This is a genomic window from Paracoccus sp. JM45 (genome assembly GCF_003590715.1).
Classification (GTDB): domain Bacteria; phylum Pseudomonadota; class Alphaproteobacteria; order Rhodobacterales; family Rhodobacteraceae; genus Paracoccus.
The window spans coordinates 224,767-280,675 of record NZ_QQVY01000001.1 but is presented as its reverse complement, the minus strand read 5'-3'; the positions used below and the strand labels follow the sequence as shown (position 1 = coordinate 280,675).

Here is a 55,909-nt window from a genome sequence, read left to right as displayed (position 1 = left end):
CAGGCCATGGGCGTCGAAGTGTGCATGGTGATCGGTGGCGGCAATATTTTCCGCGGCCTTCAGGGCAGCGCTCAGGGCATGGAACGCACCACCGCCGATTACATGGGCATGTTGGCGACGGTGATGAACGCGCTGGCCATGCAGGCCGCGCTGGAAACCAAGGGTCTGCATTGCCGCGTGATCAGTGCCATCCGTATGGATGAGGTCTGCGAGCCCTATATCCGGCGCCGCGCCATCCGCCATCTGGAAAAGAAGCGGATCGTGATTTTCGCGGCAGGCACGGGCAACCCCTATTTCACCACCGATACCGCAGCGACCCTGCGCGCCAGCGAAATGAACTGCGAGGCGATCTTCAAGGGCACCAAGGTCGATGGTGTCTATGACAAGGACCCTGTCAAGCACGCCGACGCCAAGCGTTACGGCAACGTCAGCTATGACGAGGTGCTGCAAAAGCATCTGGGCGTGATGGATGCCTCTGCGATTGCGCTGGCCCGCGACAACAAGCTGCCGATCATCGTCTTCTCGCTGGACCAGTTGGGCGGGTTCCGGACCATTCTGGAAGGTCGCGGCACCTATACCCGCGTTCACAACTAAGACCATGTCCCTGCGCGCGCGGGTCGACCGCATTGTGAACGGCCCTGCCGGACAGGGCTTTATCATGGGCGTCATCCTGTTCAACGCCGTGGTGCTGGGGCTTGAAACCTCGGCCACGGTGATGGCGCGGGTGGGGCCGCTGATCCTGTTTCTGGACGGCTTGTGCCTTGCGATCTTCGTGGCGGAAATTGCGGCCAAGCTGTTTGCACGCGACCTGCGGTTTTTCCGCGACGGCTGGAACATCTTTGACCTTGTGGTGGTCGGCATCGCCTTGATGCCCGCCACCCAAGGGCTGTCGGTCCTGCGCGCGCTACGCATCTTGCGCCTGTTGCGGATCGTATCCGTCACGCCGCGCCTACGCCGCGTGGTCGAGGGGTTTTTGTCCGCACTGCCCGGCATGGCCAGCGTGTTTTTGCTGATGGGGATTATCTTCTATATCTTTGCCGTCATGGCGACCAAGCTGTTCGCGGGCAGTTTCCCCGAATGGTTCGGGGATCTGGGAAATTCGGCCTATTCGCTGTTCCAGATCATGACGCTGGAAAGCTGGTCGATGGGCATCGTGCGCCCCGTGATGCAGGAATTCCCCCATGCATGGCTGTTCTTTGTGCCCTTCATTCTGGTCACCACCTTTGCGGTGATGAACCTTGTGGTCGGTCTGATCGTCAATTCGATGCAGGAAGCCCATCAGGAAGAAGAGACCGCCGCGACAGAAGCATACCGCGACCAGATGCTGGCCCGACTGACCGCCATCGAGGAGATGCTGGTCCGCCAGTCCGACCGTCGCAATTGACCCCCGCCGCATGCTGCCGCAAGGTTGGGCAAAGGCTTTGCCAACCTTGGGCAATACGGTTACAAGCGAAAAAAATCCAAACGTAAGAGGCAGTCCCCCATGGCCGAGGACATTGAAATCGACATCGACGATCTGGAACGCCGCATGAAGGGCGCGATGGATAGCCTGCGCAGCGAATTTGCCAGTCTGCGGACGGGCCGCGCATCTGCCTCGATGATCGACCCGATCCAGGTCGAGGCTTATGGCCAGATGACCCCCGTGAACCAGCTGGGCACCGTCAACGTGCCCGAACCCCGCATGGTTACGCTGAACGTCTGGGACAAGGGCATGGTCGGCAAGGTGGAAAAGGCCCTGCGCGAAAGCGGTCTTGGCATCAATCCGCAGCTGAACGGCACCATCATCATGCTGCCGATTCCCGAACTGAACGAGGAACGTCGCCGCGAATTGACCAAGGTCGCTGCCCAATACGCTGAAAGCGCGCGTGTTTCGGTGCGCAACGTGCGTCGTGACGGTATGGATAAGGTCAAAAAGGGCAAGGCCAATGGCATGCCCGAGGATGACCAGAAGTTCTGGGAAACCGAAATCCAGTCCCTGACCGACCGGATGATCGCCTCTGTCGATGAGGCGCTCGAGGCGAAACAAGCTGAGATCATGCAGGTTTAAGCGCGGAATGGTATTGGCGAAGGAGGCATCTGTGGCATCAGGCGCGACGACGCGTCCACGGCATGTTGCCGTGATTATGGATGGCAATGGGCGATGGGCCACCGAACGCGGCTGGCCGCGTCTGGTGGGGCACCGTCGCGGGGCCGAACGTGTCAAACAGATCGTCCGGGCCTGTCCCGACATGGGCGTCGACTGGCTGACGATCTATGCCTTCTCGACCGAAAACTGGAAGCGATCGACCGAGGAGGTTCTGGGTCTGATGAAGATCTTCCGCCGCTATATCGAACGTGAGGCCGTCGGCCTTGCGGGCGAGGGCGTGCGGATGCGCTTTATCGGCGGCCGTGAACGTCTGGACCCCAAACTGCAGGGTCTGATGGCCGCGATCGAGGCGCGCACCGCGGGCAATACACGGCTGAACCTGACGGTCGCCATCAATTATGGCGGTCGGGATGAAATTCTGCGCGCCACCAACCGTCTGGCGCAGAAAATCGCACAGGGCGAGATCTCCTCGGCGACCGAGAATGACCTGTCGGACTGCATGGACACGGCAGGCCACCCTGATCCCGATCTGGTGATCCGGACCTCGGGGGAAACGCGGACGTCGAATTTCCTGCCATGGCAGGCGGCCTATGCCGAATATGAATTCACACCGACATTGTGGCCCGATTTCACGCCGGACCATCTGGCGGCCATTCTGGACCGATTCGGCATGCGCGACCGGCGTTTCGGGGGCGTATGATCAACAAGTCAGCCATAGGGTCCGGCGGTCGTTGGGCCGATCTGTCGCGGCGCATCGCATCGACCCTTGTCCTGCTGGGGATCGGCGTGCTGTTGGCCGTGGCGCAGGGCCTGTGGTTGCGGTTGGGCATGGCCGTCATATCGGCCATTACCTTCTGGGAACTGGCGGCGATGACGGGGTGGAAATACCCTGCGCGTCACGTCACCCTGTTCGGGCGCAGCCGACCTGTCGCACTGGCCGCAATTGCCGGTGTGGCACAGGCGGTGGCGCTGACTTCTTTCGGGTCATGGGCGTGGCTGGCGCTTCTGGCGCCGATCCTTGCGGGCCTGCCGGGGGCTGCCAAGCGCGACCGCGGCACCTATGCCATTTTCGGCATCGCGATCCTGCTGGTGGCCTATGGTCTGGTCGGTTTCCGCGAAAGCTTTGGCCTGCATTTCGTCTTGTGGCTGATGGGGGTGATCATCATCTCGGACACGGCGGGATATTTCTTTGGTCGCATCCTTGGCGGCCCGAAATTCTGGCCTGCGCTTAGTCCTAAGAAAACGTGGTCGGGCACAATCGCTGGCTGGATCGGCGCCTGTATTCTTGGCGTGCTGCTGTGGCTGACGGGCTGGGGTGATGCTGCATTGATCTGGGTGTCACCGCTGGTCTGCTTTGCCGGACAGATGGGCGATATTGCCGAAAGCTGGCTGAAGCGTCGGGCAGGGGTCAAGGACAGCTCGAACCTGATACCTGGGCATGGCGGTTTTATGGATCGTTTTGACGCAGTGACAGGGGCTGTTCTGGCGACCATGCTGATCGGACTGCTGACCCGACTGCCCGTGGTGAACTGATCTATGCGACGCATCTCTATTTTCGGGGCAACCGGCTCGGTCGGGGCGAATGGTATCGACCTGATCCGCCGTGCGGGTGGGGCGGATGCCTATAACACCGTCGCGCTGACTGGCGGACGCAATATCGCCAAGCTGGCCGAAATAGCGCGCGATCTTCGGGCGCAGGTTGCGGTAACGGCCTATCCCGAATTGCTGGACGATCTGCGCGCGGCCCTCGCAGGCAGCGACGTTCGCGCCGCCGCCGGTGAAGCCGCATTAATCGAGGCTGCGGCAATGCCCGCCGATTGGGTCCTGTCGGCGATTGTAGGATCAGCGGGTCTGGCACCGGGTTTGACGGCGCTGGCACAGGGCAGCGTTCTGGCGCTGGCCAATAAGGAATCACTGGTATGTGCGGGGGCTTTGCTGCGCCGTACGGGACAGCAAAGCGGCGCAACGATCCTGCCGGTGGACAGTGAACATTCCGCGCTGTTTCAGGCGCTTGCGGGTGAAAGCCTCGACAGTGTCAAGGATGTGACCATCACCGCTTCGGGCGGTGCCTTCCGCGACTGGCCGCTGGAACGGCTGGCGGCGGCGACGGTGGCCCAAGCCTCGACACATCCGAACTGGGCGATGGGGCAACGGATCACCATCGACAGCGCGTCCATGTTCAACAAGGCGATGGAGGTGATCGAGGCCAAAGAGTTCTTTGGCCTGACCGCCGACCAGATCAAGGTTCTGGTCCATCCCGAATCCATTATCCACGCCATCGTCAACCATATCGACGGCGGCAGCATCGCCCATCTGGGCGCACCGGATATGCGGCACGCCATCGGCTTTGCCCTGCATTGGCCCGAACGCCGTGCGCTGCCGGTGCCGCCGCTGGACCTGGCGGGTGCGGGCAGCCTGACGTTCCGCGCGCCCGACGAAACCCGCTGGCCCGCCCTGCGCCTTGCGCGCGAGGTGATGGCCGCAGGCGGTGCTGCCGGCGCGGTTTTCAACGCTGCCAAAGAGCAGGCGCTGGACGATTTCATCGCGGGCCGTATCCGCTTTACCGATATGGCCCCAAGGGTCGAGGCTACGCTGGCGGCTCTGACCGCCCATGCGGGCTTTGGCAATGACCCCGACACCCTGCAAACCGTCCTGCATTGGGACGCGCTCGCACGACAGAAAGCCGCCGCATGACCGATCTGATCCTTGGCGCAGGCAATACCCTGTGGACGCTGGCCTCATTTGTGGTGGCGCTGGCAATCATTGTGACGGTGCATGAATACGGCCATTATATTGTAGGCCGCTGGTCCGGTATCCGGGCCGAGGTGTTTTCCGTCGGCTTTGGTCCCCGTCTGGCATCGCGCGTCGACAAGCGCGGCACCGTCTGGCAGATCGCGGCGCTGCCTTTGGGTGGTTATGTGCGTTTTCTGGGGGATGAAAACGCAGCCAGTGCCGGTGTGGGGCGTACGGTCGATCCGGCGCTGCGGCGTCAGACGTTGCAGGGCGCACCGCTTTGGGCGCGGTTTTCAACGCTGTTGGCGGGGCCGGTGTTCAACTTTATCCTGTCGATCCTGATCTTTGGCGGATTTGCGATTTTTCAGGGCCTGCCGTCGCCTGACCTGAAGGTCGGTCAGGTGGCCGATGCGCCGCCTGCCATCGTCAACCAGCTGCAGGCGGGTGACAAGCTGTTGGCCGTTGGCGGGATCGAACTGGAAAACTGGGGTGATGTCGGGCGTGCCGTGCAGGATCTGCCCATCGCGGCCCAACAGGACTGGCGTGTGGAACGCGATGGCCAACAGATGACCGTCGCTGGCCCCGATCCGATGCCCGCGCGGGTATCGGGTGTGGCACCGGGCAGTGCTGCTGCCGATGCGGGTCTGCGTGAAGGCGATGTGGTGACAGCAATCGCGGGCACCCCCGTCACGCGCTTTACCCAGCTGCGCGACGCGGTCGAGGCGACCGAAGGTCAGCCGCTGGTGATGGATATCTGGCGCGCGGGCAGCGATCCCATTCAGGTGACGCTGCGGCCCAAACTGTCGGATCTGCCAGCTGCCGAAGGCGGCTATGAACAGCGCTGGCTGATCGGCGTAACGGGGGGCAACAGTTTCTTTTCGCCCGAAACCCGCCGTGCCGGTCCGGTCGAGGCGATCGGTCTGGGCATCGCGCAGACATGGGGCATTATCATATCTTCGTTGACGGGGATGTGGGCAATGATTTCCGGCCAGATCGGCAGCTGCAATCTGGGCGGGGCGATCAGCATCGCCGAAAGCACCGGACAGGCCGCCAGCGCGGGCGGTGCGAATTTCCTGTGGTGGATTGCGGTTTTATCAGCAGCCATTGGCTTTCTGAACCTGTTGCCCATTCCGGTTCTGGATGGCGGACATCTGGTTTTCTATGTCTATGAGGCCCTGCGCGGACGTCCGCCCTCGGATCGTGCACTGAACCTTTTGACGACAATCGGCATGGTGATGGTGCTGGGACTGATGATTTTCGGTCTTACCAACGATCTTTTCTGCCCGTAACCTGCGATGCGCTTTTGACAGCCCCCCGCCGAAAGCGCTACAGAACATGGTAAAACGACAAGCCCGTTATGGGCGCGTAAAGGCTAAAAGAGGGGCTTTGATGACACGGAAACTGGGCAAGGGCGCTGTGGCGCTGATGACGGCCTTGGCGATCACGGTTCCTGCGGGCTTTTTCCCGTCACCGGCTGCGGCGCTTGTGTTCAATGACATCACCATTCAGGGGAACAATCAGGTCGAAACCGCGACCATCCTGAATTTTCTGGACCTGCCGCAAGGGCGCGATGTCAGCGCGGGTCAGGTAAATGACGCCCTGCAACGCCTGCAGAATTCCGGCCTGTTCGAAACCGTCGAACTGACCCCGCAGGGCAACCGTCTGGTCGTAACCGTCGCCGAATATCCGACGATCAACCGCATCTCTTTCGAGGGGAACCGCCGGTTGAAGGATGAACGCCTGTCCGAGATTATCGGCAGCAAATCGCGCCGCGTCTATCAGCCCAGCCAGGCTATCACCGATGCCCAGACCCTTGCACAGGCCTATGCGACCGAAGGCCGTCTGGCCGCCCGTGTCGATCCCCGCATCATCCGCCGCAGCGGCAATCGCGTCGACCTGGTTTTCGAGATCAAGGAAGGCGACGTCACCGAGATCGAGCGTATCAGCTTTACCGGCAACCGCGCTTTTAGTGACCGCCGTCTGCGCAACGTGCTGGAAACCAAACAGGCGGGCATCCTGCGGACCTTCATCCGCCGCGATACCTTTGCCCCCGAACGCATCCCGCTGGATGAACAGCTGCTGACCGATTATTACCGGTCGCGCGGTTATGCCGATTTCAAGGTGCAGGCTGTCGCATCGGAAATCGCCCGCGAACGCGATGCCTTCTTTATTACCTTCAACATCCAGGAAGGCCCGCAATACCGCTTTGGGAATGTCACGACCGTTTCGGAAATTCCGGGCGTTGATGCTGCGGCATTCGGGGAACAGAACCGCGTTGAAAAAGGCGCGGTCTATAACCCTTCGGTGATCGATACGACCATCCGCCGGATGGAAACCATTGCCATCCAGCAGGGTCTGAATTTCGTCAATATCGAACCGCGCATCACGCGTAACCCGTCCAACCAGACGCTGGATCTGACCTTTGCGCTGACCCGTGGCGAACGTGTCTTTGTCGAGCGTATCGACATTGAAGGCAACACCACTACACTGGACGAAGTAATTCGCCGCCAGTTTAACACGGTCGAGGGTGATCCCTTCAACCAGCGTGAAATCCGCAATTCGGCTGAACGTGTGCGCGCGCTTGGGTATTTTGCCGATGCGCAGGTCGAAACACGTCAGGGCAGCACGCCCGATCAGGTTATTGTCGGCGTGGCAGTGGAAGAACAGCCCACGGGGTCGCTGTCGTTCGGGGCGTCTTACGGGGCCAGCTCGGGCGTGGGGGTCACAGCCTCGATTTCCGAAAACAACTTCCTTGGTCGTGGTCAGTCGGTCGGTCTGGCGATTTCGACCGCCAGCGATGACAGCTCGGCCAGCTTCAGCTTTGCCGAACCCTATTTCCTTGGCCGCGACCTGCGTCTTGGCTTTACGACCAGCTATACCGAAACCGACAGCGATTATTCCGACTATGACACCCGTTCGGTCAAGGTAATCCCCTCGATCGAATTCCCCGTATCTGCGAATGGCCGTCTGTCGCTGCGCTACGAGATTTCCAAGAACACCCTGCTGGATGTCGATGAGGACAGTTCCATCCTGTTGCAGGACGAGGAAGGGTCGCGCGTCACCTCGGCGCTTGGCTATACTTATTCGTGGGATTCGCGCAAAACCGGTCTGGACCCGTTGACCGCCTACCGGTTCCGTTTCTCGCAGGATATTGCGGGTGCTGGTGGTGATACCAAAACCATCACCACCACAGCTTTGGCCGGTGTGGAAAGCACCGCGTGGCGCGATGACATCACCCTGCGCGCCGAACTGGAAGGCGGGGCGGTCTTCGCCTATGGCGATTATTCCAACTGGATTCTGGATCGCTTCAGCACCGGCAGCAAGATCCGCGGCTTTGAAAGCAGCGGTTACGGTCCGCGCGATCTGACTGCCGACAATGAAGACGCATTGCTGGGCAACTATTACTGGGCGCTTCGCACCGAAGCCCAGTTCCCCATTGGTCTGCCGGAAGAATATGGCATCACCGGAGGTCTGTTCGCTGATGTCGGCTCGCTCTGGGGGTTGGATGATGCGGTTGGCACCGATGGAACGGAAGTGGACGACGATATGTATGTCCGCGCGGCAATCGGGGCCTCGATCTTCTGGACCACGCCAATCGGTCCGCTGCGCTTCAACTTCTCGAAGGCGCTGAAAAAGGAAGATTACGACGAAGAACAGAACTTCGATCTGACCATCCAGACCACGTTCTGATGACTTCGGGGTTTAAACGTATGCTGGCGGTCGGGATGCTACTGTCCGCCATCACCACACCGGTCTTTGCACAGGACGAAGAACTGACACCCCAGATGCCCGGTCCTGATCCGGGGCGGGCCGGTGCACAACTGCCGACAAGTACCATCACCACGCCGGGCACCCAAGCCGATCTGGTCACGGCCCCGATCCTGACGCTGGATCAGGATATGCTGTATCTGTCATCCGACTGGGGCACACGCGCCCAAACCCAGCTGGAGGCCGAGGGCGATGTCATTGCCGCCGAAAACGAACGCCTGACCCAGCTGCTGTCGTCCGAAGAAGCACGTCTGACCGAACAGCGCAGCACACTGCCACCCGCTGAATTTCGCACCTTGGCCGAAAATTTCGATTTGCGCGCGACCGAGGTGCGCCGTGAGCGCGCCCAAGCCGTGCAACAGCTGAACAGCTGGGCCGAGGCGGATCGCAGCGCATTTTTCCGCGCCGCTTTGCCGATTATGGGGCAGGTAATGCAGGACCGCGGTGCCGTCGCAGTTCTGGACCGTCGCACGTTGTTCGTATCACTGGACGCCATTGATGTGACCAGCGACCTGATCGAGGTGTTGAACACCGAATTGGGTGACGGCAAAGGCGCTGTGCCCCTGCCGGATAAGGACGATATCTCAGGGCAGACGGGCGATCCGGTCGCTGAGCAGGGCGAATAGCCCGTCGCGATCCACCTCGCGCAGGAACAGTGCATTGGGCGCGCGGTCACTGACGCGCCACCAGTCGGCAACCGTCATGCCGGTGGTGAAGCGACCTGTCGTTTCGATTTCGACGTTGATGTGTCGGCCCTTGAACAGATCGGGTTGCAGGATCCATGCGATGGTGCAGGGGTCATGCAGCGGGGCACCAAGGCTGCCGTATTTTTCCTTGTCGAAACGTTCGAAGAAATCCGTCCAACCCGCCACTGCCGGTCCGCAACGGTTCGGCAGTGCCGCCATATGTTTCACCCAATCGGCAGATGTCAGGGCCGAGTGCGTCACATCCAGCGGCAGAACAACCAGCGGAATACCCGACGCAAATACCTCGGCTGCGGCTTCGGGGTCGACATAGATGTTGAATTCGGCGGCGGGGGTAATATTGCCCACCTCGAAATAGGCGCCGCCCATCAGCACGATCTGCTGCACCCGTTCGATGATGTCGGGCGCGCGGCGGAAAGCCTCGGCGATGTTGGTCAGCGGGCCGATGGGGACAAGGGTCACGCTGCCCGCATCTTCTTCGCGCAGGGTCCTGACGATGAAATCGACCCCATGTTCGGCTTGCACCTGAACCGCAGGTTCTGGCAGTTCGATGCCGTCCAGACCGGTTTTGCCATGCACATGTTCCGCCGTCACAAGGTTGCGCGACAGGGGGCGTTCACAACCGGCGAAAACCGGAACATCGGGGCGACCTGCCAGTTCGACAATTTTGCGCGCATTCAGCTGTGTCTGGGCCAGTGGCACGTTTCCGGCCACAGCGGTGATGCCCAGCACTTGCAGTTCGTTCGAGGCAAGTGCCAGAAGGATCGCGACCGCATCGTCCTGCCCCGGATCGGTATCGATGATAATTTTTTGTGCCAAGATTCCATTCCCTTGCATTTTTGGCCAAAGACTGCGCGACACAGAAAAAAGGCGCAAGCATAATGCTTGCGCCTTGATTTATTATGCAAATCAGATGAAATAATCAGCCGTCGACATTGACCTGTTCGATCAGGTCCAGCGCTTTGGGGCGCAAATCGGAAATTTCCGACAATGCCAGATCATCGGGGGTGAATTCACCCCAGCTGGCCACCAGATCGGATTTTGCAACGCCGTCCTTCACAGGGAATTCGTTGTTGGTTTCGGCATAGATATGCTGGGCTTCGTCGCTGACCAGAAACTCCATCAGTTTCAGTGCGGCGTCATGGTTGGGAGCCGCCTTTGTCATGGCCGCGCCCGATACGTTGATATGGGTGCCGCCATTTTCGAAGGTCGGGAAAATGATGCGAACCGAATCGGCCCATTCTTTTTGTTCGTCATCCTTCAGCATCGCGCCCATGTAATAGGTGTTGCCAAGGCTGATGTCACATTCGCCGGCCCAGATGGATTTCACTTGATCGCGGTCTCCGCCTTCGGGGCGTTTGGCAAGGTTCGTCTTGATGCCTTCCAGCCATGCCAATGTCTCTTCCTCGCCGTGGTGGGCCAGAAAGGCGGCGGTCAGGGCGACATTGTAATCGCTGGTAAAGCTGCGCGTGCAGATGCGACCTTCCCATTTGGGATTGGCCAGATCTTCGTATGTGGTGATTTCATCATCGGCCACACGGTCTTTTGCGGCATAGACGATGCGGGCGCGGGTCGTCAGCGCGAACCACTGGTTGTCCACATCGCGCATGCCTGCGGGAATGACGTCCAGCATCGGGTCCTCGACCGCTTGGGTCACGCCTGCGTCCTTCACCTCGCCCAGACGGGCGACATCGACGGTCAGCACCAGATCGGCGGGCGAACGGTCGCCTTCGGCCTGCAGGCGCTCAACCATGCCCTTGTCGACAAAGGCCATATTCACCGTGATGCCGGTTTCTTCGGTGAAGGCATCGAACAGCGGCTGGATCAGTTCTGGTTGGCGATGGGAATAGACATTCACTTCTTCCGCGAAGGCGGGTAGGGCGGTGGCCCCCATAAGCGAGGCAAGGATCAGGTGACGCATGATAGCTCCTGTCATCTACATATGGGTCGGGACTGCCATTCCCGATGGAATCTGTCAATCATTCAGGCATGACCTTGCGACAACGTGTAGCGTCTTTCGTAGGATTGGATGCACGGGGTGGATTGACCGAAGACGGGCCGCAGGATAGGGCGCAAGCATGGCACGAGCACCCCTATTACAACTCTCCGAGATTTCGCTGACCTATGGTGGCGATCCCGTATTCGATGGTCTTTCGTTGAACGTCCAGGCAGGCGACCGCGTCGCGCTGGTCGGGCGCAACGGATCAGGCAAATCGACCCTGATGAAAGTCATGTCAGGCTTTGTCGAACCCGATAAGGGCGACGTGGTCCTGTCTGCCGGTGTTTCGACCGGCTACATGGAACAGGACCCCGACCTGTCGGGCTTTGCCACGCTTGGCGATTTCGCCCGTGACGGGCTGGATGACAGCGAAGGCTATCTGGTCGATATGGCCGCCGAAGGGTTGAAGTTTGACCCCGACCGCCCTGTCGATACCGCATCGGGCGGCGAACGTCGCCGCGCGGCATTGGCGCGTCTTCTGGCGCGTGCGCCGGAATTGATGCTGCTGGACGAACCGACGAACCACTTGGACATTCAGGCCATCGGCTGGCTGGAAGAACATCTTTCGCAAACCCGCGCGGCCTTCGTTCTGATCAGCCACGACCGTGCCTTCCTGCGCCGTTTGACCAAAGCGACCCTGTGGATCGACCGTGGTCAGGTCCGCCGGCAGGAACGCGGATTCGAGGGCTTCGAGGATTGGCGCGAGGCCACTTGGGCTGCCGAAGACGATGCGCGCCACAAGCTGGACCGCAAGATCAAGGCCGAGGCCCGTTGGGCCGTCGAAGGCATCAGCGCGCGGCGCAAGCGCAACCAGGGCCGTGTACGTGCCCTGGCCGATTTGCGCAGCGAACGCAGCAGCCAGATCCGCCGTCAGGGCACCGCCGCCATGGCGCTGGAATCGGGTCCGACCAGCGGCAAGAAGGTGGTCGAGGTTCAGGGAATCTCGAAAGCCTTTGGTGATCGGGTGATTCTGGCGCCTTTCGATCTGCGAATCCAGCGCGGTGACCGGATTGCCTTTGTCGGCCCGAACGGTGCGGGAAAGACGACGCTGATCAAGATGTTGACCGGCGAACTGGCCCCCGATCAGGGCACGGTCACCTTGGGCACCAATCTGGAGATCGCGGTCTTCGATCAGGCCCGTGCGGCGCTGAACGTCAACCAGACGCTGTGGGAATCGCTGACCGGCGATCCGGATATGAGCGTTTCTGGTCGCGCCGATCAGGTCATGGTGCGGGGCAACCCCAAGCATGTGGTCGCCTATCTGAAGGACTTCCTGTTCGACGAAGGTCAGGCCCGCGCCCCCGTGCGCAGCCTGTCGGGCGGCGAAAAGGCGCGCTTGTTGCTGGCCAAGCTGATGGCCAAGCCGTCGAACATGCTGGTGATGGACGAACCGACCAACGATCTGGACGTGGAAACGCTGGACCTGTTGCAGGATCTGCTGGGCGAATATGACGGCACCGTCCTGCTGGTCAGCCACGACCGTGACTTTATCGACCGTGTTGCAGATACGACCATCGCGATGGAGGGGAATGGCCGCGCCACCGCCTATGCCGGTGGCTGGACCGATTACCTGCACCAGCGCAGCCTTGCCGCATCCGAGGAAGCGGCGGCACCTGTTTCCAAAAGCACCGGTCCATCCACGCCCGCCCCCCAAGCCGCCAAGCCGCAAGAGGGGCTGACCTTCACCGAAAAGCACCGGCTGCAGGAATTGCCCGCCATCATCGAACGGCTCGAGGCGGAAATCGCGAAGCTGACCGAATTCATGTCGGCCCCCGATCTGTTCACGACCGCGCCGGCCAAATTCGAAAAGGCCAGTCTGGCACTTAGCGAACGTCAGGCTGCCTTGGCTGATGCCGAGGAAGAATGGATGGCGCTGGAAGAAAAAGCCGCGGGTTAAGCCCCCCGGACCAGATGGTCGCGCAGCCATTCATGCGCGAATTCGATCTTTGTCCTGACCGGTCCGGTCAGGACAAAAGGATAAAGATCCGGATTGTCCAAGGCGCGATTGATGTCATTCACTGCAATCGCGATTTCGGCGGCAATCGACAGCAGTCGTGGCGTGTCGGTTTCCTGATAGGGGCTAAATTCCTCGGGGACGCTGGACATTGACAGACCCGCGCTGACAAAGCTGTCGGCAAAATCCACCAGATGTAACAGATGCGCGACCGTTTCGGCCCAGTCCTCATGCGGGTGGGCGGTGGCATAGGCTGTAATGTAGTCACGCCCCGGATCACGAGGATTTGCATAGTGGTTTTTCAGCGCCTGTCCGTAATCCTGCCGTTCATCCCCGAATAATTCGCGGAACGCGGGGCGGAAGTCGGGGTTGCTGGACAGACGGTCGAACAGGAAATGCGCCAGTTCGTGCCGGAAGTGACCCACCATCGAACGGTATTGTTCGCCCAGATCCAGCTGGCGCTTCAGGCGGATCAGTTCATCCGCCTCGGTTACGTTGATGGTGATTTCACCTGCGGCATGGCCCATGATGATTTGCTGGGCACGTCCGCCGGTATTTTCCGACAACATCAGGAAATAGGGACGCCTGCCGGGGTCTTGGTTGGTAAACCAGCTCCATTGTGCCAAATTGGCCAAAACCCAGCGTTTTGCGCGCTCTGTCGCGGCAAGCAGGCTTTGGTTGTCACCCACATGCAGCACCGGAACCACCTGCGACATGGCGCAGGACGCGCAGAATGTCCCTTGTGATGGCGCAGCCCAATTGCAGCCGATCCTGTTACGGTTTGCACAGGAACTGGCCTGCAGGACCATCGCACAGGCTTCGGGGTCGTAATGCAACGGCTCGCCGCAGGTGCAGGTCATATTGTGGAAGTAGGCGCGCGTCCCGCATGAGGGACAATTGAAACGTTGCATTGCTATCGGGTCCTGTATGGGCAGGGAACAAGTCGTTCCACAGCCGTCGGGTTCCTGCCGTTCGCAGGTGCGGGGCAACTGTGCAAGGGTTGACTTTACACGCGTCTTGCGCCAAACGGCACAGACCGGCGGGGCCATAGGCCTATTCGCCGGTCGATTATTTTTAATAACACCCCTTGGGGGTGCGCAGTTCGAAGGTGGGGCAACCCGTTAACTCCGACTTGTTCGGGACCGCAGGACGCGGCTGACAAAGGATAAGAAGCGATGTTCGCGGTTCTCAAAACTGGCGGCAAGCAGTACAAAGTGCAGGCGGGTGACGTTCTGCGCGTTGAAAAGCTGAATGCTGCAGCTGGCGATAAAGTCCAGTTCAACGACATTCTGATGGTTGGCTCGACCTTGGGCGCGCCGATGATCGACGGTGCTTGCGTGCAAGCCGAAGTCATCGACCAGATCAAGGCTGACAAGGTTATCACCTTCGTCAAGCGCCGCCGCAAGCATAGCTCGCAGCGGACCCGTGGCCACCGCCAGCAGCTGACGCTGTTGCGTGTGACCGACGTGCTGGAAAAAGGCGCGGAGAAAACCGGTGTGAAAGCTGCTATTGGTGCGCGCACCAAAGTTGCTGAAGCGTAAGGAGAATTATCCATGGCACATAAAAAAGCAGGCGGCTCATCGCGCAACGGCCGCGACTCAGCTGGTCGCCGTCTTGGCGTGAAACTGTTCGGTGGCCAGGCAGCCATCGCAGGCAACATCATTGCCCGTCAGCGCGGCACCACCTGGTGGCCGGGCGTCAACGTTGGTATGGGCAAGGATCACACCCTGTTCGCACTGACCGACGGTCATGTGACCTTCAAGAAGGGCCTGAAGGGTCGTACCTTTATCTCGATTACTCCTGCTGCCCTCGAGGCTGCCGAGTAACCCAATCGTAACATTTCGATGTTAAAGGGGGGGATCGGCGAAAGCCGGTCCCCCCAGCTGTTTAATCATTTTCGATTTCAGCCAGTTTCCGGGGGAGGGAACATGGTAATGTCTGCACCGATGAGGGGGGGAACCCGCTTGGATGACCTCAAAGTTAATGATCTGTCTTTAAGTCAGGCGATCATTCCCACCACACGTTTCACCCTGCGCCCGCTGCGTCCGTCGGATGCCGGTATGATCGCGCATTATACCGCGGACCGTCGCGTTGCTGAAGGCACGCGCGCGATTCCGCATCCCCTGCCACATGGCGCGTCCGAAAATTTCGTCGCGCGCGCCTTGGCTGATGATCGTCAGGAAGATGTCTGGGCGATTGACGGGTCACAAAGCAAACTTTCCGAACTGTTGGGCATTGTGTCCCTGACCCGGATGGAGGGGGACCAGTCAGAGCTTGGCTTCTGGGTCGGCGCGGGCTTCTGGAACACCGGTTTCGCGACCGAGGCTGTGGCCGCACTGGTATCCGCCAATCCACATGGTGCCCGCACCCTGTTCGCCGAGGCGTTTCAGGACAACGCAGGTTCGGCCCGCGTTCTGACCAATTGCGGCTTTGTCTATCTGGGTGATGCCGAAAGCTGGTCTTTGGCACGCAACGGTCGTGTCCCGACGTGGACCTATCTGCGCAAGATGGACTGATCGGATATCGGGGGGCCTCAACGCCCCCCGAAGTCCTTTGCATTTTGTGCAAGCCATACCCATTGCAAAGCGTTGTGACAGGCTTAAATCCTGCCCATGACACAGCACATCCCATATTCGCTTCTGGACCTGTCGCCGGTGCCCGAGGGCAGCACGGCGCAGGATGCCATTCGCAACACCATCGATCTGGCGCAACATGCCGAAAGCTGGGGCTATCGCCGCTTCTGGCTGGCGGAACATCACAACATGCCCGGCATTGCCAGCGCAGCGACTGCCGTTCTGATCGGTCTGGTCGCCCAAGCCACCAAGCAGATCCGTGTCGGTGCGGGCGGCATCATGCTGCCCAACCATGCCCCCCTGACCGTGGCCGAGGCATTCGGCACGCTGGCCACCGCCTTTCCCGATCGCATCGATCTGGGGCTGGGTCGGGCGCCGGGGGGCGATGGCGCGGTGATCCGTGCCCTGCGGCGCGACCCAAGCGCGGATACTTTCCCGCAAGACGTGGTCGAACTGCTGGAGTATTTCGGCAGTGAACGCCCCGATGCCGCCGTTCGCGCCATTCCGGGCGAAGGCACCCATGTTCCGGTCTGGATCCTTGGCAGCAGCACTTTCGGCGCCCAGCTGGCCGCGCATCTGGGTCTACCCTATGCCTTTGCCAGCCATTTCGCGCCCGATGACATGGAGCGCGCGATCACGATCTATCGTGAACGCTTCCGTCCGTCGCCTTGGGGGCAAAAGCCTTATGTCGTGATGGCCGCGAATGTCTTTGCCGCCGATGATCCGGCCGAGGCTGCCTATCTGCGCACGACGATGCAGCTGGCCTTTGCACGTTTGCGGACCGCTATGCCGGGCAAGCTGCCGCGTCCGGTGCATGATATCGACGCAGAAATCGGCGCAGCTGTCCGGCAGGGTGTCGACCGTGCGTTGAAAATCAGCGCTGTCGGCAACAACACTCAGGTCCGCGACCAGATGTCGGCCCTGTTGCAGACGCATCGCCCCGATGAGGTGATTTTGACTGGCCAGATCCACGACCACAAGGCGCGTTTGCGCAGCTTTGAAATCGCCGCCGAGGTTATGTCGCAGATGCCCGCCCCTTGGACCGCTTGATATGAAAAAGGCCCCGCCAATCGCTTGGCGGGGCCTTTCATGTTTCAGGTTACCGGATCAGTCGCGGTTGCCCATGAACTGCAGCAGGAACATGAACAGGTTCAGGAAGTCCAGATACAGGGTCAGCGCACCCATGATGGCGCTTTTACCAAGGAAATCCGAACCCGAACCTGCCATTTGCAGATAGGTGTTCTTGATCTTCTGCGTGTCATATGCGGTCAGACCTGCAAAGATCAGCACGCCCAGACCGGAAATCGCGAATTGCATCGCCGAGGATTGCAGGAAGATATTCACGATGGACGCAATGATCAGGCCGATCACGCCCATGATCAGGAAGCTGCCCCAACCCGAGATGTCTTTCTTGGTGGTGTAACCCCAAAGCGAAAGACCCGCGAAGGAAATTGCCGTCACAAGGAAGGTCTGCACGATCGAGAAGGACGTATAGGCCAGAAAGATCGAGCTGATCGACAGGCCCATCAGTGCCGAAAAGGCATAGAACATGCCAGTGGCCGCCGATACCGACAGACGGTTGATGGCAGCGCCAAAAGCAAAGATCATCAGCAAGGGGGCGAACATGATCACCCACTTCAGGGGCGAGGTGTAGATCGCGACACCCAGACCCGTCAGCTGGCCATCAGCGGTCACAGCCGCCGTCGAGATGCCATAGGCCGCGACGGCGGTAACACCCATGCCGACCGACATAAGCCCATAAACTTTGTTCATATAGGCCCGCAGGCCTTCGTCAACCGCTGCGGCGCGGCTGCCGACGCCCTGCGCGGTACGATAAGTGTTATAGTCTGCCATCGAAATCTCCCTCTGTGAGGCCATCGGGGCAAGCCCCCGCTTGTGCTTGAATATCGGTGTTCGGTTGATTCTTTTCAATGCCAAGCTTGCGGCATGATGGCGCAGTCATAGGGTGATGATGATCTTTCCCACCGCTTTGCGGTCACGCAGCAGGCCATAGCCTTCGGCAATCCTGTCCAGTGGCAGGACCTTCCCCATGACGGGGTTCAGTTTTCCCTGCTCGAACAAGGTGAACAAGGCCTGCATGCTGCCACGTATCGCCTTGGGATCAAGGCTGCGATACCCGCCCCAGAAGAACCCGTGGATGGCGATGTTTTTCACCAGCGCATGGTTCAGGGGCAGGGCGGGTGGTTTGCCCCCCGCAAAGCCGATGATCAGATGTCGTCCTCCGTGGCGCAGCGCGCCGAAAGCGGCCTTGCCCGGCGCGTCGCCCACGGGGTCATAAACGACATCGGCACCGCCCAGTTCGCGCAAGGCGACCCGTAGATCAGGACATGTGGCGCTGTCGATGACCTGATGCGCCCCCGCAGCCGCAACGCTTTCCAGCCGGTCAGCCCCACGGGCCACCCCTATAACGTGTGCCCCAAGTGCCGCCCCGATTTCAACCGCCGTCAATCCGACACCGCCTGCCGCACCCAGCACGATCAGGGTCTGTCCTGCCCGCAAATCGCCCCTTCCGGCCAGCGCCAGATGACTTGTCCCATAAGCCACTTGAAACCCTGCTGCCTGTTCGAAGGACATGCTATCCGGAATGGTCTGAACAGCACCCGGATCAACCGAAATCACCTGGGCCGCGGTGCCGGGGGTCGATACCAACACACGGGTTCCTATGGCTAATCCGCAGTCCTCTGACGTCTCGATCACCGTGCCGGCACCTTCAAGGCCCGGAACGAAAGGCGGGTCCTGACGTTCCTGATACTTGCCCTGTGCCTTCAATAAATCCGCGAAATTAAGGGCAAATGCACCCATACGGACAAGAATCTGTCCCTTGGCGCGAACGGGGTCCGGAACTTCGGAAATAACAGGGTCCTGATCGAATGCAGGGATCTGGGCAACGCGAATCATATATCCTCCTGAAAATGCGCGGGGCGGGCCGTCATCCTTGGCGGGTTTGTCGCCACTGTCTATCAATCGGTCCAAAAGGGCATGCAGGACCTGTCCTTTTGGTCAAGAAAGGGCATGTTAACCAACTTGATGCTCGAAAAGAGCAATATGTCGGCGTATCACCTCTTTAGATTGAGTGAGGTTAGCGATGAAGCATAGTGTAGATGTTCATGTTGGTAAGCGTATCCGCCATCGCCGCTGGATGATTGGAATGACACAGCAGCAACTGGCCGATCAGGTTGGTATCAAATTCCAGCAGATCCAGAAGTACGAGACGGGGATGAACCGCGTCTCTGCATCGCGTCTGTGGGATATTGCCCATGCAATTGACGTTCCGGTCAGCTTTTTCTTTGAAGGGCTGCATGACGGCGTAATGCCGACGACGGTCGAGGGTGACATGTTCGCCGATAAGGAAGCTTTGCAACTTGTGCGTGCATACTATGCCATGCCCGAAGTGCAGCGCCGCCAGATCTTTGAATTGGCCCGCGTTTTGTCCGACGCCGCCTGACCGGCCTAAATTCTGTCGCCCCGCCGTGCGTAACTGCGGGGCGACAGACCCCCAAGGCGGCTGGTCCCTGCGCCGCGTCTGGGTTAAACCTGCGTCAACCGACGACAGGAGACCACCATGCAGGATGCATCCCGGATCATTCAAACCGCGCATGAGATGGCCGATGCCGCGCGACATGCTATTCTGCCGCTTTTTCGCAGCACCGATCTGGTGGCCGACAACAAACGTCCCGCCGATTTCGACCCCGTGACCCAAGCCGACCGCGCCGCTGAACTGGCCATGCGCGAGGTTCTGGCGCGTCTGCGTCCCGATGATGCCATTCTTGGTGAAGAATATGGCTCCACTGCCGGAACCAGCGGGCTGACGTGGATCCTTGATCCGATCGACGGCACGCGTGCCTTTATCAGCGGCGCGACCAGCTGGGGTGTGCTGATCGGTCTGTCGGACGGGCAGGACGTGATCTATGGGATGATCGACCAACCCTATACCGGTGAACGCTTCGAAGGCGGTTTGGGTCGCGCGCAGCTGGCGGGGCCCCATGGCACCCGCGACTTGCAGGTGCGCCGTGATGTGCCGCTGGAACGTGCCACCCTGATGACAACCTTCCCCGAGGTGGGGACCACGGCTGAAGGTGCTTCTTTTCGTCGTGTCGCAGCAAAGGCGCAACTGACGCGATACGGGCTGGACTGCTATGCCTATGGCCTGCTGGCGCTTGGTCAGATCGATTTAGTGATCGAGGCCGGGCTGCAATCCTATGACATCGCCGGCCCATTGGCCGTTGTGCAGGCCGCGGGTGGGATCGTCACCGACTGGCAGGGTGGTCCTGCCGCCCAAGGGGGGCAAGTAATTGCCGCCGCCACGCCGGAACTGCACCGTGCCGCGATGGCCCTGCTTGCCGGTTGATCCGGCCCCGCCAGATACCTGATAATGACCAGTCCAAGGGGCCAGCATGACCGACGACACACGCCTGCAAATGGATCAGTCCCCCGAACGCGAAGACGGTGACTTCGCACCCAGCTCCGAATTCATGGAGCTGATCGATCAGGCGATGGATGCCGGTGACCAGCCCGCATTGAACGCGCTTCTGGAACCGATGCATGGCGCGGACATCGCCGACCTGATCGAACGTCTGGCCCCCGCCCGCCGCCGCCTGTTCATCGAACTGTATTCGGGCGAGATCGACGGCGAGATTCTGTCCGAAATCGACGAATCCATTCGCGAGGAAGTGCTGGAGCTGCTGCCCCGCCACGTTCTGGCCGAAGCCGTGCGCGAAATGGACAGCGATGACGTCGTCGATCTGGTCGAGGATCTGGACGATCCCGAACGCGACGAAATTCTGGCCATCCTTGACGACAGTGACCGCGCCGCCGTCCGCCAGTCGCTGGCCTATCCCGAATATTCCGCCGGTCGTCTGATGCAATCCGAGGTGGTCACCGCCCCCGAACACTGGACCGTGGGCGAGGCAATCGATTTCCTGCGCCGCGAAGAATGGCTGCCCGAACAGTTCTATCATATCATCATGGTCGATCCGCGCCGTCATGCGGTGGGCTATGTCACCCTTGGCCGTCTGTTGGCGTCGCGGCGTGATGCGGTCTTGCGCGACATGGCCGAAGACAGTTTCCGCACCATCAGCGCATATGCCGCCGAAGCTGACGTCGCCTATGTCTTCAACCAGTACCACCTGATCTCGGCCCCTGTCGTGGACAGCGATGACCGTCTGGTCGGTGTCATCACCATTGATGACGCCATGGCGGTTCTGGATGAGGAGCATGAGGAGGACATCCTGCGTCTGGCCGGTGTGGGTGACGAATCCAGCATCTCGGACAGTGTGGGGCAGACGGTGCGCCAGCGGGTGCCATGGCTTGCGACGAATATCCCGACGGCGCTGGCCGCCGCAGCGGTCATCGCCTTTTTCGAAAGCGCCATTTCGCAACTGGTGGCGCTGGCGGTTCTGATGCCGATTGTCGCCTCGATGGGCGGGAATGCGGGCACCCAGACGCTGACGGTTGCGGTGCGGGGTCTGGCAACGCGTGATCTGTCGGCCTCGAACGCGCTGCGGGTTGTCCGGCGCGAGGTCGCCGTCGGCCTGATCAACGGCGCGGTCTTTGGTGCCATCATGGCGGGCATTACTTTCCTGTGGTTCCACGACGTCTGGCTGGCCGGTGTGATCGGCATGGCGATGATCATCAACCTGCTGGTCGCGGCCTTGGCGGGCATTACCGTGCCCTTGGTGCTGAACAAGCTGGGGGCGGACCCTGCACTGGCCTCAGGGACGTTTGTCACAATGATGACGGATGTGATCGGCTTCATGGCCTTCCTGGGCCTTGCCTCGGCCATCCTGTTGTGACGGCGGATAAGAACACCCTGCGCCAGCAGGCCTTGCAGGCGCGCGCACAGGGCGGGGATCACGCCGCCCTGAACCGTCATCTGATCGCAGCACTTGCCCCCCATCGCAACAAGGTTCTGGCCGGATACTGGCCCATGCGGGACGAGGCTGACCCCCGCGCTGCCATGGCCGCCCACGCAGGCCCCCTGTGTCTGCCCGTCGTGGCGGGCCGTGCCCGTCCGTTGGTCTTTCGCCATTGGGACGGACAGCCGTTACAATCGGGCGCATTCGGCACATCGCATCCTGGCCCCGATGCGTCCGAGATGACGCCGCAGGTGCTGATCGTGCCGCTGGCGGGCTTTGACCGGTCGGGAAACCGCATCGGCTATGGCGGCGGCTTTTACGACCGGACCTTGCAGATCTTGCGCGAATCGGGGCCGGTAACAGCCATCGGTCTGGCCTTTGCCTGTCAGGAATTGCCCGCCATTCCCGCCGAGGAATTCGACCAGCCGCTGGATTTGATCATCACCGACCGTGAAACGCTGACCCCTTTGCGCTGAATCCTGCCGGTCGTGGCATTTCGCACCGACTGTTGGCAAGCTGGGGATGGGCGGCGCATAAGCCTGTGGGTAACTCGGGGATTGTTTTTGCCAGCTGATTGATTTGGCGGTCCTTTCCCGCAAGCATCCGCTGAAACCGATCGGAACGGGCGCGGTCCTGTGTGCGAATCCGGCGTTCGGCCTGATGCTGCACTGTCAACGTATAAGCCGCTGGTTTTGTGAAAATAAACCCATTGAACAGGGTCGGAACCACCGTCACGCTGTCACGGAACGCCCCAGCGGCACAAGGCATGCGCGCCTGCGTTTGCCCCAAGACAACGGACGACCGGCTTTGACAAGGGGGCGCTGCCACCTTGGGGACGCCCCATGCGGGCAGGGCTGTGTCGTGACGCGTCGCGCGGCATCGCAGGCAAAGCACAGGACGCGCAGACATGAAGATCGAACGTCGTTTCACCACGGAGACATCCGGCGCCTATGGCGATATCGCCTTTGCGACGACCGCGACCGATATTCGCAATCCTGACGGCTCGGTTCTGTTTCGCAACGACGGAGTGCAGGTGCCTGCGGGCTTCAGCCAGACAGCCAGCGATGTCATGGCGCAATCCTTTTTCTGTCGGGGGGGCGTGCCTGCTGTCCTGAAGGCGGTTCCCGAAGACGGTGTCCCCGATTTCCTGTGGCGGCATGTGGCCGATCTGACCGCCCTTGCCGATCTGCCTGACTGTGACCGCTTTCTGGCCGAAACCACTGCGCGTCAGGTCTTTGACCGGATGGCAGGGGCGTGGACCTATTGGGGATGGAAGGGCGGCTATTTCGCGTCCGAGGATGAGGCACGCGCCTATCTGGACGAAATCCGCTTCATGCTGGCCCGCCAGATGGCGTCACCCGCCGCCGCGCAATGGGTGAATACCGGCCTGCACTGGGCTTATGGTATCGGAAGCGACGCACAGGGCTTTCGCGTCGATCACATCACCGGCGATGTGCAGGCGGCGGATGCCAGCCATCCCCAGCCCCATGCCTGTTTCATCCAGTCAGTCAGCGACGATCTGCTGTCTGGCGGCGGCATCATGGACCTGTGGGTGCGCGAGGCGCGGCTGTTCAAGCACGGCCACGGCAGCGGCACGAACTTCAGTGAATTGCGTAGCACGGATGAGGCTTTGTCGCAGGGCGGCACCTCGGCCGGCTTGATGGGTTTCCTGAAGATCGGCGATCGTGCGGCAGGGGCGATCAAGCCGGGCGGTATCAGGCGCCGCACGTCGAAAATGGTCATCTGCGACATTGACCACCCCGAGGTCGAGGATTTCATCAACTGGAAGACGCTGGAAGAACAGAAGGTCGCCAGCCTTGTCGCCGGATCGCAGATGCACGAGCGTCATCTGAACGCGATCTTCGCGGCGATCGGCGCAGGCGGTGATACGGATCCCGACAGCAACGCGGCGCTGAAAGCTGCAATCCGCGATGCCCGCCGCGTGATGATCCCCGAAACCTATGTGAACCGTATCCTGCAATATGCCCAGCAGGGGTTCACCAGCATCCGCTTTCCGACCTTCGACACCGATTGGGACAGCGAGGCTTATGCCACGGTCTCGGGTCAGAACAGCGACAGTGCAGTGCGCGTGACGGATGCGTTCCTGAACGCCGTGCGCGTGGACGCCCCTTGGGAACTGCTGCGTCGCACCGATGGCCGAGTGGCCAAGACGGTCAGCGCGCGGCAGCTGTGGGACCAGATCGGCGATGCCGCATGGGCCAGCGCCGATCCGGCGGTGCAATTCGACGATACCGTCAACGCATGGCACACTTGTCCGCAGGATGGTGCGATCCGCGCCAGCAATCCCTCGGGCGAGTATATGTTTCTGGACGATACCGCCTGTCATCAGGCCACGCTGAACCTGACGGCATTCGTGCGGGATGGCCGGTTCGACGGGAAGGGTTTCGCCCATGCAACCCGCCTGTGGACCCTGACGTCCGAGATCGGGGTGATGATGGCGCAATTCCCTTCGGAACGGCTGGCCCGTCGCACGCATGATTTCCGTCCGCTGGGACTGGGGTTTGCCAATCTGGGCGGACTGCTGATGCGGATGGGCGTGGCCTATGACAGCGATCAGGGGCGGGCGATATGCGGGGCGATCACCGCGCTGATGACCGGCACGGTCTATGCGACAAGCGCACAGATGGCGGCGATGGTCGGGCCCTTTGCAGGCTATGCCCGGAATGCCGGTGATATGCTGCGGGTCATTGCCAACCACCGGGCTGCAGTGCTGGGCACAGGGGATTACCACGGTCTGAACATTGCGCCCGTCTTGATGGACGCCGATCACTGCGCTGATGCCGACCTGATCCATATGGCGCGCTCGGCTTGGGATCAGGCGCTGGATCTGGGCTGCCGCCACGGCTTCCGCAACGCGCAGGCCAGTGTTATTGCGCCTGCGGCCCAAAGCGGCCTTATCATGGATTGCGACACCAACGGGATCGAGCCTGACTTTGCCCATGTGAAATACGTCGCCCTGCCGCAAGGCGGGCATGCCAAGGCGATCAACCCCGCCATTCCGCAAGGGCTGACGGTGCTGGGTTATGATGATGACCAGATCGTCGCGATTGCCGCCCATGCGATTGGCAATGCCAGCCTTGCCGATTGCCCGACGGTCAATCAGGCGGCGCTGGTGCGATGCGGCTTCGGGGCGGAACAGCTGGCGCGGGTGCAATCGGCCCTGACCACGGCTGTCGATATTCGCTTTGTCTTCAATCAATGGACGCTGGGCCGCAGCTTCTGCCGTGATACTTTGGGGATCCCCACGGATAAACTAGCCGATCCTGCTTTTGATCTGCTGTCCTATCTGGGCTTTTCCGATGCCCAGATAAAGGCGGCCAATGATCATATCTGCGGCACCATGACGATCGAAGGCGCGCCTTATCTGCGCCCCGAGGATCTGGCAGTGTTCGATTGCACCACACCCTGCGGCCAGTCAGGCACACGGCATCTGTCGCTGGACAGTCACATCCGCATGATGGCCGCCGCGCAGACCTTCGTATCGGGCGGAATCGCGCGGACGCTGAAGCTGCCGCACAGCGCCAGCATCGCGGATGTGCTGGCCGTGCATGATCTGGCATGGTCCTTTGGTCTGAAAAGCATCGACCTCTATCGTGACGGATCAAAGCTGTCGCAACCCTTGGCGCAATCGCTGTTTCAGGATGATGACGGGGCACGTGATGTCATGGGCAACGGCACCCCCCGCCAGAAAGCCGCGATCATGGCCGAAAAGGTCGTCGAAAGGATCATTGTCAAGGAAATCCGCGCAGCACGCGAAAAGCTGCCCCTGCGCCGCAAGGGGTATACCCAGAAAGCCAGTGTCGGGGGGCATAAGGTCTATCTGCGGACCGGCGAATATGACGACGGCAATCTGGGCGAGATTTTCATCGACATGCACAAAGAGGGTGCGGGCTTTCGTGCCATGATCAATAATTTTGCCATCGCGGTGTCGGTCGGTCTGCAATACGGCGTCCCACTGGAAGAATTCGTGGATGCATTTACCCTGACCCGTTTCGAACCCGCAGGTCCTGTGCAGGGAAATGACAGCATCAAGAATGCGACCTCTATTCTGGATTATGTGTTCCGCGAACTGGCCGTCAGCTATCTGGACCGTACCGATCTGGCCCATGTCAAACCCCAAGGTGCCCGTTTCGACGATCTGGGCGAGGGCGAGCCCGAGCGTCCAAGCAGCGCCCCTGCAGAAATCAAATCCCTGCATATGCTGAAGCAGATCAGCAGCGCCGGCTATCTCCGCAAACGTCTGCCACAAGAACTGATGGTGCTGCAGGGCGGTGCGGCGGCGATAGATATGCAGACAGCATTCGATTTACGCGCTGAGGCCCATAGTCATAGCAATAAAAGCGTCCCCCTTTGTGAATGCGGTGATTTTGCACGGCAAATAAACGGCATTTGGGTCCAATGCAGCATTTGCAGCGGCAAGGGACGTATGGGCTGACGTCCGAATATCTGCGCTTTGTCGTTTGCACGCAACAACTTGCAGTTAAGCTTGGGTGACATTGGACACAGGCAAAGACTGCGGGTTGACGCCAAGCGATCCTTTGCCGTTCATAAGCATAGTATCGGCAGGCCCAAGGTCGCCGCAAAAATAAAGGGCGTTTGTCGCCAAGGGGTTCGTGATGGTCAAGATTACACCGGTTCTGATGGCGGGCGGTTCGGGAACACGGCTCTGGCCGGTGTCGCGCAAAAGCTTTCCCAAACAATTTGCACAACTCATCGGCGATGAGACATTGTTTCAGGCCAGCGCCCGCCGTCTGACCGGTCTCGAATTCCACGCACCTGTGGTCATGACCAATTCCGATTTCCGCTTTATCGTCGCCGAACAGATGGAACAGGCGGGGATCGAGGCGGGACAGATCCTGATCGAACCGGCAGGACGCAATACCGCCCCCGCAATTCTGGCCGCAGCCATGATGGTCGCCGCCAGCGATCCCGACGGGCTGGTGCTGGTCGCGCCCTCGGATCACGTCATTCCCGATACAGATGCCTTCAAGGCGGCGGTTCTGGAAGGGGCAGGCCCTGCAGCCGCCGGACGTATTGTGACCTTCGGCATCACCCCCGATCGCGCCGAAACCGGCTATGGCTATCTTGAACTGGCATCCGACGGGGCAGGGCCGCAGCCCTTGGCGCGTTTCGTGGAAAAACCCGACGCAGGTCGCGCTGCGCAGATGGTGCAGGCCGGAAACTATCTGTGGAACGCGGGCATCTTCCTGTTCAGCGCCCGCGCGATGATCCAGGCGTTCCGCGATCATGCTGCCGATTTCATCGCCCCCGTTCAGGCCGCCATGGATCAGGCCAAGCTGGATCTGGGCTTTCTGCGTCTGGCGCCTGCGCCATGGAAGGAACTGAAAGACGAATCCATCGACTATGCCGTCATGGAAAAGGCGGACAATCTGACTGTCGTACGTTTTTCGGGCCGCTGGTCCGACCTTGGTGGTTGGGACGCCGTCTGGCGCGAGGCTTTGGGCCGTGCCCCCTCGGATCAGGGGGTGGTGACGGACGCACATTCGACCGCGATCGATTGCCACGATGTGCTGTTACGATCAGACAGTGACGGGGTCGAGGTTGTGGGCATCGGCCTGACCGATGTGATGGTCGTTGCTACATCGGACGCGGTTCTGGTGGCCGATAAATCACGGGCGCAGGACGTGCGTCAGGCAGTTGTCGCGCTGAAGAAGAAATCCTCGAAACAGGCCGAGGCGTTTCCACGCGACCACCGCCCGTGGGGCTGGTTCGAAACGCTGGCGCTGGCCGACCGCTTTCAGGTCAAGCGCATCGTGGTGAAACCGGGGGCGGCGCTGTCGCTGCAAAGCCATGTCCACCGGTCCGAACACTGGATCGTTGTGTCGGGTACGGCGCGGGTGACGGTGGATGAAAACGTGACGCTGGTGACGGAAAACCAGTCGATCTATGTGCCTTTGGGCGCGGTGCACCGGATGGAAAACCCCGGCAAAGTGCCGATGGTCCTGATCGAGGTGCAGACCGGCAGCTATCTGGGCGAAGACGACATCATCCGTTACGAAGATGTCTATGCCCGCAGCAGCGCGGATTAAGGTATAAGGCCCCGCGGGTAAGGCGGGGCCGTCAACTTACATCGTGTCGCGGATCTGTTCGATCGTTGCTGCAACTCCGGCACGCGGGACACCGCGCAGCATCGTTTCACCGATGATGAAGGTCGGGGTGCCTTGCACGGCCATGGTGTTGCCCAGAGTGCGGTTCTTGTTAAGCACATCCGTCACCTCGTCCGAGGTCATGCGCGCAATGACCTGATCGGCATCAAGGTCGATCTGGCCTGCGACCTTGCGCAAGGCATCCTCGGATGCGGGGGTGCGTAATTCCATCAGGATATCATGCGCCTTGGCATAGGCTTCATCCCCGCCCAACTGTTTTGCCGCAATGGCAAACCGGCTAGAGGCTTCGCTGTCCTGTCCAAGGATCGGGAATTCCTTGATGATCAGACGGATATTGCCATCGGCGGCAACGGCGTTCTTGACCTCTTCGTTGAACTGGCGGCAGACGCCGCAGCGGTAATCCATGAATTCGACCATCGTCAGGTCGCCATCGGGATTGCCGCCAACCCAGCTGTGACCGTCGTCAAAGATCGCATCATGGTTATCGGCCACCAGATCGACATCATTTTGCGCGGTTTGTTCGGCTTGCCGGTTTTCCAGCTCGTTGATCGATTCGATCAGCACCTGCGGGTTCGCCATTAGATATTCACGCACCGCTGCGCCGAAATTCTGCTTTTCGGCATCACTCATGGCGCTGATATCAAAGGCCATGGCGGGGCCGGTCAGCATGGGGGTCGCGCTTAGCAACAGCGCGGCGATCAGGCGTTTCATGGTCGGACCCTTCGGTTTTTTGTCGCCCACAACTTGGACCGGACGGCAAGCGATGGCAAGAATGCCGCGAACAAGGCTGCGTGACGCCACAAATGCAATGCAAACAAACGGTGGAGCGTGGCACCGACCCGCGTTAAGACAGCAACAAAAAGCGAACGAGGCTAAAGCCATGCGATCTTCCACCCGCGGACAGGTAGACCCCTTTATCGTCATGGATGTGATGGACGCCGCCAACCGCGCCGAAGCGGCAGGCCGCCACATTATCCATATGGAGGTCGGTCAGCCCGGCACACCCGCCCCCCAAGGTGCCCGACAGGCGCTGGCCGACGTGCTGGACCAACCGTTGGGGTACACATCGGCGCTGGGGTTGCCGGCGTTGCGGCAGGGCATCGCGGATTTGTACCTGAAATGGTACGGGGTGACGCTGGACCCTGCGCGGGTTGTTGTCACATCAGGCAGCAGCGGCGCGTTTCTGTTGGCGTTTTCGGCGCTGTTCGATGCGGGCGACAAGGTGGCGATGGGCTTTCCGGGCTATCCCAGCTATCGCCAGATCCTCAAGGCGATGTCGTTGGAACCTGTCGGCATCCTGACCCGCCCCGAAGACCGCTATCAGCCACGTCCGACCGATATTCCAGATGATGTGCAGGGGCTGATCCTTGCGTCGCCGGGCAATCCGTCCGGCACGGTTCTGACGGTGCCCGAACTGCGCGCGTTGACCGACGCCGCGCAGGCCAAAAACATCAACGTTATCTCGGACGAGATTTACCACGGGCTGTCCTATGGCAAAGGCTGCCATTCCGCGCTTGAGGTGACGGATGAGGTTTTCGTCGTAAACTCTTTCAGCAAATACTTTTCTATGACCGGCTGGCGCGTTGGCTGGATGATTGTGCCCCCCGAACATATCCGCACGGTGGAACGTCTGGCGCAGAATATGTTCATCTGCCCGCCGCATGTCAGTCAGGTCGCAGCCCTTGCCGCGCTGGATTGCATCCCCGAAGCCGAGGCCAATCTGACCGTCTATGCCGAAAACCGCCGCCTGATGCTGGAAGAACTGCCCAAGGCCGGTTTCGATCGCATCGCGCCGCCCGAAGGGGCGTTCTATGTCTATGCCGATGTGTCGCATCTGACCGATGACAGCGTGGCCTTCGCCGCCGAGATTCTGGAACATGCAGGCGTGGCCGTCACGCCGGGGTTGGATTTCGATCCTGTCCGCGGCGGCCAAACCCTGCGGTTTTCCTATGCCCGCGCGACCGAAGATATCGCCGAAGGCTTGCGCCGTCTGACCGGGTATATGGCATCCAGATGAGGCTGCTGACCATTCTGCTGGCACTGATGCTTGCGCTGCCTGCGGTGGCACAGGAACCTGCACGGTTGCAGGTCGGGGCCTCGTCTGTGACGCGGCAACATGACGGCTGGTGGCAATCGGTGTTCGGTCCGCAGGCGCTGAAGCTGTCCTTGGCGTTGGATAAGCCGGTGCCTTACCGCGTCTTTCTGGTCGGTGATCCGGCGCGTCTGGTTGTCGATCTGAAAAACACCGATCTGTCGGGGGATGAATTATCGGCGATGTTCGGCCACGAACAGCTGCATGCCATCCGCTGGGGCAGTTTCCAGCGCGGCTGGTCGCGGATCGTGATGGAATTGCCCGACACCTATCGCGTGTCGCGCGCCGGAATGGAAACGCAAGGGCTGTTTGCGCGGTTGAACGTGGCGCTCTGGCCCGTCTCGGCCATCGATTTTGCCCCGCGCCCATCCGCTGCGGCAGCCTTGCGGAACCTGCCGGACCCTGCCCAGCTGACCGATACGCCGATCCGTGCCGAAGGTCTTGTGGTGACACTGGACGCAGGTCATGGTGGTTTCGACCCCGGCGCGCAGGCCGATGGCGTGAACGAGGCTGATCTGGTCCTGACCTTCGCGCAAGAACTGCGAACGGCCTTGGGACTGCGCGGCGTCACGGTGAATATGACCCGCGACAAGGATGAATTCGTGGCGCTGGAACAACGGATGACCATTGCGCGACAGGCGGGATCGCATGTCCTGATCTCGCTTCACGCAGATGCTTTGCCAAAAGGGCAGGCCGCTGGTGCGACCGTGTATGTATGGAGCCCGTCCGCCGATGACCGCGCCGCCCGCCAGTTGTCGCAACGTCATGAACGCGACGATCTAGTGCTGGGTATGGATTTCGCGGGACAGGATGATGCGTTGGCCACCGCGCTGATGGATTTTGCACGCACCGATACCCAGCCACGGTCCGAAGGCTTTGCCCGCATGTTGATTTCACGCATGGCCCTGGGCGGCATCGGTCTGCATGGGCGACCGGTTCAGGGTGCGGCGTTTTCGGTCCTGAAATCGCCCGATATTACCTCGGTCCTGCTGGAGCTGGGGTTTATTTCCGATACGAACGACCTTGCCAATCTGTCCGATCCGGCGTGGCGGGCGCGCATGGTTCAGGCCGTGGCCGAAGGGACAATCGGCTGGTGGCGTGACGAACAGGCCCGCGGCGCGCTGCTGCGTAAGTGATCAGGCAGTGTTGCTTTGACCGTGGGGGCAGGTCGGGCTATAGACGGGCCAAGTTTTCGAAAGGCGATCATACGTGCTGCGAGCCATACTCTCATTCATCGGGGCGATCTTTTCGTGGTTCGTGACCGCCAGCTTCTTTATCGCGCTGACCCTTGGCGGGATCTTCTGGGTCTATTCCCGTGATCTGCCCAGCCATGAAACGCTGGCGCAATATTCGCCCAAGACCATCAGCCGCATCTATTCTGCCGAAGGGCAGCTGATTGATGAATTTGCCGATGAGCGCCGGATTTTCGTTCCCATCGACGAAATTCCCGATCTGGTTAAACAGGCTTTTGTCAGCGCCGAGGACAAGAATTTCTATACCCACCCCGGTTATGACCTGCGCGGCATTCTGGGGGCGGCCTATCAGGCGGCAGCGACCGGCGGGGCGCAGGTGCGCGGTGCGTCGACCATCACCCAGCAGGTGATGAAGAACTTCCTGCTGTCCAGCGACCGCAGCGTCGAACGCAAGGTCAAGGAATTGATCCTTGCCTCGCGGCTGGAACAGACCCTGTCCAAGGACCAGATCCTTGAACTGTACCTGAACGAGATTTTCCTGGGCCAGAACAGCTTTGGCGTTGCCGCTGCCGCCCAGACCTATTTCAACAAGTCCCTTGCCGAACTGGCCCCGCACGAGGCTGCGATGCTGGCGTCGATGCCGCAGGCCCCGGGGCGTTATCACCCCGTGCGGGCCAAGGAACGCGTCACCGAACGCCGCAACTATGTCCTGCGGGAAATGTGGCAGAACGGCTATATCGACGAAGCGACCTATGAATCCGAAGCCAAACTGCCGCTGCGGTCGGTCCAGAACGGCGATTTCGATTCTTTCCAGAAACAATTGCCGAACCGCGATTATTTCACCGATGAAATCCGCCGCCAGCTCAGCCGCGAATTCGGACAAGAGGAATTTTTCGGCGGCGGCATGACCATCCGCGCCACGGTCGATCCCGACCTGCAAACCGAAGCGGCGACCGCCCTGCAAGAGGCATTGGAACAATACGATCGTGGTCTGGGTGTCTGGCGCGGCACCGGTCAGGTGCTGCCGGAAACGGCGTTGGCGGACCAGATGTCGTGGCGCACCGCGCTGTGGGAATTGCGCCTGCCGCGTGACATTCCGCGTTGGCATCCGGCTGTGGTTCTGGAAATGGGCACCAATGACGCGCGCATCGGTATCGAGGGCATCGAGGAAGACGCCGACGGCCATTGGATCACCGCCGCCGATGTTACATGGGCCCGCAAGCGCAACAGCGACGGCAGCCTTGGCCCGCGTGCAAGGGTTGCCGACGACCTGCTGGATGTGGGCGACGTCGTTCTGGTGCGTGCGATGACCAGCGACAGCGACGGCAGCTTTATCCGCTGGACACTGCGTCAGGTGCCGCAGGTGCAGGGCGGCTTTATGGCCATGGACGTCAACACCGGTCGCGTTCTGGCGATGCAGGGCGGGTTTTCCTATCAAAGTTCGGTCTTTAACCGTGCCACGCAGGCGCAGCGCCAGCCGGGGTCGTCGTTCAAGCCCTTCGTCTATGCCGCGGCGCTGGACAACAACTATACCCCCGCGACCATCGTCGTTGACGAACCGATCCGCGTGAACACGCCGCAGGGCCTTTGGGAGCCCAAGAACAGCTCGGGTCAGCATTACGGCCCGACGCCACTGCGCACCGGCATCGAACAATCGCGCAACCTGATGACCATCCGGATTGCCGACGATATCGGCATGGATCAGGTCGCCCGCTACGCCGAGGATTTTGGTGTTTATGACAAGCTGCGCCCCTTCCTTGCCAACGCCCTTGGCGCGCAGGAAACCACGCTGTTCAAAATGGTCGCGGCCTATGCGATGTTTGCCAATGGCGGCGAACGTGTCGAACCCACTTTGGTCGACCGCGTGCAGGACCGTCGCGGGCGCACCGTCTATCGCCATGACCAGCGTATCTGCGAAACCTGCGGGATGCAGGCGCTGCCTGTGGGAACGGGTCCGGTCATCGACAGCAACCGCGAACGGGTGATGGATGCGGTGACGGCCTATCAGTTGACCTCGATGATGGAAGGCGTGGTCAAGCGCGGTTCAGGCAAGGGCGTGAACCTGCCGGTGCCGATCGCGGGCAAGACCGGCACGACGAATGACGCCAAAGACGTCTGGTTTATCGGCTATTCCAGCAATATCGTCGCCGGTTGTTATCTGGGCTTTGACCAGCCGCGTTCCTTGGGCAACCGCGCCTATGGCGGCACGCTGTGTGTGCCTGTCTTCAACGCCTTCATGCGCGATGCGGTCAAGAAATTCGGCGGCACCGAATTCAAGGTCCCGCCGGGCGGTTACTGGGTTAAGATCGACCGTGTCACCGGCCAGCGTCTGCCTGACGATGCGACCGGCCCGAATGTCATTTCGGAATACTTCCGCGACGGCACCGATCCCGATTGGCTGACGCCCTATGTCGTGTCGGGCTTTGGCGATGGCGCTGTCGTCCTGCCGTGGGAAGCGGGGGCGGCTGCTGCGACCGCCATTACCACCTCGACTGGGGAAAAGCGGGTGATCCCCAAGCGTACCGATTTCGGCTCGATGTCATCGGGCGGCCTTTACTGACAGGCGCGGCGGGTGGTCTTGCCGAGGCCCGCCAGCCGCGTTATCACCCCTGACTTGACGCCAGACCGAAGGAGAGCCCGCATATGCGCGCCGAAACGCAGTCCACAATCGAGGCCATCCGTCGTTCGCTGACCCTTTTGGGCCAGCGCCTTGACTGGCAGACCGCGCCCCATCGTTTGGAAGAAATGAACGCTATGATCGAGGATGGCGATCTGTGGTCCGACCCCGCCCGCGCGCAAAAGCTGATGCGTGAACGCCAGTCGCTGTCGGATGCGATCGACACCTATCGCCGGATCGAGGGCGATCTGGCCGCCAATGCCGAAATGGTCGAACTGGCCGAAATGGAAGGCGATGCCGATCTGGTTGCCGAATCGGAAGCCAACCTGAAGGCGCTGGCCAAGCTGGCCGCCCAGAAGGAACTGGAAGCCCTGCTGAACGGTGAAGCTGATGCCAACGATACCTTCCTTGAAGTCAACGCAGGCGCGGGCGGCACCGAAAGCTGTGACTGGGCGTCCATGCTGGCGCGCATGTATGTGCGTTGGGCTGAGAAAAAGGGCTATGAAGTCGAATTGCTGTCCGAAACCGGCGGCGATGAGGCCGGCATCCGCAGCGCGGGTTACAAGATCACCGGCCATAACGCCTATGGCTGGCTGAAATCGGAATCGGGTGTGCACCGTCTGGTCCGCATCAGCCCCTATGACAGTGCCGCACGCCGTCATACATCGTTCAGCAGTATCTGGGTCTATCCTGTTGTTGACGACAATATCGACATCGAGGTCGCAGACCGTGATATCCGCATCGACACCTATCGGTCGTCGGGCGCGGGTGGTCAGCACGTCAACACGACCGATTCGGCGGTGCGGATCACGCACATCCCGACCGGCATCGTGGTGACCAGCTCGGAAAAATCGCAGCACCAGAACCGTGCCAACGCCATGGCCGCGTTGAAATCGCGTCTGTACCAGATCGAGCTGGATCGCCGGAATTCGGAAATCAACGCCCAGCACGCCGCCAAAGGCGATGCAGGGTGGGGCAACCAGATCCGGTCCTATGTCCTGCACCCCTACCAGATGGTCAAAGATCTTCGAACGGGGGAAGAAACCAGCGACACCCAAGGCACGCTGGACGGCGATCTGGACCGCTTTATGGCGGCCACGCTGGCCCTTGATGTGGCCGGCAAATCCCGCGCCGAGGCGCAGGGCGACGACTAAGACACAAGGGCACTCTTTCGGGTGCCTTTTTCATTCCGGGGGTGACGGCATGATCCACAAGCGGCAATTGGGGCAGGGCGGCCCGATGGTGGGCGCGGTCGCGCTTGGCACGATGAATTTCCTTGGCACCTATGGCCGGACCGATCCCGACACCAGCCTGCGCTGCATGGCAGAATGCGTTGATATGGGCATCGACCATATCGACACCTCGGATGTGTACGGGGCAGGCGGGGCCGAGGAACTGCTGGCCCGCTTTCTGAAAACCCATGGCGACCGCGTGACATTGGCCACCAAAGGCGGCATCACCCGCAATCCCGATCACCCCTTCGACAATACGGACGCCTATCTGACGCGTTCGCTGGAAGCGTCGCTAAAACGCATGCAGGTCGAACGCGTCGATCTGTATTACCTGCACCGCCGTCAAGCCGACCACCCGATCGAGGAAACAATGCAGACCCTGCTGCGCCTGCGCGATCAGGGCAAGATCGGCGCGATCGGGCTGTCCGAAATCGCGCCATCAACCCTGGAACGTGCGGCGGCGATCGGACCGGTGGCGGCGGTGCAATCGGAATATTCGCTGTGGACGCGCCAGCCGGAACTGGGCCTGAACGACGCCTGCGCCCGTCACGGGGCCGCGATGGTGGCGTTTTCACCTGTGGGTCGCGGCGTCTTTGCAGACACGCCCCCCGTTCCGGCGGATTTTGTTACGGGCGATCTGCGAGCAACGATGCCACGGTTCCAGCCCGACAATTGGGCGCATAATCTGACCCGCCTGCAGGCCTTTGGCGATCTGGCCCGCAAAATGGGCGAAAGCCCTGCCAGTCTGGCCATTGCATGGGTTCTGGCCCGCGCCCCCCATATCATCGCCCTGCCGGGGTCGCGTGATATCGCCCATTGGCGACAGTTGGCACGGGGGGCGGATCTGACCCTGACCGACGACCAGATGGCACAGATCGAAACCGTGCTGCCCGCAGGCTGGGCGCATGGTCCCCGATATGGCGGCGCAATGGCCAATGGCCCCGAGGGTTACTGCTGACCCTGATTGCGCTAGGATAGCCTGAACCCCCTAACGATAGGTGCTGCGCGATGAAGGACAAAAGCATAAATCTTGCGCTTCAGGGCGGGGGCGCCCATGGCGCGTTCACTTGGGGGGTTCTGGACCGGCTGTTGCACGAACCATGGCTGGATATCGCTTCGGTCAGCGGTGCCTCGGCAGGTGCTTTGAACGGTGCCGCACTGAAGGCGGGGCTGGCTGCCTTCGACGGGCCCGCCGGAAAGCAGGCCGCACGCGAAAATCTGGAGGCCCTCTGGTCCGAGGTGGGGGATATCAGCGACAATCGCGTCATCCGCTGGCTGCAATCGCTGATGCCGATGCCGCGCGGGGTCGAACGCTTTGCGCAGATGATCTCACCTGCCGCTTGGATGGACGGGCTGACACGCATTTTCAGCCCCTATGACTATGGGCCGTTCTACGTCAATCCGCTTGGCAAACTGATGCGCGATCTGCCCTATCCCGATTTTTCGTGCAAGGAAGGTCCGCGTCTGTTCGTGTCGGCCACCAATGTCCGCACGGGGCGGGTCAAGGTGTTCACGGGCACGCAGGCGACGCCGGATGCGGTCATGGCCTCGGCCTGTTTGCCAACGCTGTTTCAGGCGATCGAGATTACGGACCCCGATACCGGCATTACGGATGCCTATTGGGATGGTGGTTATGCGGCCAATCCGGCCCTGTTTCCGATGTATAGCAACAGTTACCCACGCGATATCGTGGTGGTCGCCCTGAACCCGCTGATGCGTGATGCCCTGCCGCGCACACCGGTCGAAATCGCCGACCGCGTGAACGAGATCAGCTTCAATTCATCCCTGATGGGGCAGTTACGGGCGATCAATTTCGTCAAACGGCTGTTTGCCGAAGGGCGGGTCGAGGCATCGACCATGAAGAACGTCTTGGTGCATCTGATTGATGACGATGCGCTGATGATCGATCTGACCGCGCGGTCCAAGCTGATGCCCGGGCCGGGGATGCTGGCGGAAATGAAAAAGGCGGGGCAGGCGGCGGCGGATCGGTTTATCACCGATCACGCCGACAAGCTGAACAATCAGGACAGTTTCGATCTGTCCCAATTCTTTCCCGCCGTGTCTTTCGATTAGACCATGGCGCGCGCGATGGCCGCGGCCAGACGCGCGTTGTTCAGGACCAGTTCGATGTTGGACGCCAGCGAACGACCCTCGGTCAGTTCGAAAATGCGCTGCAACAGGAAGGGCGTGACCTGCTTGGCGGCGATCTTTTGCGCCTCGGCTTCCGACAGGGCCTGTTCGATGGCGGGCATGATCACGTCGCGGGTGATTTCATGCTCGACCGGAATCGGGTTGCAGACCAGCTGGCCGCCTTTCACACCCAGACGCGCGCGCATGGCGGCGGCGGCGGCGATGTCGGTCGCGCTGTCCATCCGCAAGGGTGCCTTGATGCCCGATGCGCGCGACCAGAAGGCCGGCAATTCGTCCTGTCCGAAGGCGATGACCGGCACGCCAAGCGTTTCCAGCACTTCCCACGTTTTCGGCAGGTCCAGAATGGCCTTGGCACCGGCGGCGACAACCGTCACAGCTGTCTGGCCCAATTCCTGCAAGTCAGCGGAAATATCAAAGCTGAGTTCGGCCCCGCGATGCACGCCACCGATGCCGCCGGTCGCAAAGACCTTGATGCCTGCCAGTTCGGCGCAGATCATCGTGGCGGCAACAGTTGTGGCACCGGTGTGGCCATTAGCCAGACAGACCGCCAGATCGGCACGGCTTAGCTTCATCGCCTGATCGGAGGGCGTCTGTGCCAATGCGGTCAGTGCCTCGGTCGTCAGGCCGATATGGATCTGGCCGCCCATGATGGCGATGGTGGCGGGCACGGCACCGCCTTCGCGGATGGTATCTTCGACCTTCTGCGCCATTTCAAGGTTCTGCGGCCAAGGCATGCCGTGGGTGATGATGGTCGATTCCAGCGCGACGACCGGGCGTCCGGCTTTCAGGGCTTCGGCAACCTCGGGGGCGAAAGTCATGGGGGCATTGGTCAGATTGGTCACGGAACGTCCTTTCCAGAAACATGGGCGGCAGCGGCTTCGACCGCTTGGCGCAATGCCGCTTCGCGCGGCTGGTTTTGCAATTCGGCCGCCAGATGGGCGGCAAGGAAACAATCGCCTGCGCCGGTGACGCGGGCGACGGTGACGCGGGGCGGGGTCACGACCAGCGTCGGACCGTTGGCCATGGCATCGGCGGCAGAATGGGGGCCATCGGTGACCAGCACACGGGCGGCACCGCGCGCCACCACGGCCTGCGCGGCGCTAGCGGCATCGGGATAGGCACGACCGGCTAGAATCTCGGCCTCAAGCCGGTTCAGGTAAAAACAGCCACGGCGGGCAGCAATCAGCGGTTCCAGCCGTTCGGCCTTGCCGGGGCTGGCGGGCACCACACGCAGATCGGCATTGGCCAGACGCGGGTCGCGCGACATGCGGGCCAGCAGATCCTCGGTCAGGTTGCCGTCAAGAACGACAGGGCCGGTCCAATTGGCCAGCGCATCGGCCAAAGGCGCAAGGATGGTGTCGCCAGCCGCCTCAAGACTGTGGGCATCGGCAATGGCGGCAATCAGACCCTCGCTGTCTTCGATGCCCATATAGCAGTCGGTCGGCAGGCCCGTGTCGCGGCTCAGCCAGTCGGTGCGGACACCAAGGCGGTTGGCCTGCGCTGTCAACGCCTCGCCCTCGGGGTCGCAACCGACGGCAGACAACACGGCAGGGGTCAGACCCCAGCGGGCCAGCGCCACCGCGACATTCAGGGCAACGCCACCGGGAATATGTTGAATACGGCCCGGCACATCGGCACCTTGGGCCATGCGGCGCGGGGCACGTCCGATCACGTCCCACAGCATCGCGCCGATACACAGAATGTCAGGGTGCTTCTCGGTCATCATCATCCCTTAGCTCGGTTTCCAGAAACCGTTCGAAATCATCCAGATCAATCGGGTCGAACTGCCCGAAGCCCTGCATCCAGACCGAGGCGCCGCGCATCCCGTCGGGGTCCAGCTTGCACCATGTGATCCTGCCGCGTCGCTCTTGCCGGATCAGACCGGCGGCTGCAAGCACTGCAAGATGTTTGGAAATGGATGCCAGACTGGTGTCGAACGGTGCCGCGACGTCACTGACCGCCATATCATCCTCTAACAACATCGACAGGACGCGCCGACGCGTCGGATCGGCCAAGGCCGAGAAGATCAGGTCCAGCCTGTCGGGCATCTGGGCAGTCGTCATGATGTCGCCTGTGGGTCTGGGGGCCTGCCCGATCATGGCAATGGTCAACCGAACGGTTGAATAATGTAAAACGGCGTCGGGGAATGCAACCCGTCCAACCGAAATACGCGATGATTAATCTGATTAAATATCAGCACCTTACGAAACGGACAGCTTTGCTTGACTTGGGGCGCGGTTGCCCCTAGACAACGCCCAACGAACACAAGGGCGTGAGATATGGCCAGCGGGCCCCGAAGTGACGATGACAGGGCGGCGGATGCCGAACGTCTTCGCGCATTGGAAGCAAAGCTTGCCGAAAAAGCGCCCAAACCATCCGGGTCCAACCCGATGGGGAAATACGAACAGGCCAATCTTGCCTGGCGCATGGTGATCGAATTCGTGACCGGCCTGGGGCTTGGTTTCGCAGTCGGTTACGGAGTGGATTATCTGCTTGGCACCACGCCATTCATGATGATCCTGTTTATATTCTTCGGCCTTGCGGCTGGCGTCAAATCCATGATGCGTACCGCAGCCGAGCTTGACCGAAAATCCGGCGATCAGCCGGGCAGTGACGAGAGGGATTGATCGTGGCGACGGAAGCGACTGGCGGCGGCCTTGAATTCCATCCGATGGACCAGTTCATCGTCAAGCCCCTGTTCGGAGCTGGCGATGTCCACTGGTACACCCCGACGAACGTAACACTGTGGCTGGCGCTGACCGCCCTTGCGGCAATTGCCGTTCTGGTGCTGGGCACGCGTGGCCGCGCCATCGTTCCGAACCGTGCCCAGTCGATGGCCGAAATGGCCTATGGTCTGGTCCATAAGATGATCGAAGACATCTCGGGGAAAGACGGCCTGCGTTATTTCCCCTATGTCATGACGCTGTTCATGTTCGTTGTTTTCGCCAACCTGCTGGGCCTGTTGCCGCTGGCCTTCACGGTCACCTCGCATATCGCTGTGACCGGCGTTCTGGCGATGGCAGTGTTTCTTGGTGTGACCGCCATCGGTTTCATCAAGAACGGTTCGAAATTCCTTGATCTGTTCTGGGTCCGCTCGGCACCGCTTGCTGTGCGTCCGATCCTGGCTGTGATCGAGGTGATCAGCTACTTCGTGCGTCCGCTGTCGCTGTCCATTCGTTTGGCCGGTAACATGATCGCAGGCCACGCGGTTATCAAAGTTTTTGCGGGTTTTGCAGCGATTGCCGCTGTTGCCCCCGTCGCAATTCTCGCGGTTGTCGGGATGTATGCCTTCGAGGTGCTTGTCGCCTTCGTTCAGGCCTATGTCTTTACCATCCTGACCTGCGTTTACCTCAAGGATGCGCTGCACCCGTCGCACTGATGCGGCGGACAGCGTCCCCGGGTGGCTTCACGGATGAAGCCACTGCCACAAGTTCTAGCTAAACTTCCAACCGCAAGGAGAAATACCATGGAAGGCAATATCGGAGATCTGGGCCAGTACATCGGCGTCGGCCTGACCGCGTTCGGCATGGGCTTCGCTGCTCTGGGTGTGGGCAACGTTGCCGGCAACTTCCTGGCTGGCGCCCTGCGTAACCCGTCGGCTGCTGCCGGCCAGACCGCTACGCTGTTCATCGGCATGGCATTCGCCGAAGCACTGGGGATCTTCTCGTTCCTCGTCGCGCTTCTGCTGATGTTCGCGGTCTAATCCATCGCCATCCTTGCGGCGGGGTGGGGGCAAACCCCCACCCCTTCGTGATATTCAAGGCCATGGGGTAGGATATGATCAGCCTGTTGCAAGAGGCCGCCCACACCGCGGTCGAAACCACTGAGGGCGCGATCGTCACTGACGAAGCAGCGACCCACGGCGCCGATGCCGCGACCCACGGGGTCGATGCAGCGGGCCATGCCGCCGAAGCCGCGGGCCTTCCGCAGCTGGATATCGCCACATTCGGCAACCAGATCTTCTGGTTGGTCGTCACGCTGGTGGTTCTTTATCTGGTGCTGTCGCGCGTCGCTTTGCCGCGTATCGCATCGGTCCTTTCGGATCGTCAGGGTGCCGTCACCGGCGATCTGATGGCCGCAGAAGAATTCAAGCAGAAAGCCCGCGAGGCCGAAGCTGCCTATGACAAGGCATTGGCCGATGCGCGCGGTGAAGCCCAGGCCATCGTCGCGCAGAACCGCGCCGAAATCCAGGCCGAGCTTGACGCCGCAATCGCCAAGGCCGACGCCGAGATTTCGGCACGCACCGCTGAATCCGAAGTTCGCATCCGCGAAGTTCGTGCGACGGCGGATGTCGATGCGCGTGAAGTCGCGCTGGATGTCACCGCAGAACTGGTGCGTAACTTTGGCGGTAACGTCGATGGTGCCGTTATCGGAACCGCAGTTGACGACCGCATGAAAGGGGCCGTGCAATGAACCGTTTGTTCGCAATCGCCGCTGCTGCCGCAGTGACGGCGGGGCCTGCTGCTGCTGCCACCGGACCGTTCTTTTCGCTGCGTAACACGAACTTCATCGTCCTGATCTCGTTCCTCGTGTTCATCGGCGTGCTGTTCTATTTCAACGTTCCCAAAATGCTGGGCGGGTTGCTGGACAAGCGTGCGGACGGTATCCGCAACGATCTGGACGAGGCACGTCGCCTGCGTGAAGAAGCGCAAGAGATCTATGCCAGCTATGAGCGTCGCCAGCGTGAAGTAAAAACGCAGGCTGACCAGATCGTGGCAAACGCCAAGCGTGAAGCCGAAGCACAGGCAGCCAAGGCACAGGCCGATCTTGCCACCTCGATAGAGCGTCGCCTTCAGGCCGCGCAGGACCAGATCACCAGCGCAGAGGACGATGCGGTTCGCGCCGTTCGTGACCGCGCTGTCCAGACCGCAGTCGCTGCCGCCGCAAGCATTCTGGCCCAACAGGTCAGCGCCGGTCAGCGTTCCGCCGGTATCGACGAAGCGATCACTGATGTGGCGCAGCGCCTGAACTAAGCTGCGATGTCAGACCATGATAAAAACCCCCGATGCCATCGCATCGGGGGTTTTTCTTTATAGGGATTATTCGCGATTTTGCAGGCGCAATTTGGCCAGAATGTCCTGACCCTCAATCCGGCGCTGGTCAGCAAGGGCGATCGCCACGCAATCCAGATGAACCTCCAGCGCGGAACGTGCCGCAGGGCCATCACGCTTCTGAAGTGCGGTGTTGATGGCGATATGCTGGTCCAGCAACTGGTCGCGCAGCTTTGGTGTTTCGAACACTTTGGCGCGGTTGAACAGCATGCCCTGACGCAGCAGATCCTGCATGGCGCGCATCATATGCAGGGCAATGATATTATGACTGGCCTCGACGATGGCCATATGGAAATCTGCGTCCAGACTTGCATCGGTATCGGGGTCGCTGCCGTCATGGGCGTGGCGCATGTCGGCAATGATCCGGTCCAGAACCGCCAGATCGGTTTCGCCCGCAGCGGTGGCAGCACGTTCGGCGGCCAGCCCCTCAAGATCCTTGCGAAATGTCAGGTAATCGACCGCAGCCTGCGGATGACGACCGATCAGGCGGACCAATGCGGGTGAAAACGCACCACCCATCACCTCGGCCACGAAGACGCCTGCGCCGGGGCGGGTTACCAGCAAACCGTCATCCTGCATTGCCGACAACGCCTCGCGCAGCGAAGGGCGTGATACGCCCATACGTTCGGCCAGATCGCGTTCACCGGGAAGGCGTTCACCCGGTCGCAGAATACCTTGCAGGATCAGTGTTTCCAGCTGTCTGATGACAGCACCGGAGATTTTGGCGGCATCGATTTTGGTGAAGGGCATATCGGTCGCTTTGCAAGGGCAGGGCAGGAAAGCCTAATGACCATCATATCGAATGCAAAGGGGCCGGATGCGTGATCCGGCCCCGTACAAGAATATGGTAACTGCTTACTGGGTCGGACGGATCAGAATTTCCACCCGACGGTTCTGGGCGCGACCCGATACCGTGTCGTTCGAGGCGACGGGCTGGGTCAGACCGCGACCGACTGCGACCAGACGGCTTTGCGATACACCGGCGGCCGACAGAATGCCCGAAACGGATTGTGCGCGGCGTTGGGACAGATCAAGGTTATATGCGGCGCTGCCGGTGTTGTCGGTATGGCCGATCACCTCGACGCGGCTGTTGGGATATTCGTTCAGGTTGCGCGCGACAGCATAAAGATCGGTCTGTGCAGGGCCGGACACGGCGGCGGAATCAGTGCCGAACAGGATGCCTTCGGGCAGGACGACCTGAAGGTAATCACCGTGATTGACGATCTGAACATTCGGGTTCGAAATCGAGGATTTCAGCGCAGCTGCCTGACGGTCAAGGATATTTCCTGCAACCGCGCCCGCTGCCGCACCCAGAATTGCGCCACGTGCGGCGTCGCGACCTTGATTGTTGCTGTCGCTGTCGCGGGTGGCACCGTAAAGTGCCCCGACCGCGGCACCTGCCAAAGCGCCCTGTGTGGTGCGGGTGTTGTCGCCCGAGGTTGTGCTTAAGGTGCCGGTGTCGGCGCAGGCGCCCAGGATCATCAGACCGGAGGCTGCAAGAATGGACGTCGTGCGGAGTTTCATCGGGCTCCCTTTCCTTTATCTGGGCGGTGGTTGCGAATGCTCCGCTGCCGCGCCAATCTTCGATAGCGTTCCCGATTCCGGGATACGCGTGTAACGCGTGGCAGGCTGTCGCAGTTCCGCGCCGAAATAAAGTCAATGTTGCGTTGATGCAGCTGGAATCCCCTCACAAATTTGCCAGAGGTTGTTGATCATGGCTGCCGCTTGCAATAATCGCGGCATCCCGTCAAAAGCAGTTCCTATGGCCAGTTCCAAAAAGCTTCCGCCCGCATTGCCCTTTGCCGATCAGGTCGCGATTTTTTCGCGGCTGCAAGCGGCCGAACCCGAACCGCAGACCGAACTGTTGTATGTGAACCCCTTTACGCTTGTCGTGGCTGTTGCCCTGTCGGCGCAGGCGACGGACGTCGGGGTGAACAAGGCGACGCGCGGTCTGTTTGCGATGGCCGATACGCCGGAAAAGATGCTGGCCTTGGGGCTGGAAGGCGTGACCGAGCATATCAAGACCATCGGGCTGTTCCGCCAGAAGGCCAAGAACGTGATCGCCCTGTCACAGATTCTGGTCGACCAATATGACAGTCAGGTGCCCGACAGCCGCGTCGCTTTGATGAGCCTGCCGGGGGTGGGTCGAAAGACCGCCAATGTGGTGCTGTCTTGCGCCTTCGGACATCCCGCACAGGCGGTCGATACCCATATCTTCCGCGTCGGGAACCGCACCCGCCTTGCCCCCGGCCGCGATGTCGATGAGGTCGAGCGCGCGATCGAGGATCATGTTCCCGCCCGTTTTCAGGTCCATGCACATCACTGGTTGATCCTGCATGGACGCTATATCTGTCAGGCCCGACGGCCCCGCTGTGCGGTGTGTACCATCCGCGACCTGTGCCCCTATGAGGAGAAGACCCAATGACCACCCCCTATGTGATCGGGATCGGCAATGCCATCATGGATGTGATTGCCCCCGTGGCGGAATCACGTCTGGCCGAACTTGATGTCCAGAAGGGCATTATGCAGCTGGTCGATCTGGATCGCTCGAACGAACTGATGGCCGCCGAAGGCCATCTGGGCAGCAACCAGCGCGCGCGCCTGATCCCCGGGGGATCGGTCGCCAACAGTCTGGCGGGGATCGGCAAGCTGGGTCTGAAGACCGCCTTTATCGGGCGCGTGGCCGATGATGCCTTGGGGCTGTCCTATGCCGAGCAGACCGAAAATGCCGGCACGGTATTTGTGAATCCGCCAGTGGGGGGTGATCAGCTGCCGACATCACGCAGCATGATCATGGTCACACCGGATGGCGAACGCTCGATGAACACCTATCTTGGGATCTCGGCCGAATTGGGACCTGACGACGTGAACCCGTCGATTTTTCAGGGCGCAGGCTGGTTGTTCCTTGAGGGGTATCTGTTCGACAAGCCCAAAGGAAAGGATGCCTTCCTGAAAGCCGCGAAGGCGTGTCATGACGCGGGCGGGCAGGCGGGGATTGCCCTGTCGGACCCCTTCTGCGTCGATCGCCACCGCGAGGATTTCCGCAAGCTTGTCGCAGGCCCGATGGATTACGTGATCGGGAATGTGCACGAATGGACCGCGCTTTATCAGGTCGAGGACCTGGATGAGGCATTGCGTCTTGCTGCGATTGATTGCGGCACGGTGATCTGCACCTGTTCGGGCGAGGATGCGATCCTGATCCGCAACGGCGAACGTGTGACGGCACCGGTGCACCGGATCGTGCCGGTCGACGCGACGGGGGCGGGGGACCAGTTTGCAGCCGGTCTGATCTATGGTCTGGCGACGGGGCGGCCTTTGGCAGTTGCGGGTCGTATGGGCTGTATCGCGGCAGCCGAGGTGATTGCCCATGTCGGCGCACGTCCCGAGGGTGATATTCTGGCGCAGTTCCGTGCCGAAGGGCTGGTCTGAGGTTTGCGTCCCGCGACGGGCGGGGGGCCAGCCCCCCGCACCCCCGTTGGCGCTGATGGTTGAAAGCGCGGCCTGCCATAGGCGGTTCGCGGCTTCGTGACGTTGCGCGAAAAGCATGGCGCGTGTATCACATCCGAAATTTGCGAAGAACTGAAGGAAATGCCGATGCGCAGGGTTGTTGTCACCGGATTGGGAATGGTCACGCCGCTCGCCTCGGGCGTCGAGGCGACATGGGAGCGGTTGTTGGCCGGTAAATCGGGCGCCGGTCCGATCACGCGCTTTGATGCCAAGGACGTCGTCACCAAATATGCTTGTGAAATTCCTTACGGCGATGGCACGGACGGCACCTTCAATCCCGATGACTGGATGGCACCGAAAGACCGCCGCAAGGTTGATGATTTCATTCTGTACGGTGTGGCCGCGGCCCATCAGGCGGTGACTGACGCCAACTGGATGCCCGAGGATGAAGAAGAGCGTCTGCGTACCGGTGTCATGCTGGGATCGGGGATCGGGGGTCTGACCTCGATCGCGGATACGGCTGTGCTGATCAAGGAACGGGGTCCCAAGCGCGTATCGCCGTTCTTTATTCCCAGTGCGCTGATCAACCTGATTTCGGGTCATGTCTCGATCCGTTACGGGTTCAAGGGGCCGAACCATTCGGTGGTGACGGCCTGTTCGACGGGATCGCACGCCATTGGTGACGCCGCGCGGATGATCATGCTGGGCGATGCGGATGTGATGATCGCGGGTGGGGCGGAAAGCCCGATCAGCGAAATCGGCATTGCGGGTTTCAACGCCTGCAAGGCGCTGTCGACCAAGCGCGGTGATGATCCTGAAAACGCCAGCCGTCCCTATGACACCGACCGCGACGGTTTTGTCATGGGCGAAGGCGCGGGCGTTGTCGTGCTGGAAGAATACGAACACGCCAAGGCGCGCGGCGCCAAAATCTATGCCGAGGTGCTGGGTTACGGCATGTCGGGCGATGCCTATCACATCACCGCCCCTTCGGAGGATGGCGATGGTGGTTTCCGCGCCATGCAAGCCGCGCTGCAGTCGGCAAAAGTCGACGCCGACCAGATCGATTACATCAACGCGCATGGCACCAGCACGATGGCCGATACCATCGAACTGGGTGCGGTCGAACGTTTGCTGGGCGATCACGCCTCGAATGCAGTGATGTCATCGACGAAATCCAGCATTGGCCACCTGCTGGGTGCGGCTGGCGCGGTCGAGGCGATCTTCTGTGTGCTTGCGATCCGTGACCAGATCTGTCCGCCGACCATCAATCTGGACAATCCGGCGGTCGAGGCGAAACTGGATCTGGCGGCGAATGCTGCCGTGCGTCGCAAGGTCGATGTCGTGCTGTCCAACAGCTTCGGCTTTGGCGGCACGAATGCCAGCCTTGTGCTGGGGAAGGTTGCTGAATGATCTGGCGCAACATCGCCTCGAATTTCCTGACGCTGGCGATTGTGCTGCTGGTGGCTTCGGCTGCCGCGGTCGCTTGGGCCAAGCGTGAATTCAGCGGTCCGGGTCCCAGTCAGGTCGCGCAATGCGTCCAGATTGCACCGGGTGCCAGCCTGAATGCGGTCAGCAACCGGCTGTCCGAACAGGGTGCCATCTCGAACGCCTATATCTTTCGGGCAGGTGCCGATTACCTTGGCAAATCGCGCGATCTGAAATTCGGCAGCTTTTTGATGCAGCCGGGTGCCAGCATGGAAGACATCGTGGGCACAGTTACGGCGGGCGGTCCTTCGACCTGCGGAACCGAGGTGTTGTTCCGCGTCGGCGTGCGCGAAAACACCGTGCTGCTGCGCGATATGAACCCGACCACCGGTGTTTATGAGGAAATGGTCCGCTATGTCCCCGGCGCCGAGGATCGCCCCCAGCCCATCGCGGATGCCGAAGAACAGGCCGATGTGCGTCTGTCGCTGGTCATGGCCGAAGGTGTCACCAGCTGGCAGGTCGTCGAGGCGTTGAAATCGGCCAGCTTCCTGACCGGTGATATCGACAGTATTCCCGCCGAGGGCAGCTTGGCCCCCGACAGCTATCTGATGAAAAAAGGTGCCGACCGGAATGCCATTCTGGCCGATATGGCCAAACGTCAGGCCGATATTCTGGCCGCCGAATGGGAAGCGCGGCCTTTCGGTCTGCCCTATGACAGCCCTGAAGAGGCCTTGATCATGGCCTCGATCGTGGAAAAGGAAACCGGTGTGGCGGGCGAACGTCCACAGGTGGCCAGTGTCTTTGTGAACCGCTTGCGTCAAAGTATGCGGCTGCAGACGGACCCGACGGTGATTTACGGCGTCACGAACGGGCAGGGCATTCTGGATCGCGGCTTGCGGCGGTCGGAACTGAACGCCGATACGCCCTATAACACCTATCGGATCGACGGCCTTCCGCCCACCCCGATTGCCAATCCGGGTCGTGCGGCCATCAATGCGGCGCTGAACCCCGATGAAACCGACTATCTGTTCTTTGTCGCCGATGGCTCGGGCGGGCACCAGTTTTCGCGCACGCTGGAAGAACATAACGCCGCTGTCGCCCGCTGGCGCGAAGTGGAACGTCAGCGTGGTTTGCCCACGGACAGTCCGGTGCAGTCAGACAACTGATTCCATCGACATTTGACAGAATCGGCCTCCGGACGCAGTCTTGTGTTCGGGGGCCTTTTTCGTCCCACTGAAGGAGGATTCTGTATGAAGCTGTCCGATATGTTTTCCAGCCTTGCCGAAAATGCCCGCGCATTCGAAGAACGCTCGGCCACATGGCAATCCGAACTGACCGCCCGCAACGAAGAGATGATGTCCGGTGTCAGGAAATGGCAGGAAACTGCCGCCGAACGTCAGGACCACATGCAAAAGCAGATGAAGGAATATTTCGATCAGGCCGGTGATCAGGCCCGCACCCAATGGGAAACCATGCAGAAAACATGGGAAGACCAATTCGCTGCCATGAAGGCACGGGGTGAGGAAATGCGCGAATCCGCCAGCAAGATGAAGGGTGGCGATTTCGCGTCATGGTCGGAAGCCTATGCCGCGCAGATGGTCAGCTTTGCCCAGAAAATGCAGGACGAGGCGACGAATGCCATCGCCAGCGCGACCGAGGCCCGCGCCAAGACGACGAAGAAAAAGACTTGATATAATGCGCGGAGGGCCTGTAAGCCGGATTTTGTCCACCGCTTGCGCGGCTGGATGACCATTCCTCTGGTCCGGTCGTTGCCGACCGGATCTAGCTGCCTACCCGGATCTGCTGGGGCAAGGTGGCCCTGCGACTTGCGCCGCGCGCGATCCCTATTCGGCATTGCTCCTGGTGGGGCTTGCCATGCGGGCGCTGTTACCAGCCCCCCGGTGAGCTCTTACCTCACCGTTTCACCCTTACCTGTGCGGACACAGGCGGTCTGTTCTCTGTGGCGCTATCCCTAGGGTTACCCCCGCCGGGCGTTACCCGGCACCATTACCTTATGGAGTCCGGACTTTCCTCGACAGGTTGCCCTGCCGCGGTCATCCAGCCCTCCGCGCGCGGTCGGTATGGCGGGGATATATTACGGCGTCAATGGCGGATTAGACTGGCAGCAGGCTGGACGCGATGCGACGGTCTTCTTCGTTTTCGGGACCATGCGCCCAAGGCCGGAATCGCAGCCGGAATGCCGCCAGCCGTTTGGCGGGTTCGACATCAGGATAACCGATGCGCGTCAAACATTCATGCAGGGGCAGGTCGGGACCACGGCGGCCTGTTGGCCATATCGCCAGACCCTGACGCGCCAGACGTTCCCAATCAAAACGCGGGCCCGGATCGACCTTGCGGCCTGGTGACATATCGGAATGGCCGATGACACCTTCGGGATTGATCTGCCAGCGGCTCATGACGCGGCCAAGCAGGTTTTCCAGCGTATCCATCTGTTTGGCAGCAAAGGGCTGGTTGCCGGGGTTGGCAATCTCGATCCCGATGCTGCGGGAATTGACATCAGGCTGGCCCTGCCAGCTGCCGTCACCGGCATGCCATGCACGGCGGTCTTCGGCGACCAGCATATCGGCAAAGCCGTTTTCATGGATCAGCCAATGGGCGCTAACCTCGGCCACTGGATCGGACAGACGGGCGCGGGCCGAAGCCGCATCCGCCATGCCGGTGTAATGCAGGACGATCAGCCTTGGCCTTTGGCCGCGGCGGTCGCCGTGGTTCGGGCTGGGACCATCCATCGGATCAGGGCGTCATATTCGACGACACGATGGGCATCGGCGCATCCGGATCCTTGACGACCGCATTATCCACGATTGTCAGGCCCTTTGTCGCAGGGATCGGCACCGGATCCTGACCGGCAATTTTTTCGGGCGAGGGGCTGTAGAAGGGGCGCGCGACAGGGATCACGCGCGACGGTTCGTCGCCCGTGACCAAAGCCGCTTCCCGTGCTGTGCGGTAATCGCCGTACGGATTGTCCTCGAACAGATAGTTCGGGTTAAATCCTTGGTGTTCGCCGCAACCGGCCAGTGCCAATGCAGATAAGATCAACCAGCCGCGCATCTTGCCTCCGACATTATGTTCAGGACTAAGGTTACCACCAGCGATCCGGCTTGGCCACAAATCCTGCAGCCTGTTCCAGAACCAATGCCTGATTCAGCAGCTCGGCCTCGCCAAAGGGACGACCGAACATTTGCAGACCAAGGGGCAGGCCCTTGCTGTCACGCCCGACCGGAACCGAAATACCGGGCAGACCGGCAAGGTTCAGCGTCACCGTGAAGACATCGTTCAGGTACATCTGCACCGGATCACCCTTATCGACCGATCCCAATGGGAAGGCCGAGGACGGCGTGGCGGGCGCCAGAATCGCGTCGATGCCATCGGCGAAGACGTTGTCGAAGTCGCGCTTGATCAACGCGCGGACCTTACGGGCGCGGTTGTAATAGGCGTCATAGAAGCCCGCCGACAGCACATAGGTGCCAATCATGATGCGGCGCTGAACCTCGGGGCCGAAACCCTCGGCGCGCGATTTGGAATAGAGATCGTCGATCCCGTCACCCGCACCCAGTTTCGCGCGATGTCCGTAACGCACACCGTCATAGCGCGCCAGATTAGACGACGCTTCGGCGGGGGCGATGACGTAATACGCGGGCAGGGCGTATTTCGTATGCGGCAGGCTGATATCGACGATTTCCGCGCCTGCATCGCGCAGCATTTCCGCGCCCTGTTTCCACAGCGCGTCGATTTCAGCTGGCATGCCCTCCATCCGGTATTCGCGGGGAATACCGATGCGCTTGCCACGAATGTCGCCGGTCAGGGCTGCCTCGAAATCGGGCACCGGAATATCGGCACTGGTCGAATCCTGCGGATCGGTCGAGGCCATCGCACCCAGCATGATCGCAGCATCGCGGACCGATTTCGTCATCGGACCCGCCTGATCAAGGCTGGAGGCATAGGCGATCACGCCCCAGCGGCTGACGCGGCCATAGGTCGGCTTCAGACCCACCGTGCCAGTAAATGCCGCAGGCTGGCGGATCGATCCGCCGGTATCGGTGCCGGTCGCGGCCAGACACAGATCCGCCGCCACAGCCGCCGCCGATCCGCCAGACGAACCGCCCGGCGTCAGCTGTGTGCCATCCGCCAGACGCCAAGGGTTCACCGCCGCGCCATAGCTGCTGGATTCATTGGTCGAACCCATCGCGAATTCGTCCTGATTCAGCTTGCCCAGCATCACCGCGCCTGCGTTCCACAGGTTCTGGGTGACGGTGGATTCATATTCGGGAACAAAGCCCTTCAGAATATTACTGGCCGCCTGACCGGGAACACCTTTGACGCAGAAGACGTCCTTGATGCCCAAGGGAATGCCGGTCATCGCCGTCGCGTCGCCCGCCTTCAGGCGCGCATCGGCGGCGCGAGCCATGTCGCGTGCCATGTCAGGGGTCTGGTGCACGAATGCATTCAGCGCGCCCGATCCTTCGATGGCGGTCAGACAGGCATCGGTCAGTTCGACCGAGGTGACATCGCCTTTGGCCAGCGCGTCGCGGGCCTCGGCAATGGTGAATTTGTTCAGATCGGTCATTCCACCACCTTCGGGACGGCAAAGAAGCCTTCGCGCGCGTCGGGCGCGTTCGACAGGATACGTTCGGGCATGCCGCCCGTGGTCACCACATCCTCGCGCCGCTTCAGGCGCATGGGGGTCACACCGGTCATCGGTTCGATGCCTTCGACATCAACCTCGTTCAGCTGTTCCATGAAATGCAGGATGCCACTCAGCTCGCGCGCCAGCGCCGGTAGTTGAGCGTCATCGACCGCGATGCGCGCCAGATGGGCGACCTTGCGGGCCTCGTCCTCGGTGATCGACATGACGTCTCCTTTCGTTGGGCGCGGGTCTACAACCCCGCGCGAAAGGCCGCAAGCTGCACAGTATCTATTGGCGGGCGAATAGGATCAGCATTGTCATCCGATTCCCATGTGATTCTGATTTGGTGTGGGGGTGCAGGCGCGGAACGTCGCCGCACCGGATTTTCTTAGTTCTTATTTTTGCAGCATTTATTGGGGTTTTTCACAAAAATGAAGTTTTTTCGTGAAAGGGTGTTTTTTCTGCTTGCGCCTCTCGGGCGCTTTGCCTAAACACCGCTTCAACGCAGCCAAGCACTACTGGCAGCGGACAGAGCAGCCAGACACCAAGCACTGGCAGCGACAAAGAGTGGCCCGTTCGTCTATCGGTTAGGACGCTAGGTTTTCAACCTAGAAAGAGGGGTTCGATTCCCCTACGGGCTGCCACTTCTCAAAAATAAAACTGAAAAAACAAAAACTTGCAGGCAAGTTTACAGTAACCCGCTTAACGGTTTACAGCTTTCACTGTTTGTTCACGTCCACGAACTGCCGCACGGCGGTTCGCTTCGCGTGTGTAATGCTCGACCTCTTCCAGCGTTATGTGTCCGGTCCAGGCGGCGATCTGGTGGACGGTTGCTCCGGCCTCGGCCAAGATTTTTGCGCGTGCCTTTCGCAAACCATGTGCCGACTTGTCGACATTCGCTTCACGCGCCGCGTCCGAGACCAGATGACCCAAAGCCTTCGATGATCTGCTGCGTCCTTGCGCTGTGGCAAGGAAGGTCAGGTGCAGATCCAGACGTGCCTCCAGCGCCATGTGCAGCATCTTGCGATCCTTCAGCATCCCCAACGCATAGTCGGGCGGCTGGCACGTCCACGGCACGAACGCCGGTTCCCCTGTCTTCTTTTGTGTGAATTGCAGTACCCCGTCGCGGCCCACCATGCCGGGGCCGATCTTCACGGCATCGCTGATCCGGGCGCCGGTCCAGTAGATCAATTCGAATGTCAGTCGTTGCACCGTGCCGATCGACCATCGTGCACGATATCGTTCAAGATCCACATCCGTCCATGCCGGATGGCCGATTGTTCGCGGGATAGCCTTACGTCTGGCTGCAAGCGAGGGGTCCGTCGTTAGCAGTCGCTTTGTCTTGCCATAGCTGCAAACCGCACGCCACGTCTTGAGCCTGTCCGCTGCCGCATTGGGGGCCAGCGGCTCGAGGTCGTCGGCGATGTCTTCTGTCGTCAGGTGGGATGCCAAAGCATCTTCGGCCTGTTCCTTGATGGCCTCCGCGTGCCGTCTGATCGTTCGCCGGTATGATTCTGAATGACCAAGATAGTCACGACTTGCCAGATATCCCTCGATGATCTGTGCGATTGTACCAGGCTTGGCCTTCGATCTGACCTCGAGCACTGTAAGAGCAGCCGCATAGGCCGCAAGGAATGCCGGACTTTCTAGGGGCAGGTCCGGCAAGCGCTGCCGCTTTGCGCCCGGCGCACGAAGATAGTGATAAACCTTTCCACCCTTATGAATGGTTTGCAGGTGTTTAAGCGTCACGATGCCCGCCGCCCGAATTTGCCCCGGCATGTATTCATCCCTGATTGTTCGTGTTGGCCTTCCACCGTCAGTGAATCGGCGTATTCGTCAAGCGTATGCCGGTCGTAGAGGCGCTTGCCGCCAAGGATGCGGCGGGGCAGATCTAGTGTGCGCAAGGTGCTTTCGCTGACGCCAAGATATGCAGCAGCCACTGGCGTCGCCAACAAGCGAGGCGCGAATGTAATGTCATGTCTGGCCATTATGCCCGCCAATCAAAAAGCGCGGCCATCCGCGCCACGTAGGCGGCAACTTCGGCGTCGCCCTGAATGGTCATATAGCCAATATGCACAACGGTCATTTCAGTACCCCTTTTACCTTGCGGGACTGATCGATGACGTGCTGGTGCAATATAAGGTTTTTGGTCAGCAGCTTGCCCAGAAGGGAAGGTGAAACCGGCAAATTTCCAAGGATGGTCATGTTCGGAGCCCGTTCTTGTTTGGACAACTTATGAACCGGCAGCGCGTGCCGACGGCAGGTCGACAACCGCTACCAGTTCAAAGCGGGACGCAGGGCAGTCCCGCCCCACGCAATCGCTGCTGCAGTTAGTGTTGGCGCGGTTAAATAAAATGAAACCACCAGCGCTGCCTGCGCGGCGCGAAGTATTAAAGTTGGGATGATGTGCATGACGTCACTCCTTCGACACCATATGTCCGCAAATTGCAGACGATAGTCAACTGTAAAATGCAGACAAGAATCCGTTATGCAGACAATGGATATATACGTTCAAGCGAATCACCTACTGTAGCCGGGTGTTTAAATGAAAAGCCCGACACACCCGGCAATTTCCTCAGGGTTGCGGATTGAATGAACGTTCGCGTAATGTTCTATTCTTTGAGCATTGGGTAGGGTGGCTCGTGGAAGCTGACAAATTTGCGCTGAGGGCAATGAAGCTTAGTCCGGAGAGCCGTCTGCTGCTTTTGCAATTTGCAGATTTGCTTTCTCAGCTGCCTCAAGCTCCTCCAGAAGCTCGCGCATCATTCGCTGACGACGCGGCGAAAGCTTGGCGTAGCGTGCGCCAAGATGTAGGTCGTCCTCGGTAACTGACTGTTCGATCGGACCGGCCAGAGCCATGACGCTTTCCCGCGCTATTCCACGAAGGGATAGAACATGTGCCAGCTGGTCTGCGAAATCAGCTGGCAGGTATGGCTTTTTGAACCGAGTTTCATAATGCTCATATTTGCCCTTTTCCATTCCAACTTCGAACGCAATTTCTCGGATGGACATTTTTGCGGCTTGCCGCAGGGCCTTAAGTTTTTGAGCTGATTCACTAATTTGCATAGCCCCTAGCTTGCACGGGCTTTGTCTGCATGTCTGTCTGCAAATTGCGGTTGACGTTTGTCTGCAAAATGCAGATGTATGTCTGCATGTCATATGTAACACATATCGTCGAGATTTTTGGTGGAGTACGCCCGATGGCCCGCGCTATCGGGCGTGCGACCTCTACGGTCCAAAGCTGGAAAGATCGCCAGTCGATCCCGGACGAGCATAAGCCCCATGTGCTGCAAGTTGCCCTTGCGCATGGCTATTGCGTGACTCCGTCGGACTTCTTTCCCTCCCTTCAAACCTCCGAGGACGCCGCATGACCCATCATGCCGCGTCCTCATTTCATTGCTCGCAAGGTCACTCTTCACCTGACCAGTATGGAGCGCTGCCCGTGAAAAATCCTGCATATTCGAAAGACCCCTGCGCAAACCGGCGTTGGTTCCGTGATTTGCTGTGGCGGGCCTTTCCCGCCCAGTCCGAACGGGAACTGGCCGAAAAAGCATCTGCGGTGCTGGATGTCAGTCACCGGCAGGTGATCAACTGGCTGCGTGAGGAACATGACCCCAAGTTGCGCTATATCATGGCCGTCCTTGCATTGGCCGGCGCCGAAATCGTCTTCCGCCGGATCGAGGGATAATCATGAATCGGCTTTTGAACCACGTTATGGGGCGGTTTTGCGAGGCGCGCGCGGGGCGTGCGCTTCGCCGCTATCATCGTTTGAAATCCTTATCGGAAAAATTCTTCCGGCGGATCCCGCGCATTGATCGCGACGGCACGGAGGTCAAGAAATGACCGCCAAACGTCCCCTTCAAGCTGGTGCTGTGCGCCGCATGCTGGCCACGCGCAGTGTAGAGCAGGTTGCCGATGATCTGCGTGTCGATCCGGCCGAAATCGAAGCTATGGCAAGCGGTGGAAAGGGGGTGGTTTTGCGCTGCAATGACACAGGTCGCGAATGGCGTTTGTCGGGGTGGCGTGGTGCCTATCGTCGTGTTTGCCTGCTGGGGCTGACCGATTGGGACTGGCGGCTCGACCGGCGGGGGCAGCGTGATGGCCTTGGATCAACCTATGCCACCTTGCCCCGCGTACGCCGAGCCGGACGTGGATGCGAGCCGCGCTTTGTGGTGCGCCGTTTTGGCGGAATGCTGGCGACAAGCTGTCCA

At 60.6% G+C, this 55,909-nt stretch carries 57 protein-coding genes, 1 tRNA gene, 1 other RNA gene and 1 pseudogene (2 of these 60 running past the window's edge); 40 read left to right on the top strand and 20 right to left on the bottom strand.

From position 1 onward, the window contains the following. The 9 genes from pyrH to DWB67_RS01415 form a co-directional block, all read left to right on the top strand. On the top strand, positions 1-594 hold the 3' portion of the coding sequence (gene pyrH, locus DWB67_RS01450; RefSeq protein ID WP_119805711.1) for a UMP kinase. Its footprint begins 132 nt before the window's first position; the window shows 594 of its 726 coding nt (coding positions 133-726); its start codon lies beyond the left edge, outside the window; it ends in the stop codon at positions 592-594. Between the two features lie 4 nt (positions 595-598). Then, positions 599-1,384, top strand: coding sequence for an ion transporter (locus tag DWB67_RS01445; protein ID WP_119805710.1), 786 nt, complete (start codon positions 599-601; stop codon positions 1,382-1,384). A 99-nt stretch (positions 1,385-1,483) separates the two neighbouring features. Then, positions 1,484-2,047, top strand: coding sequence for a ribosome recycling factor (frr, locus tag DWB67_RS01440; RefSeq protein ID WP_119805709.1), 564 nt, complete (start codon positions 1,484-1,486; stop codon positions 2,045-2,047). A 7-nt stretch (positions 2,048-2,054) separates the two neighbouring features. Further along, positions 2,055-2,786 carry a polyprenyl diphosphate synthase gene (gene uppS / locus DWB67_RS01435; RefSeq protein WP_119805708.1) on the top strand — a complete coding sequence of 244 codons (732 nt, stop codon included), beginning with the start codon at positions 2,055-2,057 and terminating at the stop codon, positions 2,784-2,786. Beyond that, positions 2,783-3,619 carry a phosphatidate cytidylyltransferase gene (locus tag DWB67_RS17970; protein ID WP_182911456.1) on the top strand — a complete coding sequence of 279 codons (837 nt, stop codon included), beginning with the start codon at positions 2,783-2,785 and terminating at the stop codon, positions 3,617-3,619. Before uppS ends, DWB67_RS17970 begins: the two co-directional genes overlap by 4 nt. 3 nt (positions 3,620-3,622) lie before the next feature. Beyond that, positions 3,623-4,780 carry a 1-deoxy-D-xylulose-5-phosphate reductoisomerase gene (dxr, locus tag DWB67_RS17965; protein ID WP_182911455.1) on the top strand — a complete coding sequence of 386 codons (1,158 nt, stop codon included), beginning with the start codon at positions 3,623-3,625 and terminating at the stop codon, positions 4,778-4,780. After that, positions 4,777-6,108, top strand: a complete 1,332-nt coding sequence (gene rseP, locus DWB67_RS01425) for an RIP metalloprotease RseP (protein WP_119805707.1) — start codon at positions 4,777-4,779, stop codon at positions 6,106-6,108. The genes dxr and rseP overlap by 4 nt, the downstream gene beginning before the upstream one ends. Positions 6,109-6,208: 100 nt before the next feature. Continuing rightward, complete coding sequence (gene bamA / locus DWB67_RS01420) at positions 6,209-8,509, top strand: outer membrane protein assembly factor BamA (protein WP_255418502.1); 2,301 nt, start codon at positions 6,209-6,211, stop codon at positions 8,507-8,509. Beyond that, on the top strand, positions 8,509-9,213 hold the full coding sequence (locus DWB67_RS01415) for an OmpH family outer membrane protein (protein ID WP_119805705.1): 705 nt from the start codon (positions 8,509-8,511) through the stop codon (positions 9,211-9,213). The genes bamA and DWB67_RS01415 overlap by 1 nt, the downstream gene beginning before the upstream one ends. Here DWB67_RS01415 and DWB67_RS01410 read toward each other — a convergent pair. Next, the gene (locus DWB67_RS01410) at positions 9,172-10,128 is read right to left on the bottom strand and encodes a nucleoside hydrolase (RefSeq protein ID WP_119806142.1); all 957 of its coding nucleotides are present in this window, start codon (positions 10,126-10,128) and stop codon (positions 9,172-9,174) included. The genes DWB67_RS01415 and DWB67_RS01410 overlap by 42 nt on opposite strands. 85 nt (positions 10,129-10,213) lie before the next feature. Further along, a complete protein-coding gene (locus tag DWB67_RS01405) occupies positions 10,214-11,212 on the bottom strand; it encodes a Fe(3+) ABC transporter substrate-binding protein (protein ID WP_119805704.1) in 999 nt (332 codons plus the stop codon). 157 nt (positions 11,213-11,369) lie between these two features. Between DWB67_RS01405 and DWB67_RS01400 the strand changes: the two genes are divergently transcribed. Further along, positions 11,370-13,187: an ABC-F family ATP-binding cassette domain-containing protein gene (locus DWB67_RS01400; RefSeq protein WP_119805703.1), complete on the top strand. Its 1,818-nt coding sequence runs from the start codon at positions 11,370-11,372 to the stop codon at positions 13,185-13,187. Here the strand turns inward: DWB67_RS01400 and DWB67_RS01395 are convergent. Next, positions 13,184-14,155: a putative zinc-binding metallopeptidase gene (locus DWB67_RS01395; protein WP_119805702.1), complete on the bottom strand. Its 972-nt coding sequence runs from the start codon at positions 14,153-14,155 to the stop codon at positions 13,184-13,186. The two genes, DWB67_RS01400 and DWB67_RS01395, sit on opposite strands and share 4 nt — an antisense overlap. A 264-nt stretch (positions 14,156-14,419) precedes the next feature. On the opposite strand from DWB67_RS01395, the pseudogene rplU reads away from it, so the two are divergent. The 4 genes and pseudogenes from rplU to DWB67_RS01375 all read left to right on the top strand — a co-directional run. After that, positions 14,420-14,761: pseudogene (gene rplU, locus DWB67_RS01390) on the top strand (50S ribosomal protein L21); the annotation flags it as partial. A 36-nt stretch (positions 14,762-14,797) separates the two neighbouring features. Beyond that, on the top strand, positions 14,798-15,070 hold the full coding sequence (rpmA, locus tag DWB67_RS01385) for a 50S ribosomal protein L27 (protein ID WP_119805700.1): 273 nt from the start codon (positions 14,798-14,800) through the stop codon (positions 15,068-15,070). Positions 15,071-15,208: 138 nt separating this feature from the next. Then, positions 15,209-15,760, top strand: a complete 552-nt coding sequence (locus tag DWB67_RS01380; protein WP_370453557.1) for a GNAT family N-acetyltransferase — start codon at positions 15,209-15,211, stop codon at positions 15,758-15,760. Positions 15,761-15,868: 108 nt separating this feature from the next. After that, positions 15,869-16,867 (top strand): LLM class flavin-dependent oxidoreductase, encoded by a 999-nt coding sequence (locus DWB67_RS01375; RefSeq protein ID WP_119806141.1) that lies wholly within the window; start codon positions 15,869-15,871, stop codon positions 16,865-16,867. A 57-nt stretch (positions 16,868-16,924) separates the two neighbouring features. Here the strand turns inward: DWB67_RS01375 and DWB67_RS01370 are convergent, their stop codons facing one another. Further along, positions 16,925-17,671 carry a Bax inhibitor-1/YccA family protein gene (locus DWB67_RS01370; protein ID WP_119805698.1) on the bottom strand — a complete coding sequence of 249 codons (747 nt, stop codon included), beginning with the start codon at positions 17,669-17,671 and terminating at the stop codon, positions 16,925-16,927. Between the two features lie 105 nt (positions 17,672-17,776). Beyond that, on the bottom strand, positions 17,777-18,736 hold the full coding sequence (locus DWB67_RS01365; RefSeq protein ID WP_119805697.1) for an NADPH:quinone oxidoreductase family protein: 960 nt from the start codon (positions 18,734-18,736) through the stop codon (positions 17,777-17,779). A 187-nt stretch (positions 18,737-18,923) separates the two neighbouring features. Here DWB67_RS01365 and DWB67_RS01360 point away from each other — a divergent pair, with 187 nt between their 5' ends. From DWB67_RS01360 to DWB67_RS01330, 6 genes are all read left to right on the top strand, one after another. Then, entirely contained in the window at positions 18,924-19,283 is a 360-nt protein-coding gene (locus tag DWB67_RS01360; RefSeq protein ID WP_119805696.1) for a helix-turn-helix domain-containing protein, read from the top strand. A gap of 117 nt (positions 19,284-19,400) precedes the next feature. After that, positions 19,401-20,186 carry an inositol monophosphatase family protein gene (locus DWB67_RS01355; protein ID WP_119805695.1) on the top strand — a complete coding sequence of 262 codons (786 nt, stop codon included), beginning with the start codon at positions 19,401-19,403 and terminating at the stop codon, positions 20,184-20,186. Positions 20,187-20,232: 46 nt separating this feature from the next. Then, positions 20,233-21,630 (top strand): magnesium transporter, encoded by a 1,398-nt coding sequence (gene mgtE, locus DWB67_RS01350; protein WP_119805694.1) that lies wholly within the window; start codon positions 20,233-20,235, stop codon positions 21,628-21,630. Further along, a complete protein-coding gene (locus DWB67_RS01345) occupies positions 21,627-22,169 on the top strand; it encodes a 5-formyltetrahydrofolate cyclo-ligase (protein ID WP_119805693.1) in 543 nt (180 codons plus the stop codon). Before mgtE ends, DWB67_RS01345 begins: the two co-directional genes overlap by 4 nt. A gap of 431 nt (positions 22,170-22,600) precedes the next feature. Continuing rightward, a complete protein-coding gene (locus tag DWB67_RS01335) occupies positions 22,601-26,149 on the top strand; it encodes a vitamin B12-dependent ribonucleotide reductase (RefSeq protein WP_119805691.1) in 3,549 nt (1,182 codons plus the stop codon). 181 nt (positions 26,150-26,330) lie between these two features. Further along, complete coding sequence (locus tag DWB67_RS01330) at positions 26,331-27,764, top strand: mannose-1-phosphate guanylyltransferase/mannose-6-phosphate isomerase (protein WP_119805690.1); 1,434 nt, start codon at positions 26,331-26,333, stop codon at positions 27,762-27,764. A 36-nt stretch (positions 27,765-27,800) separates the two neighbouring features. Here the strand turns inward: DWB67_RS01330 and DWB67_RS01325 are convergent, their stop codons facing one another. Further along, positions 27,801-28,553 carry a DsbA family protein gene (locus DWB67_RS01325; RefSeq protein WP_119805689.1) on the bottom strand — a complete coding sequence of 251 codons (753 nt, stop codon included), beginning with the start codon at positions 28,551-28,553 and terminating at the stop codon, positions 27,801-27,803. Positions 28,554-28,722: 169 nt separating this feature from the next. Here DWB67_RS01325 and DWB67_RS01320 point away from each other — a divergent pair, with 169 nt between their 5' ends. The 6 genes from DWB67_RS01320 to DWB67_RS01295 all read left to right on the top strand — a co-directional run bounded on the left by DWB67_RS01320 (position 28,723) and on the right by DWB67_RS01295 (position 37,049). Next, positions 28,723-29,859, top strand: coding sequence for a pyridoxal phosphate-dependent aminotransferase (locus DWB67_RS01320; protein WP_119805688.1), 1,137 nt, complete (start codon positions 28,723-28,725; stop codon positions 29,857-29,859). Then, positions 29,856-31,070 carry an N-acetylmuramoyl-L-alanine amidase gene (locus DWB67_RS01315; RefSeq protein WP_119805687.1) on the top strand — a complete coding sequence of 405 codons (1,215 nt, stop codon included), beginning with the start codon at positions 29,856-29,858 and terminating at the stop codon, positions 31,068-31,070. The genes DWB67_RS01320 and DWB67_RS01315 overlap by 4 nt, the downstream gene beginning before the upstream one ends. A 73-nt stretch (positions 31,071-31,143) precedes the next feature. After that, a complete protein-coding gene (locus tag DWB67_RS01310; RefSeq protein ID WP_119805686.1) occupies positions 31,144-33,687 on the top strand; it encodes a penicillin-binding protein 1A in 2,544 nt (847 codons plus the stop codon). Positions 33,688-33,770: 83 nt separating this feature from the next. Further along, complete coding sequence (gene prfB / locus DWB67_RS01305) at positions 33,771-34,898, top strand: peptide chain release factor 2 (protein WP_119805685.1); 1,128 nt, start codon at positions 33,771-33,773, stop codon at positions 34,896-34,898. A gap of 49 nt (positions 34,899-34,947) precedes the next feature. Continuing rightward, on the top strand, positions 34,948-35,934 hold the full coding sequence (locus tag DWB67_RS01300; protein ID WP_119805684.1) for an aldo/keto reductase: 987 nt from the start codon (positions 34,948-34,950) through the stop codon (positions 35,932-35,934). A gap of 50 nt (positions 35,935-35,984) precedes the next feature. Continuing rightward, positions 35,985-37,049 carry a patatin-like phospholipase family protein gene (locus tag DWB67_RS01295; protein WP_119805683.1) on the top strand — a complete coding sequence of 355 codons (1,065 nt, stop codon included), beginning with the start codon at positions 35,985-35,987 and terminating at the stop codon, positions 37,047-37,049. On the opposite strand, the gene DWB67_RS01290 is transcribed toward DWB67_RS01295, so the two are convergent. The 3 genes from DWB67_RS01290 to DWB67_RS01280 are packed head-to-tail and all read right to left on the bottom strand — an operon-like array spanning position 37,046 to position 39,175. Further along, complete coding sequence (locus DWB67_RS01290) at positions 37,046-37,945, bottom strand: pseudouridine-5'-phosphate glycosidase (RefSeq protein ID WP_119806140.1); 900 nt, start codon at positions 37,943-37,945, stop codon at positions 37,046-37,048. The genes DWB67_RS01295 and DWB67_RS01290 overlap by 4 nt on opposite strands. Positions 37,946-37,965: 20 nt before the next feature. After that, positions 37,966-38,850: a PfkB family carbohydrate kinase gene (locus DWB67_RS01285; RefSeq protein ID WP_119805682.1), complete on the bottom strand. Its 885-nt coding sequence runs from the start codon at positions 38,848-38,850 to the stop codon at positions 37,966-37,968. Continuing rightward, positions 38,831-39,175 carry a helix-turn-helix transcriptional regulator gene (locus tag DWB67_RS01280; RefSeq protein WP_119806139.1) on the bottom strand — a complete coding sequence of 115 codons (345 nt, stop codon included), beginning with the start codon at positions 39,173-39,175 and terminating at the stop codon, positions 38,831-38,833. Before DWB67_RS01280 ends, DWB67_RS01285 begins: the two co-directional genes overlap by 20 nt. Before the next feature lie 231 nt (positions 39,176-39,406). Between DWB67_RS01280 and DWB67_RS01275 the strand changes: the two genes are divergently transcribed. From DWB67_RS01275 to DWB67_RS01255, 5 genes are all read left to right on the top strand, one after another. After that, positions 39,407-39,754 carry an AtpZ/AtpI family protein gene (locus tag DWB67_RS01275; RefSeq protein ID WP_119805681.1) on the top strand — a complete coding sequence of 116 codons (348 nt, stop codon included), beginning with the start codon at positions 39,407-39,409 and terminating at the stop codon, positions 39,752-39,754. Between the two features lie 2 nt (positions 39,755-39,756). Continuing rightward, positions 39,757-40,506, top strand: coding sequence for a F0F1 ATP synthase subunit A (locus DWB67_RS01270; protein ID WP_255418501.1), 750 nt, complete (start codon positions 39,757-39,759; stop codon positions 40,504-40,506). Positions 40,507-40,593: 87 nt separating this feature from the next. After that, positions 40,594-40,830: a F0F1 ATP synthase subunit C gene (locus DWB67_RS01265; protein ID WP_119805680.1), complete on the top strand. Its 237-nt coding sequence runs from the start codon at positions 40,594-40,596 to the stop codon at positions 40,828-40,830. 74 nt (positions 40,831-40,904) lie between these two features. After that, positions 40,905-41,540 carry a F0F1 ATP synthase subunit B' gene (locus tag DWB67_RS01260; RefSeq protein ID WP_119805679.1) on the top strand — a complete coding sequence of 212 codons (636 nt, stop codon included), beginning with the start codon at positions 40,905-40,907 and terminating at the stop codon, positions 41,538-41,540. Further along, positions 41,537-42,100, top strand: a complete 564-nt coding sequence (locus DWB67_RS01255; RefSeq protein ID WP_119805678.1) for a F0F1 ATP synthase subunit B — start codon at positions 41,537-41,539, stop codon at positions 42,098-42,100. The genes DWB67_RS01260 and DWB67_RS01255 overlap by 4 nt, the downstream gene beginning before the upstream one ends. Before the next feature lie 66 nt (positions 42,101-42,166). On the opposite strand, the gene DWB67_RS01250 is transcribed toward DWB67_RS01255, so the two are convergent. Together DWB67_RS01250 and DWB67_RS01245 are read right to left on the bottom strand one after the other, a co-directional pair. After that, positions 42,167-42,928 (bottom strand): FadR/GntR family transcriptional regulator, encoded by a 762-nt coding sequence (locus DWB67_RS01250; protein ID WP_119805677.1) that lies wholly within the window; start codon positions 42,926-42,928, stop codon positions 42,167-42,169. Between the two features lie 105 nt (positions 42,929-43,033). After that, the gene (locus tag DWB67_RS01245) at positions 43,034-43,702 is read right to left on the bottom strand and encodes an OmpA family protein (protein ID WP_119805676.1); all 669 of its coding nucleotides are present in this window, start codon (positions 43,700-43,702) and stop codon (positions 43,034-43,036) included. A gap of 238 nt (positions 43,703-43,940) precedes the next feature. Between DWB67_RS01245 and nth the strand changes: the two genes are divergently transcribed. The 5 genes from nth (at position 43,941) to DWB67_RS01220 (ending at position 48,741) form a co-directional block, all read left to right on the top strand. Then, positions 43,941-44,603 carry an endonuclease III gene (gene nth, locus DWB67_RS01240; RefSeq protein WP_119805675.1) on the top strand — a complete coding sequence of 221 codons (663 nt, stop codon included), beginning with the start codon at positions 43,941-43,943 and terminating at the stop codon, positions 44,601-44,603. Further along, positions 44,600-45,607 carry an adenosine kinase gene (locus DWB67_RS01235; RefSeq protein ID WP_119805674.1) on the top strand — a complete coding sequence of 336 codons (1,008 nt, stop codon included), beginning with the start codon at positions 44,600-44,602 and terminating at the stop codon, positions 45,605-45,607. Before nth ends, DWB67_RS01235 begins: the two co-directional genes overlap by 4 nt. 165 nt (positions 45,608-45,772) lie before the next feature. Further along, the gene (gene fabF / locus DWB67_RS01230; protein WP_119806137.1) at positions 45,773-47,035 is read left to right on the top strand and encodes a beta-ketoacyl-ACP synthase II; all 1,263 of its coding nucleotides are present in this window, start codon (positions 45,773-45,775) and stop codon (positions 47,033-47,035) included. After that, positions 47,032-48,216: an endolytic transglycosylase MltG gene (mltG, locus tag DWB67_RS01225; RefSeq protein WP_119805673.1), complete on the top strand. Its 1,185-nt coding sequence runs from the start codon at positions 47,032-47,034 to the stop codon at positions 48,214-48,216. The genes fabF and mltG overlap by 4 nt, the downstream gene beginning before the upstream one ends. Positions 48,217-48,300: 84 nt before the next feature. Continuing rightward, on the top strand, positions 48,301-48,741 hold the full coding sequence (locus DWB67_RS01220) for a hypothetical protein (protein ID WP_119805672.1): 441 nt from the start codon (positions 48,301-48,303) through the stop codon (positions 48,739-48,741). Between the two features lie 4 nt (positions 48,742-48,745). Here DWB67_RS01220 and rnpB read toward each other — a convergent pair. The 5 genes from rnpB to gatC all read right to left on the bottom strand — a co-directional run bounded on the left by rnpB (position 48,746) and on the right by gatC (position 51,922). Further along, an RNA gene (rnpB, locus tag DWB67_RS01215) (RNase P RNA component class A) lies at positions 48,746-49,120 on the bottom strand. Between the two features lie 44 nt (positions 49,121-49,164). Then, on the bottom strand, positions 49,165-49,800 hold the full coding sequence (locus tag DWB67_RS01210; RefSeq protein WP_119805671.1) for an N-acetylmuramoyl-L-alanine amidase: 636 nt from the start codon (positions 49,798-49,800) through the stop codon (positions 49,165-49,167). 4 nt (positions 49,801-49,804) lie between these two features. Beyond that, positions 49,805-50,122, bottom strand: coding sequence for a hypothetical protein (locus DWB67_RS01205; RefSeq protein ID WP_119805670.1), 318 nt, complete (start codon positions 50,120-50,122; stop codon positions 49,805-49,807). Between the two features lie 31 nt (positions 50,123-50,153). Next, the gene (gene gatA, locus DWB67_RS01200; protein ID WP_119805669.1) at positions 50,154-51,638 is read right to left on the bottom strand and encodes an Asp-tRNA(Asn)/Glu-tRNA(Gln) amidotransferase subunit GatA; all 1,485 of its coding nucleotides are present in this window, start codon (positions 51,636-51,638) and stop codon (positions 50,154-50,156) included. Beyond that, complete coding sequence (gene gatC, locus DWB67_RS01195) at positions 51,635-51,922, bottom strand: Asp-tRNA(Asn)/Glu-tRNA(Gln) amidotransferase subunit GatC (protein ID WP_108501302.1); 288 nt, start codon at positions 51,920-51,922, stop codon at positions 51,635-51,637. The genes gatA and gatC overlap by 4 nt, the downstream gene beginning before the upstream one ends. A gap of 345 nt (positions 51,923-52,267) precedes the next feature. On the opposite strand from gatC, the gene DWB67_RS01190 reads away from it, so the two are divergent. Then, positions 52,268-52,342, top strand: a tRNA-Glu gene (locus tag DWB67_RS01190). Positions 52,343-52,400: 58 nt separating this feature from the next. Here the strand turns inward: DWB67_RS01190 and DWB67_RS01185 are convergent. The 4 genes from DWB67_RS01185 to DWB67_RS01175 form a co-directional block, all read right to left on the bottom strand. Continuing rightward, entirely contained in the window at positions 52,401-53,477 is a 1,077-nt protein-coding gene (locus DWB67_RS01185; protein WP_119805668.1) for a tyrosine-type recombinase/integrase, read from the bottom strand. Next, the gene (locus DWB67_RS01180) at positions 53,444-53,650 is read right to left on the bottom strand and encodes a helix-turn-helix domain-containing protein (protein WP_255418500.1); all 207 of its coding nucleotides are present in this window, start codon (positions 53,648-53,650) and stop codon (positions 53,444-53,446) included. The genes DWB67_RS01185 and DWB67_RS01180 overlap by 34 nt, the downstream gene beginning before the upstream one ends. Positions 53,651-53,780: 130 nt before the next feature. Beyond that, entirely contained in the window at positions 53,781-53,903 is a 123-nt protein-coding gene (locus DWB67_RS18245) for a hypothetical protein (RefSeq protein ID WP_255418499.1), read from the bottom strand. Between the two features lie 474 nt (positions 53,904-54,377). Further along, positions 54,378-54,764, bottom strand: a complete 387-nt coding sequence (locus DWB67_RS01175; RefSeq protein WP_119805667.1) for a helix-turn-helix domain-containing protein — start codon at positions 54,762-54,764, stop codon at positions 54,378-54,380. A gap of 86 nt (positions 54,765-54,850) precedes the next feature. Here DWB67_RS01175 and DWB67_RS17840 point away from each other — a divergent pair, with 86 nt between their 5' ends. The 3 genes from DWB67_RS17840 to DWB67_RS01165 form a co-directional block, all read left to right on the top strand. Next, entirely contained in the window at positions 54,851-55,069 is a 219-nt protein-coding gene (locus DWB67_RS17840; RefSeq protein WP_147385902.1) for a carph-isopro domain-containing protein, read from the top strand. Between the two features lie 71 nt (positions 55,070-55,140). Then, on the top strand, positions 55,141-55,386 hold the full coding sequence (locus DWB67_RS01170; protein WP_119805666.1) for a hypothetical protein: 246 nt from the start codon (positions 55,141-55,143) through the stop codon (positions 55,384-55,386). 151 nt (positions 55,387-55,537) lie between these two features. Then, positions 55,538-55,909, top strand: the 5' portion of a protein-coding gene (locus tag DWB67_RS01165) for a hypothetical protein (RefSeq protein ID WP_119805665.1). It continues 15 nt past the right edge of the window; 372 of the gene's 387 nt are visible here — the first part of the coding sequence; it begins with the start codon at positions 55,538-55,540; its stop codon lies off the right edge, out of view.

Bases quoted from the DNA above. Each gene is read 5' to 3' on its own strand.
- DWB67_RS01445 (WP_119805710.1), top strand. From the start codon at position 599: ATGTCCCTGCGCGCGCGGGTCGACCGCATTGTGAACGGCCCTGCCGGA.
- frr (WP_119805709.1), top strand. From the start codon at position 1,484: ATGGCCGAGGACATTGAAATCGACATCGACGATCTGGAACGCCGCATG.
- uppS (WP_119805708.1), top strand. From the start codon at position 2,055: ATGGTATTGGCGAAGGAGGCATCTGTGGCATCAGGCGCGACGACGCGT.
- DWB67_RS17970 (WP_182911456.1), top strand. From the start codon at position 2,783: ATGATCAACAAGTCAGCCATAGGGTCCGGCGGTCGTTGGGCCGATCTG.
- dxr (WP_182911455.1), top strand. From the start codon at position 3,623: ATGCGACGCATCTCTATTTTCGGGGCAACCGGCTCGGTCGGGGCGAAT.
- rseP (WP_119805707.1), top strand. From the start codon at position 4,777: ATGACCGATCTGATCCTTGGCGCAGGCAATACCCTGTGGACGCTGGCC.
- bamA (WP_255418502.1), top strand. From the start codon at position 6,209: ATGACACGGAAACTGGGCAAGGGCGCTGTGGCGCTGATGACGGCCTTG.
- DWB67_RS01415 (WP_119805705.1), top strand. From the start codon at position 8,509: ATGACTTCGGGGTTTAAACGTATGCTGGCGGTCGGGATGCTACTGTCC.
- DWB67_RS01410 (WP_119806142.1), bottom strand. From the start codon at position 10,128: ATGCAAGGGAATGGAATCTTGGCACAAAAAATTATCATCGATACCGAT.
- DWB67_RS01405 (WP_119805704.1), bottom strand. From the start codon at position 11,212: ATGCGTCACCTGATCCTTGCCTCGCTTATGGGGGCCACCGCCCTACCC.
- DWB67_RS01400 (WP_119805703.1), top strand. From the start codon at position 11,370: ATGGCACGAGCACCCCTATTACAACTCTCCGAGATTTCGCTGACCTAT.
- DWB67_RS01395 (WP_119805702.1), bottom strand. From the start codon at position 14,155: ATGCAACGTTTCAATTGTCCCTCATGCGGGACGCGCGCCTACTTCCAC.
- rpmA (WP_119805700.1), top strand. From the start codon at position 14,798: ATGGCACATAAAAAAGCAGGCGGCTCATCGCGCAACGGCCGCGACTCA.
- DWB67_RS01370 (WP_119805698.1), bottom strand. From the start codon at position 17,671: ATGGCAGACTATAACACTTATCGTACCGCGCAGGGCGTCGGCAGCCGC.
- DWB67_RS01365 (WP_119805697.1), bottom strand. From the start codon at position 18,736: ATGATTCGCGTTGCCCAGATCCCTGCATTCGATCAGGACCCTGTTATT.
- DWB67_RS01360 (WP_119805696.1), top strand. From the start codon at position 18,924: ATGAAGCATAGTGTAGATGTTCATGTTGGTAAGCGTATCCGCCATCGC.
- DWB67_RS01355 (WP_119805695.1), top strand. From the start codon at position 19,401: ATGCAGGATGCATCCCGGATCATTCAAACCGCGCATGAGATGGCCGAT.
- mgtE (WP_119805694.1), top strand. From the start codon at position 20,233: ATGACCGACGACACACGCCTGCAAATGGATCAGTCCCCCGAACGCGAA.
- DWB67_RS01335 (WP_119805691.1), top strand. From the start codon at position 22,601: ATGAAGATCGAACGTCGTTTCACCACGGAGACATCCGGCGCCTATGGC.
- DWB67_RS01330 (WP_119805690.1), top strand. From the start codon at position 26,331: ATGGTCAAGATTACACCGGTTCTGATGGCGGGCGGTTCGGGAACACGG.
- DWB67_RS01325 (WP_119805689.1), bottom strand. From the start codon at position 28,553: ATGAAACGCCTGATCGCCGCGCTGTTGCTAAGCGCGACCCCCATGCTG.
- DWB67_RS01320 (WP_119805688.1), top strand. From the start codon at position 28,723: ATGCGATCTTCCACCCGCGGACAGGTAGACCCCTTTATCGTCATGGAT.
- DWB67_RS01315 (WP_119805687.1), top strand. From the start codon at position 29,856: ATGAGGCTGCTGACCATTCTGCTGGCACTGATGCTTGCGCTGCCTGCG.
- prfB (WP_119805685.1), top strand. From the start codon at position 33,771: ATGCGCGCCGAAACGCAGTCCACAATCGAGGCCATCCGTCGTTCGCTG.
- DWB67_RS01300 (WP_119805684.1), top strand. From the start codon at position 34,948: ATGATCCACAAGCGGCAATTGGGGCAGGGCGGCCCGATGGTGGGCGCG.
- DWB67_RS01295 (WP_119805683.1), top strand. From the start codon at position 35,985: ATGAAGGACAAAAGCATAAATCTTGCGCTTCAGGGCGGGGGCGCCCAT.
- DWB67_RS01290 (WP_119806140.1), bottom strand. From the start codon at position 37,945: ATGACTTTCGCCCCCGAGGTTGCCGAAGCCCTGAAAGCCGGACGCCCG.
- DWB67_RS01285 (WP_119805682.1), bottom strand. From the start codon at position 38,850: ATGACCGAGAAGCACCCTGACATTCTGTGTATCGGCGCGATGCTGTGG.
- DWB67_RS01280 (WP_119806139.1), bottom strand. From the start codon at position 39,175: ATGCCCGACAGGCTGGACCTGATCTTCTCGGCCTTGGCCGATCCGACG.
- DWB67_RS01275 (WP_119805681.1), top strand. From the start codon at position 39,407: ATGGCCAGCGGGCCCCGAAGTGACGATGACAGGGCGGCGGATGCCGAA.
- DWB67_RS01265 (WP_119805680.1), top strand. From the start codon at position 40,594: ATGGAAGGCAATATCGGAGATCTGGGCCAGTACATCGGCGTCGGCCTG.
- DWB67_RS01260 (WP_119805679.1), top strand. From the start codon at position 40,905: ATGATCAGCCTGTTGCAAGAGGCCGCCCACACCGCGGTCGAAACCACT.
- DWB67_RS01255 (WP_119805678.1), top strand. From the start codon at position 41,537: ATGAACCGTTTGTTCGCAATCGCCGCTGCTGCCGCAGTGACGGCGGGG.
- DWB67_RS01250 (WP_119805677.1), bottom strand. From the start codon at position 42,928: ATGCCCTTCACCAAAATCGATGCCGCCAAAATCTCCGGTGCTGTCATC.
- DWB67_RS01245 (WP_119805676.1), bottom strand. From the start codon at position 43,702: ATGAAACTCCGCACGACGTCCATTCTTGCAGCCTCCGGTCTGATGATC.
- nth (WP_119805675.1), top strand. From the start codon at position 43,941: ATGGCCAGTTCCAAAAAGCTTCCGCCCGCATTGCCCTTTGCCGATCAG.
- DWB67_RS01235 (WP_119805674.1), top strand. From the start codon at position 44,600: ATGACCACCCCCTATGTGATCGGGATCGGCAATGCCATCATGGATGTG.
- fabF (WP_119806137.1), top strand. From the start codon at position 45,773: ATGCGCAGGGTTGTTGTCACCGGATTGGGAATGGTCACGCCGCTCGCC.
- mltG (WP_119805673.1), top strand. From the start codon at position 47,032: ATGATCTGGCGCAACATCGCCTCGAATTTCCTGACGCTGGCGATTGTG.
- DWB67_RS01220 (WP_119805672.1), top strand. From the start codon at position 48,301: ATGAAGCTGTCCGATATGTTTTCCAGCCTTGCCGAAAATGCCCGCGCA.
- DWB67_RS01210 (WP_119805671.1), bottom strand. From the start codon at position 49,800: ATGGATGGTCCCAGCCCGAACCACGGCGACCGCCGCGGCCAAAGGCCA.
- DWB67_RS01205 (WP_119805670.1), bottom strand. From the start codon at position 50,122: ATGCGCGGCTGGTTGATCTTATCTGCATTGGCACTGGCCGGTTGCGGC.
- gatA (WP_119805669.1), bottom strand. From the start codon at position 51,638: ATGACCGATCTGAACAAATTCACCATTGCCGAGGCCCGCGACGCGCTG.
- gatC (WP_108501302.1), bottom strand. From the start codon at position 51,922: ATGTCGATCACCGAGGACGAGGCCCGCAAGGTCGCCCATCTGGCGCGC.
- DWB67_RS01185 (WP_119805668.1), bottom strand. From the start codon at position 53,477: ATGCCGGGGCAAATTCGGGCGGCGGGCATCGTGACGCTTAAACACCTG.
- DWB67_RS18245 (WP_255418499.1), bottom strand. From the start codon at position 53,903: ATGACCATCCTTGGAAATTTGCCGGTTTCACCTTCCCTTCTGGGCAAG.
- DWB67_RS01175 (WP_119805667.1), bottom strand. From the start codon at position 54,764: ATGCAAATTAGTGAATCAGCTCAAAAACTTAAGGCCCTGCGGCAAGCC.
- DWB67_RS17840 (WP_147385902.1), top strand. From the start codon at position 54,851: ATGTCATATGTAACACATATCGTCGAGATTTTTGGTGGAGTACGCCCG.